This is a genomic window from Duganella radicis, from assembly GCF_009720825.1.
Lineage (GTDB): Bacteria > Pseudomonadota > Gammaproteobacteria > Burkholderiales > Burkholderiaceae_D > Rugamonas > Rugamonas radicis.
This window is the reverse complement of record NZ_WNKY01000049.1, coordinates 1-45,188: the sequence shown is the minus strand read 5'-3', so window position 1 is coordinate 45,188 and position 45,188 is coordinate 1. Positions and strand designations below refer to the sequence as shown.

32 protein-coding genes and 1 pseudogene are annotated in these 45,188 nt (G+C 59.6%); 16 read left to right on the top strand and 17 right to left on the bottom strand.

Annotated elements, in window-relative coordinates; all coding sequences use genetic code 11:
* Positions 1-214 precede the first annotated feature (214 nt).
* The 7 genes from GM676_RS26805 (at position 215) to GM676_RS26775 (ending at position 8,863) form a co-directional block, all read left to right on the top strand.
* A complete protein-coding gene (locus GM676_RS26805; RefSeq protein ID WP_155467264.1) occupies positions 215-1,186 on the top strand; it encodes a thymidylate synthase in 972 nt (323 codons plus the stop codon).
* A complete protein-coding gene (locus tag GM676_RS26800; RefSeq protein ID WP_155467263.1) occupies positions 1,183-1,875 on the top strand; it encodes an alpha/beta fold hydrolase in 693 nt (230 codons plus the stop codon). The genes GM676_RS26805 and GM676_RS26800 overlap by 4 nt, the downstream gene beginning before the upstream one ends.
* Positions 1,868-2,353 (top strand): dihydrofolate reductase, encoded by a 486-nt coding sequence (locus GM676_RS26795; RefSeq protein WP_155467262.1) that lies wholly within the window; start codon positions 1,868-1,870, stop codon positions 2,351-2,353. Before GM676_RS26800 ends, GM676_RS26795 begins: the two co-directional genes overlap by 8 nt.
* 19 nt (positions 2,354-2,372) lie before the next feature.
* The gene (locus GM676_RS26790; protein WP_155467261.1) at positions 2,373-2,945 is read left to right on the top strand and encodes a DUF4337 domain-containing protein; all 573 of its coding nucleotides are present in this window, start codon (positions 2,373-2,375) and stop codon (positions 2,943-2,945) included.
* Positions 2,946-3,159: 214 nt separating this feature from the next.
* Entirely contained in the window at positions 3,160-5,412 is a 2,253-nt protein-coding gene (locus GM676_RS26785; RefSeq protein ID WP_155467260.1) for an arginine/lysine/ornithine decarboxylase, read from the top strand.
* Positions 5,413-5,860: 448 nt separating this feature from the next.
* Entirely contained in the window at positions 5,861-7,417 is a 1,557-nt protein-coding gene (locus GM676_RS26780) for a DUF1800 domain-containing protein (RefSeq protein WP_371866384.1), read from the top strand.
* Between the two features lie 9 nt (positions 7,418-7,426).
* Entirely contained in the window at positions 7,427-8,863 is a 1,437-nt protein-coding gene (locus GM676_RS26775) for a DUF1501 domain-containing protein (RefSeq protein ID WP_155467258.1), read from the top strand.
* Here the strand turns inward: GM676_RS26775 and GM676_RS26770 are convergent.
* The 3 genes from GM676_RS26770 to GM676_RS26760 all read right to left on the bottom strand — a co-directional run bounded on the left by GM676_RS26770 (position 8,860) and on the right by GM676_RS26760 (position 11,091).
* Positions 8,860-9,756, bottom strand: coding sequence for a dioxygenase family protein (locus GM676_RS26770; RefSeq protein ID WP_155467257.1), 897 nt, complete (start codon positions 9,754-9,756; stop codon positions 8,860-8,862). The genes GM676_RS26775 and GM676_RS26770 overlap by 4 nt on opposite strands.
* A 63-nt stretch (positions 9,757-9,819) precedes the next feature.
* Positions 9,820-10,491 carry a hypothetical protein gene (locus tag GM676_RS26765; protein WP_155467256.1) on the bottom strand — a complete coding sequence of 224 codons (672 nt, stop codon included), beginning with the start codon at positions 10,489-10,491 and terminating at the stop codon, positions 9,820-9,822.
* A gap of 57 nt (positions 10,492-10,548) precedes the next feature.
* On the bottom strand, positions 10,549-11,091 hold the full coding sequence (locus GM676_RS26760) for a Spy/CpxP family protein refolding chaperone (RefSeq protein WP_155467255.1): 543 nt from the start codon (positions 11,089-11,091) through the stop codon (positions 10,549-10,551).
* 205 nt (positions 11,092-11,296) lie between these two features.
* Between GM676_RS26760 and GM676_RS26755 the strand changes: the two genes are divergently transcribed.
* Both GM676_RS26755 and GM676_RS26750 read left to right on the top strand, forming a co-directional pair.
* On the top strand, positions 11,297-11,989 hold the full coding sequence (locus tag GM676_RS26755) for a response regulator transcription factor (RefSeq protein WP_155467254.1): 693 nt from the start codon (positions 11,297-11,299) through the stop codon (positions 11,987-11,989).
* A 3-nt stretch (positions 11,990-11,992) separates the two neighbouring features.
* Positions 11,993-13,387 carry a sensor histidine kinase gene (locus GM676_RS26750; RefSeq protein ID WP_155467253.1) on the top strand — a complete coding sequence of 465 codons (1,395 nt, stop codon included), beginning with the start codon at positions 11,993-11,995 and terminating at the stop codon, positions 13,385-13,387.
* A gap of 13 nt (positions 13,388-13,400) precedes the next feature.
* On the opposite strand, the gene dcd is transcribed toward GM676_RS26750, so the two are convergent.
* The 10 genes from dcd to GM676_RS26700 form a co-directional block, all read right to left on the bottom strand.
* Positions 13,401-13,967 carry a dCTP deaminase gene (dcd, locus tag GM676_RS26745; protein ID WP_155467252.1) on the bottom strand — a complete coding sequence of 189 codons (567 nt, stop codon included), beginning with the start codon at positions 13,965-13,967 and terminating at the stop codon, positions 13,401-13,403.
* Between the two features lie 36 nt (positions 13,968-14,003).
* Entirely contained in the window at positions 14,004-14,840 is an 837-nt protein-coding gene (locus GM676_RS26740; protein WP_371866383.1) for an alpha/beta fold hydrolase, read from the bottom strand.
* 75 nt (positions 14,841-14,915) lie between these two features.
* Positions 14,916-17,333 carry a DNA internalization-related competence protein ComEC/Rec2 gene (locus tag GM676_RS26735; RefSeq protein ID WP_155467250.1) on the bottom strand — a complete coding sequence of 806 codons (2,418 nt, stop codon included), beginning with the start codon at positions 17,331-17,333 and terminating at the stop codon, positions 14,916-14,918.
* A gap of 88 nt (positions 17,334-17,421) precedes the next feature.
* Positions 17,422-20,148: a TonB-dependent receptor gene (locus tag GM676_RS26730; protein WP_371866382.1), complete on the bottom strand. Its 2,727-nt coding sequence runs from the start codon at positions 20,146-20,148 to the stop codon at positions 17,422-17,424.
* A gap of 362 nt (positions 20,149-20,510) precedes the next feature.
* Positions 20,511-21,317 carry a CsgG/HfaB family protein gene (locus GM676_RS26725; RefSeq protein ID WP_155467248.1) on the bottom strand — a complete coding sequence of 269 codons (807 nt, stop codon included), beginning with the start codon at positions 21,315-21,317 and terminating at the stop codon, positions 20,511-20,513.
* 62 nt (positions 21,318-21,379) lie between these two features.
* Positions 21,380-22,183 carry a TatD family hydrolase gene (locus GM676_RS26720; RefSeq protein WP_155467247.1) on the bottom strand — a complete coding sequence of 268 codons (804 nt, stop codon included), beginning with the start codon at positions 22,181-22,183 and terminating at the stop codon, positions 21,380-21,382.
* A 3-nt stretch (positions 22,184-22,186) separates the two neighbouring features.
* Positions 22,187-22,879: a lipoprotein-releasing ABC transporter ATP-binding protein LolD gene (lolD, locus tag GM676_RS26715; protein WP_155467246.1), complete on the bottom strand. Its 693-nt coding sequence runs from the start codon at positions 22,877-22,879 to the stop codon at positions 22,187-22,189.
* A complete protein-coding gene (locus GM676_RS26710; RefSeq protein WP_155467245.1) occupies positions 22,872-24,137 on the bottom strand; it encodes a lipoprotein-releasing ABC transporter permease subunit in 1,266 nt (421 codons plus the stop codon). Before GM676_RS26710 ends, lolD begins: the two co-directional genes overlap by 8 nt.
* Before the next feature lie 52 nt (positions 24,138-24,189).
* Positions 24,190-24,936, bottom strand: coding sequence for a PEP-CTERM sorting domain-containing protein (locus GM676_RS31885; RefSeq protein WP_229262881.1), 747 nt, complete (start codon positions 24,934-24,936; stop codon positions 24,190-24,192).
* A 32-nt stretch (positions 24,937-24,968) separates the two neighbouring features.
* Complete coding sequence (locus tag GM676_RS26700; RefSeq protein WP_155467244.1) at positions 24,969-29,720, bottom strand: SdrD B-like domain-containing protein; 4,752 nt, start codon at positions 29,718-29,720, stop codon at positions 24,969-24,971.
* A gap of 360 nt (positions 29,721-30,080) precedes the next feature.
* Between GM676_RS26700 and GM676_RS26695 the strand changes: the two genes are divergently transcribed.
* From GM676_RS26695 to GM676_RS26680, 4 genes are all read left to right on the top strand, one after another.
* Positions 30,081-31,028, top strand: a complete 948-nt coding sequence (locus GM676_RS26695; protein WP_229262880.1) for a hypothetical protein — start codon at positions 30,081-30,083, stop codon at positions 31,026-31,028.
* Entirely contained in the window at positions 31,025-32,719 is a 1,695-nt protein-coding gene (gene recJ, locus GM676_RS26690; RefSeq protein ID WP_155467242.1) for a single-stranded-DNA-specific exonuclease RecJ, read from the top strand. The genes GM676_RS26695 and recJ overlap by 4 nt, the downstream gene beginning before the upstream one ends.
* Positions 32,720-33,179: 460 nt before the next feature.
* Complete coding sequence (locus GM676_RS26685; protein WP_155467241.1) at positions 33,180-33,623, top strand: tyrosine-type recombinase/integrase; 444 nt, start codon at positions 33,180-33,182, stop codon at positions 33,621-33,623.
* Positions 33,624-34,057: 434 nt separating this feature from the next.
* On the top strand, positions 34,058-36,166 hold the full coding sequence (locus tag GM676_RS26680; protein ID WP_155467240.1) for a peptidase domain-containing ABC transporter: 2,109 nt from the start codon (positions 34,058-34,060) through the stop codon (positions 36,164-36,166).
* Between the two features lie 166 nt (positions 36,167-36,332).
* Here the strand turns inward: GM676_RS26680 and GM676_RS26675 are convergent, their stop codons facing one another.
* Genes GM676_RS26675 through GM676_RS26665 form a run of 3 tightly spaced genes read right to left on the bottom strand, consistent with a single transcriptional unit; the run spans position 36,333 to position 41,369 of the window.
* Entirely contained in the window at positions 36,333-37,514 is a 1,182-nt protein-coding gene (locus GM676_RS26675; RefSeq protein WP_155467239.1) for a lanthionine synthetase LanC family protein, read from the bottom strand.
* Between the two features lies 1 nt (position 37,515).
* On the bottom strand, positions 37,516-40,614 hold the full coding sequence (locus tag GM676_RS26670) for a lantibiotic dehydratase (protein ID WP_155467238.1): 3,099 nt from the start codon (positions 40,612-40,614) through the stop codon (positions 37,516-37,518).
* 11 nt (positions 40,615-40,625) lie between these two features.
* Entirely contained in the window at positions 40,626-41,369 is a 744-nt protein-coding gene (locus GM676_RS26665) for a hypothetical protein (RefSeq protein ID WP_155467237.1), read from the bottom strand.
* Between the two features lie 568 nt (positions 41,370-41,937).
* Here GM676_RS26665 and GM676_RS26660 point away from each other — a divergent pair.
* The 3 genes from GM676_RS26660 to GM676_RS26650 are packed head-to-tail and all read left to right on the top strand — an operon-like array spanning position 41,938 to position 44,674.
* A complete protein-coding gene (locus GM676_RS26660) occupies positions 41,938-42,678 on the top strand; it encodes a Fic family protein (RefSeq protein WP_211923293.1) in 741 nt (246 codons plus the stop codon).
* Positions 42,675-44,021: an HlyD family secretion protein gene (locus GM676_RS26655; protein WP_155467235.1), complete on the top strand. Its 1,347-nt coding sequence runs from the start codon at positions 42,675-42,677 to the stop codon at positions 44,019-44,021. Before GM676_RS26660 ends, GM676_RS26655 begins: the two co-directional genes overlap by 4 nt.
* Complete coding sequence (locus tag GM676_RS26650; RefSeq protein ID WP_170304366.1) at positions 44,018-44,674, top strand: nucleotidyltransferase family protein; 657 nt, start codon at positions 44,018-44,020, stop codon at positions 44,672-44,674. Before GM676_RS26655 ends, GM676_RS26650 begins: the two co-directional genes overlap by 4 nt.
* 397 nt (positions 44,675-45,071) lie before the next feature.
* Here GM676_RS26650 and GM676_RS26645 read toward each other — a convergent pair.
* Positions 45,072-45,188: pseudogene (locus tag GM676_RS26645) on the bottom strand (IS30 family transposase); the annotation flags it as partial.

Here is a 45,188-nt window from a genome sequence, read left to right as displayed (position 1 = left end):
GGTCTGCCGGCGGCCGGTCGTTCGGCGCGGGCGCCGGCGGGGCGCCGAAAGGCGCGGTGTTGGTGGCTGGCGGACGCGGTGCGAAGTCGCAGGCTCGCGCTGCGGGCCGTGTGACGGCGCAGCCGGGCGGCCGCAAACCCAAGCAGGGCTCGCGCTGAGCAGCGCCCTGCTAAAATAACCGTCTTTTGAGCGACACCCCACGTTGGAGAACTGAATGCAGCAATACCAGGAATTGATCCAGACCGTCATCGACACCGGCAGCTGGCAGGACAACCGCACCGGCATCCGCACGCTGAGCGTGCCGGGCGCGATGATGCGCTTCGACCTGACCAAAGGTTTCCCTGCGGTGACGACCAAAAAGCTGGCATTCAAATCCGTGGTGGGTGAACTGTGCGCCTTTCTGCGCGCCTCGCGCAGCGCGGCCGACTTCCGTGCCCTGGGCTGCAAGGTCTGGGACCAGAACGCCAACGAAAATCAGCAATGGCTGGACAACCCTTACCGCCTCGGTACCGACGATCTGGGCCCGGTCTACGGCGTGCAATGGCGCCAATGGCCAGGCTACAAAGTCATCGACGCCGACCAAACCGCCCAACTGGCCAACGCCCGGAAGAACGGCTTCACCGTGGTCGCGCCGATTGAAGAAAACGGCGTGAAGAAAGTCCTGCTCTACAAAGCCATCGACCAGCTGCGCGAGTGCCTGGACACCATCGTCAACAACCCGGGCAGCCGCCGCATCCTGTTCCATGGCTGGAATCCGGCCGTGCTGGACGCCGTCGCCCTGCCGGCCTGCCACCTGCTCTACCAGTTCATTCCGAATCCGGCCACCAAAGAACTGTCGATGTGCCTCTACGTGCGCTCCAACGACCTTGGCCTCGGCACACCATTCAACCTGGCCGAAGGCGCGGCGCTGATGCATCTCGTGGGCCGCCTGACCGGCTACACGCCGCGCTGGTTCACCTACTTCATCGGCGATGCGCACATTTACGAGAACCACATGGAGATGGTGCAGGAACAGCTCAAGCGCGAGCCCTTCCCGCTGCCGCAGCTGATCATCTCCGAGCGCGTGCCCTCGTTCGCGCAGACCGGCAAATACGAGCCGGAGTGGCTGGAAAAAATCGAACCGTCCGACTTCGCGCTGGAAGGCTACCAGCACCACGCCCCGATCACCGCGCCCATGGCAGTATGAAGCGTCTGGATTTTGTACCGGGCACCCTGTGCGATGAGCGCATGTGGGGCCGCCTGCTGCCGCTGCTGGGCGACGGTTTCGAATTCAACCACGTCCCGCTGCACAAGGCCCGCTCGCGCCAGCAGATGCAGGAGCTGATCTCGGCGCACGCCGCGCCCAAAGCCAATCTGGTGGCGTTCTCGCTGGGCGCTTACCTGGCGGTGGAATTCGCGCTGGCCAATCCGGAGCGGGTGAACTCGCTGGTCATCATCGCCAGCTCCGCCAAGGGCTTGCAGGAAAAGGAAAAAGCCACGCGCCTGCGCATCATCCCGCAGCTTGAAAAGAATATCTACACCGGCATGACGCAAATGCGCCTGCGCGAAATCCTCGCGCCCGAGCACCTGGACGATCCGGCGATTGTTGACGTCATCCAGGCCATGGCGGTGGAACTGGGTAAAGACGTGCTGCTGACCCAATTCCGCACCACCATTGAACGTCCGGACCTGATGCGCCGCACCGGCGAGCTGCGTTGCCCGGTGATGATCGTCGCTTCGGAGCAGGACAAACTGGTCCCCGCCGCCGACGTGCGCGAATTCACCACCTACAACCCAGCCGCCCAACTGCACATGCTGACCGAAAGCGCCGGCCACATGATCCCGCTGGAAGCCCCACAAGCCCTGGCCAACCATCTGCTGAAATTTTATGAGTAACCTGACCATCATCGTCGCCACCGACGCCCAGCGCGGCATCGGCATTAACAATACGCTGCCGTGGAAACTGCCTGAGGATCTGGCGCATTTCAAGCGGCTGACCACCGGCCATCCCATCATCATGGGCCGCAAGACGTTTGATTCGATCGGCCGTCCGCTGCCGAACCGCCGCAATATCGTCATCACCCGCAACACTGAGTGGCGGCACGAGGGCGTGGAAACCGTCGGCTCGATCGAAGCCGCCATCGCGCTGCTGGACGGCGCCGAAGGCTTTGTCATCGGCGGCGCGGAAATCTACAAGCAATCCCTGCAACTGGCCGACCAGTTGATTATTACGCAAATCGCCCATACTTTCGATTGCGATGCCTTCTTCCCCGAGATCGACGCCGCCGCTTGGCAGGAAACCACCCGTGAGGAGCACGTCTCGGCGACATCCGGCTTGAAATACGCTTTTGTCACCCTGCGCCGCAAGGCCTAAGTTTGAGAGGATACCCACCATGTCTGGCCAAGGCTTCCACGTACACGGACCACACGATCACGCAGTCGAACATGCCGCCCACGGCAGCGACGGCTTCTCCAACAACATCGCCGTGATGACGGCCATCCTGGCCACCGTCGGCGCGGCCTTCGGCTACCTCGGCGGCGCCACCCAGAACGATGCCGCCATGTTCAAGAACAACGCCGCCATCGACAAGACCGAAGCGGCCAACCGCTGGAACTATTACCAGGCCAAGAACGCCCGCCAGAACCTGGCCGAGGTGGTCATGACCCTGCCGGGCGTCGATCCGAAACGCTACGAGGCCGACGCCGCCCGCTACAAGCATGACAAGGAAGACATCAAGAAGGAAGCCGAGAAGTTCGAGGAATCCGCCAAGGAGTGGAACCACAAGTCGGACGAGGCCATGCACAAGCACCACCAGTGGGCGCTAGCCACCACCGCCGAGCAGATCGCCATCTCGCTGGCCGCCATCACCCTGCTGACCCGCAAGAAATGGATGATGGGCCTGGCCTACGGCGTGGCCGGCGTCGGCCTGGTGCTGGGCGCGCTGGCCTGGTTCGGCGGCCACTAAGTAACATTCGCGCAACATTAAATGAACGGCATGCGCCCCTGTAACAAGGGCGTCATGCCTGTCGTGCATTCTGGTACGATAATTTTTTCCCGCAGTGCCGCTATTTCTGCGAGAATCCCGTTCTTATTTTTTTGCGGCTCACTCACCTGAGCGGCCGCGCCCTAATCCGCCCCTCCACATACGTCAGGGGCGGCTTGCTTTTTTGGAGACATGCATGAAATTTCGTTTCCCCATCGTCATCATTGACGAGGATTTCCGTTCCGAGAACACGTCCGGCCTGGGTATTCGCGCCCTGGCCGATGCGATGGAAAAAGAAGGCATGGAAGTAGTGGGCGTGACCAGCTACGGCGACCTGGCCCAGTTCGCCCAGCAGCAATCGCGCGCATCGGCCTTCGTGCTGTCGATCGACGATGAGGAATTCGGCTCCGGCTCGGTGGAAGACACCGACGTCGCGCTGAAATCGCTGCGCGCCTTCGTCGAAGAGATCCGCTACAAGAACGCCGACATCCCGATCTACCTGTACGGCGAAACCCGCACTTCGCGCCACATCCCGAACGACATCCTGCGCGAGCTGCACGGCTTCATCCACATGTTCGAGGACACGCCGGAATTCGTGGCGCGCCACATCATCCGCGAAGCCAAGTCCTATCTGGACGGCCTGGCGCCGCCCTTCTTCCGCGCGCTGGTGGAATACGCCAACGACGGCTCCTACTCGTGGCACTGCCCGGGTCACTCGGGCGGCGTGGCCTTCCTGAAGTCGCCGATCGGCCAGATGTTCCACCAGTTCTTTGGCGAGAACATGCTGCGCGCCGACGTCTGCAACGCGGTGGAAGAGCTGGGCCAGCTGCTGGACCACACTGGCCCGGTCGCCAAGTCCGAGCGCAACGCCGCGCGCATCTTCAACGCCGACCATTGCTACTTCGTCACCAACGGCACCTCCACCTCCAACAAGATGGTGTGGCACTCGACCGTGGCGCCGGGCGACATCGTGGTGGTGGACCGCAACTGCCACAAATCGATCCTGCACTCGATCATCATGTGCGGCGCGATTCCGGTGTTCCTGATGCCGACCCGTAACCACCTGGGCATCATCGGCCCGATCCCGCTGGAAGAGTTCTCGATGGCGAGCATCATGCGCAAGATCGAGGCCAACCCGTTCGCGCGCAACGCCGTGAACAAGAAGCCACGCATCCTGACCATCACCCAGTCGACCTACGACGGCGTGGTGTACAACGTGGAAACCCTGCGCGAGCTGCTGGACGGCCAGATCGACACCCTGCACTTCGACGAAGCCTGGCTGCCGCACGCCACCTTCCACGACTTCTACAAGAACATGCACGCGATCGGCAAGGACCGCCCGCGCGCCAAGGAGTCGATGATCTTCTCGACCCAGTCGACCCACAAGCTGCTGGCCGGCCTGTCGCAGGCCTCGCAGGTGCTGGTGCGCGAATCGGAAACCGTCAAGCTGGACCAGGACGCCTTCAACGAGGCCTACCTGATGCACACCTCGACCTCGCCGCAGTACTCCATCATCGCCTCGTGCGACGTCGCCGCGGCCATGATGGAAGCGCCGGGTGGCACCGCGCTGGTGGAGGAATCCATCCTGGAAGCGCTGGACTTCCGCCGCGCCATGAAGAAGATCGACCAGGAATGGGGCAAAGACTGGTGGTTCAAGGTGTGGGGCCCGGACGAGTTCGCCGAGGAAGGCATCGGCTCGCGCGAAGACTGGATCATCAAGGCGGAAGACGACTGGCACGGCTTCGGCAAGCTGGCGCCGGGCTTCAACATGCTGGACCCGATCAAGGCCACCATCGTCAACCCGGGCCTGTCGCTGGACGGCAAGTTCGACGAGACCGGCATTCCCGCCTCGATCGTCACCAAGTACCTGGCCGAGCACGGCGTGATCATCGAGAAGTGCGGCCTGTACTCGTTCTTCATCATGTTCACCATCGGCATCACCAAGGGCCGCTGGAACACCCTGCTGACCGCGCTGCAACAGTTCAAGGACGACTACGACAAGAACCAGCCGATGTGGCGCATCCTGCCGGAATTCGCGGCCGCCAACCCGACCTACGAAAAAATGGGCCTGCGCGACCTGTGCCAGCAGATCCACGACTTCTACAAGGCCTACGACGTGGCGCGCCTGACCACCGAGATGTACCTGTCGGACATGGTGCCGGCCATGAAGCCGTCGGACGCGTTCGCCAAGATGGCGCACCGCGAAATCGAGCGCGTGGCGATTGACGAGCTGGAAGGCCGCATCACCTCGATCCTGCTGACGCCGTATCCTCCGGGCATTCCGTTGCTGATCCCGGGCGAACGCTTCAACAAGACCATCGTCGACTACCTGCGCTTCGCGCGCGACTTCAACGAGCGCTTCCCCGGCTTCGAGACCGACGTGCACGGCCTGGTCAAGCGCGAAGTGGACGGCAAGCGCGGCTACTTCGTCGATTGCGTCAAACAATAAGCATAAAAAACCCGCGCACCGCATAAAAAGGCAGCTTCGGCTGCCTTTTTTGTTACTTTGTAAAAAAAACGTTGCGTGGAATTGACATTCTCGAAAAGAAATTGTTTTTATGCACTTAATAAGTTCGCCGAACTCACTCCTAAAATGCCAGTAACTTCGGTTAATTTTTTATTAAAATCTAAACAATTACATATCACAAATAAATCTCCAACAGTGTGCGCTACCGAGCTCTTCTAAAATCGTGCCCATCTTAATTTTTAGGGTCGAACGAATGAAGTGCAACCGTTTACAGCTCGCCGCCAGCTTGGTCAGCGGTCTGTTGCTAACTGCTTGTGGGGGCAGTAGCACCAGCGAAACGCCAACTTCCACTTCCACTCCCCAGAGTCTCACCCGGGCCGCCATGGTCGTCAGTGGCGCGACTGCTACCGGTACGCAAACGATCGACAGAGTGCTGTCACCGGCGGCGGCGTCGCAGTTCCTGGCCCAGGCCACCTTTGGTCCGACCTCTGCCGCGATTACCGATCTGAGCAACATCGGCAAGTCCGCCTGGCTGGAGGCACAGTTCAGCAAACCGCAAACGCTGCACCGCGACTACGTCCGCAGCAGCGGCCTGGTCAGCACCTCCTTCACGCCCAATCAATTCTATGAATCGTTCTGGCGCCAGGCGGTCACCGGAGGAGACCAGTTACGCCAGCGCATGGCCTTCGCGCTGTCGCAGATTTTCGTGGTGTCCTACGCCGACGATAACCTGTTCCACCATTCGGCCAGCGTGGCCGACTACTACGACACCCTGGGCCGTTACGCCTTCGGCAACTTCCGTGACCTGCTGCAAGCGGTGGCGCTCCACCCAGCGATGGGGGTCTACCTCAGCCACATGCGCAACCAGAAAGAAGATGGCACGCGCGTGGCCGATGAGAATTTTGCCCGCGAAATCATGCAGCTGATGTCGATCGGCTTGTACCAGCTGAATCAGGACGGCAGCGTCAAGACCAGCGCGGGAGCGCCGATCGAAACCTATGCCCACGCGGACGTGGCCGGTCTGGCCAAGGTCTTCACCGGCTGGAGCTGGGGCGGTCCGGACAAGAGCACCGGGCGTTTCTTCGGCTGGATCGCCGACCCCTCGCGCGACTGGATGCCGATGCAGATGTATCCGGCTTACCACTCCACCTCGAACAAGAGCTTCCTCGGCGTCTCCACCAATGGCAGCGGCGAGGCGGACTTGAAGGTGGCGCTGGACACCCTGTTCAACCACCCCAACGTCGGCCCCTTCATTGGCCGCCAACTGATTCAGCGGCTGGTCAGCAGCAATCCGAGTCCGGCCTACATCAGCCGCGTCTCGGCAGCGTTCGCCAACAACGGTGCCGGCGTGCGCGGCGACATGCGCGCCGTGATCCGCGCGATTTTGCTGGACCCGGAAGCGGCCGACACCGGCCGTCCGAAAAAGCTGCGTGAACCCGTGCTGCGGATGGCCAACTGGATGCGGGCCTTTAATGCGAAATCCAGCAGCGGCCGCTTCCCGATCGGCAATATCGAAGATCCGACCAACGGCATCGGCCAGACGCCGATGCGCTCGCCGTCGGTGTTCAACTTCTACCGCCCAGGCTATTCGCCGCCCAACACTTCGCTGTCGGCCGCGCAGCTGGTGTCGCCGGAGATGCAAATCACCAGCGAGCCCAGCGTTACCAGCTATCTGAACTTCATGCAGACCACCGTCGCCCTGGGGGCCGGCGGCAGCGGCGTGGTGTTCGATATTAAAGCCGACTATGCCAATGAGCTGGCGCTGGCGGCGACGCCGGCCGACCTGGTGGACCGGGTGCAGCTGCTGCTGATGGGAAGCGGCATGTCGACCACGCTGCGCAATCAGATCATCAGCGCGGTCACCGCCGTGCCCCTGCCCGCCGCCACCGGCAGCAACGCCGCCAAGATCGATACGGCGCGCAAGAACCGTGTCTACATGGCGATCTTCCTCACCATGGCCTCGCCCGAATATCTGGCGCAACGATAAGGATTCAGCATGTCTCAACACAATCAATCACGCCGCGACTTCGTCAGCAAGATGCTGGCGCTGGCAGGCGGCAGCAGTCTGCCGTTCAGCATTAACCTGGCCGCCATGGGCAGCGCCGCCGCACAAACCGCCAGCGATTACAAAGCTCTGGTCTGCGTCTTCCTGAACGGCGGCAACGATCACTTCAATACCGTACTGACCACCGACAGCGAGTCCTGGAACCTCTACAAGCGCCTGCGCTCGACTTCGGAGGCCGGCTCGATCGCGCTGCCCGCGGCCGGCGCCGCCGGCGGCATTCTTCCCATCACGCCAGTCACCAGTCAGGGCGGACGCAGCTTTGCGCTGCACCCGTCCATGCTGCCGGTGAAGCACCTGTTCGACAGCGCCCGCGCCGCCATCGTCGCCAATGTCGGCACGCTGATCCGGCCCACCACGCTGGCGCAATACAACGCCGGCGCGGTGCCGCTGCCGCCACGCCTGTTCTCGCACAGCGACCAGCAAGCGCTGTGGCAATCGCCGCAGGCAAGCAGTTCGGGGGATTTTGGCTGGGGCGGCCGTCTTGCCGATATCATCGCCGCCAGCACCAGTTCCGCGTTTACCGCCGTGTCCACCTCGGGCAATGCGCTGTTCCTGAGCGGGCGCAAGGTGCGTCAGTACCAAATCAATGGCAGCGGCCCGATCGCCGTCCGCAATCTGGATGCGCCGATCTTTGGCGCCCCCGCCTCATCGGTGCCGTTACGCCAGATCGCGACGGCCAGCTTTAGCGATCCGATTCCCAAGGAACACGTCGCCGTCACCAGCCGCGCGATCGATTCGTATGCCACCATCAGCACCGCGATGCTGCCGGCCGGCGCCGGCGGCGTGCCGGATCCCACGCCTTACATCAACCCGGTCACCGGCGCGGCGGCCGTGAATCCGCTGGCCGTGCAGTTGCAGACGGTGGCGCGCATCATCGGCGGGCGCAACGCGCTGGGGCTGAAGCGCCAGGTGTTCTATGTTTCGCTGGGCAGCTTTGACACCCATGATTTCCAGAGCAACCGGCAAGCCGACCTGCTGGCCCGCCTGGCCCACGCCATGGCGTATTTCGACACCTCGCTGGCCAGCTTGCAGGGGACCGATATGCGTCGCCAGGTCACCACCTTCACCGCATCCGACTTCGGCCGCACCTTCACCAGCAATGGCGACGGCACGGACCACGGCTGGGGATCGCACCACTTTGTGTTTGGCGCGGCGGTCAAGGGACGCAATATCTACGGCATCATGCCCCCGGTCGGGGTCGGCCACGATCTTGACGTGGGTTCCGGGGCGCTGCTGCCCAGCATCTCGGTGGATCAGTACGGCGCCACCCTGGCCAGCTGGTTCGGCCTGTCCCCGACGCAGATTACGGACGTGTTCCCCAACATCGGCAACTTCAGCGTCCGCAATCTGGGCTTCATGGCGGCTTAGCCCGACACCGCCACCGTCAGCGTCGCCACGTAGCCGTCGGTGGCGTTGCCGGTGATGGTGGCCATTTGCAGCGAGTAGCCGTCGCTGAAGATGTTGTCGGTGGCGAAGCTGATCGCCGCCAGGTTCGTCACGCTGGCGCTGTAGCCGGTGGTGGCATAGACCGCCTGGCTGGTCGCCACCGGGAAGGTGAACTGCGAGGTCTTGATGCGGTTCGAGGCGCTGCTGGCCTTGGCCAGCGTCGGGTACACCTCGAAGTGCACGTGCGGCACGCGGCCCGAGTAGCAACCCGGGTAAATGGTGGTGAAGGTGATGTTGCCGTTGCTGTCGGCTTCCTGCACACCGCGCAGGTAATTCTGGTTGGTCACGCCGCTGGAGTACAGCGAGTAGTTGCCGTCGCGGTCGCAGTGCCACAGGTAGACCGCGGCATTGGCCAGGGCCGCGCAGTTGTTGTTGGCGTTGACGATTTGCAGTTTGATGGTCAGCGGCACGCCGGCCGCCGTGCCGCTGGCGCTGCCGAAGCTGCTGCGGATGTCGCTGCGCACCACGCCCGACTGGGTCAGCACGTTGACCACCCCGCTGCTGTTGCTGTTGGTGCCGTCGGCCGGATACGGGCCGCCGGTTTCCTCCGGAATCACCGAGCACGAACCGGTGGTGGTCGTGGTGGTGGTGCCGGTGGTCGTGGTGGTGCCGGTGGTCGGTGTCGTGGTGGTGGCCGTGGACGTGGTGCTGGTCGTGCTGTCGCTGCTGCCCGAGCCGCCGCCGCAACCGAGCACCGGCAGGGCCGAAGCGCCGGCCAGCAACCAGCGCAGCGTCTGGCGACGGTCGCTGTTCAGGTTGAGCATCGCGGTCAGGTCGGCCGCCAGGCTGTGTTCGTGATCGTCATGAGATTCCATACCTACTCCTGCTTGGGTGAGAAAACGGCCGCCGCACACAAGCGCACGGCGGCCGGTACTGCTTTAAACCGTGGTGTTCACCAGATTGCCGCTGCTGCCGTTGCCGCCGACCTTGGTCGACAGCGCTTGCAGGAAGGCCGCCAGTTTGCTGGCCGCATCGGTGCTGGTGCCGCTGGTGCTATCCGTGCTGTCGGCGCTGGAGGTGGTCGAGCTTGCGCCCAGCTTGTCCAGCAGGTTGGCGAAGGAACTTTCCAGCTGATCGACCGCATCGCCGCTGTCACTGCTATCGCTCGAACCGAGTTCCGAGATCAGGCTTTGCAGGTCCGACTCCAGCTTGCCCGGACCGCCAGGACCGCCCTGCTGCTCGCCGTACGGCGGCGGCGCCTCGGCGCTTTCGCTGTGCTGCGCGTGCAGTGCGCCCATCAGGCTTTGCAGGAAGCTGCCCAGCGCCGCCGCCACATCGTTGGCATCGGTCGTGCTGTCGGTGGCGTCGGAGCTGGCAGACGCGGTCGAGCTGTCGGTGCCGCTGGTGCCGGCGCTGCTGGTGTCGGTGATGCCGATCGACTTCAGCGCCTCGGCAATGGCGTCGGCGAAGCCGCCGCCGTCATCCGGCGGCGGTGGCGGCGGGCGCACGCCTTCGGTGCTGTTATTGCTGCTGATGTTGCTGCTGCTCAAACGGCTCAGGAAACTGAGCGCGCTGGCGGCGCTGGTGGAACTCAGGGCGCTGATAGACATACGGTTCTCCGCTTATTAGGTTTGAAAGGGACTACGGCACTGCTCTGCAAAAAAACGTCAAGGGCGCTGCGGATGGCGCGGCTTTTCGTCCGCTTGCTTCTTGCGCTGTTCCGGCGTCAGCACGGCCAGCAATTTCTGTTGAGTGCGCACATGCTGGAGCGCGATATTGGCTTCGGCGGTAGCGGCGTCCTTCGCCAGCGCGGCGGCTTTGGCGTCGTCGTACTGGTCGGCGCCGGCCAGCGCGCGCAGCGCTTCGCGGGCCTTGGCGGCGGCCTTGAATTGCTCGCGCAGATACGGCGCCTGGGCGTGCAGGATGGCAAAGATCTTGTCCTCCTGGGCTTCACTCAGATCAAGACCGTGGAACGATGGCGGACGGCCAGGACCGAAACCCGGACCGGCGCCGTGCGCGAAACCTGGACCAAAGCCAGGGCCGCGATCCGGGCCGCCATGCTCGGGACCGCCCTGTTGCGGGCCGTGACCGTGCTCGCCCTGCGGCGCCGGCGCTTGCTCCTCGCCCATGTCTATCGCCGTTGCAAACAGCGGCAGCGCCAGGACGGCGGCCAGCAGGATATTGCGTACGCTTGGTTTTGATGTTTTCATGCAAATAATCCTTGATTGGTAGTGAGACATCATTCTCGGCGCCCCCCGTGTTAAGTGGCGTTAGGGCAACGTAAATCGACGTAAAGATGCACATCTGACATTCAATTCCCCTCAGGTAATGCGTTGTAAAACGGGGTAAAAGCCCGTCGCCGTGCGGGTGCGGACTGTTATGATGGGCGATCTGTATCCAAAGAAAATGGCAGCAATGAAGAGCAAAGTACTGTTGATCGACGACGACATCGAACTGGTGGGCATGTTCAAGGAATACCTGGAACAGGAAGGCTTTGAGGTCAAAACCGTGCACGACGGCGAAGCCGGCACCGCCGAGGCTTTTACCGGCCTGTACGCCATCGCCATCCTCGACGTGATGATGCCGCGCATGAACGGGCTGGAAACCCTGCGCCGCATCCGCACCAACAGCCAGCTGCCGATCCTGATGCTGACCGGCCGCGGCGACGACACCGACCGCATTGTCGGCCTGGAGCTGGGCGCCGACGATTACGTCGCCAAGCCGTGCACGCCGCGCGAGCTGACCGCGCGCATCCGCGCCATCCTGCGCCGCGCGCAGAGCGCGCCGGTCGACAACGGCCAGCAGACCGCCATCACGGTCGGCCAGCTGACCATGTGGCCGGAACAGCGCCGCGCCACCTGGGCCGGCGACAAGCTGGAACTGACCAGCACCGAATTCAACCTGCTGGAAGTGCTGGCGCGCAACGCCGGCCGTCCGGTCAGCAAGAACACCCTGTCCGAGCAAGGCCTGGGCCGTCCGCTGGCGCGCTTCGACCGCAACATCGACGTTCACCTGAGCTCGCTGCGCCACAAGCTCGGCACCATCGCCGACGGCCGCTCCTGCCTGCAAACCGTGTATCGCCTGGGCTACCAGCTGATCAAGGAGTAAGTCTTGGGCCGTTTGTTCTGGAAGTTTTTCCTGTCGATCCTGCTGGCGCAGCTGGCCGCGACGGTGGGCATCGGCGGCGCCATCTGGCTGAAGAGCCGCAATCAGCAGAACAGCCCGGTTAGTCTGGACACCAGCCCGCCGGCGGAAATCGCCATCAATGCGGCCGCCGCCACGCTGGAATTCGGCGGCGTGAAGGCCCTGACGCGCATGCTGGAGAACATGGAGCGCCACCGCGTGTATGCGGTCGATGAGCAGGGACATGAGCTGCTGGGCCGCAGCGTCAATCAGCGCACCTTGCAGGAATCGCGCACCCGCCTCAAGGAAGAAGGCAGGCGGCGCGCCGTGCGCCAGGTGGCGGGCGACGACGGCAAGCGCTATCTGCTGTTCCTGCCCTCGGGCGAGCGCCAGCGCGGCCTCGAAGGCGACAACCGCCAGTTGCTGGCCAATCTTGGCGGCGGCGAGATGGGCGGCGACCGACCTTGGGGACCACGCTTCCAGCCGCTCGGCCCATGGGTGCCGATTGCCGCCGCCACGCTGGCCAGCCTGCTGTTTGCGGTGCTGCTGGCCTGGTACTTCTCGCGCCCGATCCGCGCCCTGCGCCAGGCCTTCGACGCCGCCGCCAACGGCGACCTGGCGCCGCGTTTCGCCAAGGACAGCAACAAGGTCGGCAACGAACTCAATGACCTGGGCCGCGACTTCGACCGCATGACCGCCCGCCTGCGCAGCCTGATCGACGGTCAGACCCGCCTGCTGCACGACGTCTCGCACGAACTGCGCTCGCCGCTGGCGCGCCTGCAAGCGGCCATCGGCCTGGCGCACCAGCAGCCGGAAAAATGGAGCGCGTCGATGGAGCGCATCGAACGCGAAAGCGTGCGCATGGATAAGCTGGTGGGGGAACTGCTGACGCTGGCCCGCCTGGAAGCCGGCGCCATCAAGGCGTCGCAGGAAGAAATCAGCATGGCCGACCTGCTCGACCAGATCGCCGACGACGCCCGCTACGAAGCCGCCAGCCAGCAGCGCGACGTGGTGCAGGAAGGCGAAGCGGACGTGCAGGTGATCGGCCAGGCCGACCTGTTGGGCCGCGCCATCGAAAACGTGGTGCGCAACGCCATCAAGCACAGCCCGGAGGGCGGTGAAGTGCAGCTGCAAGCGCGCTCGCTGCCGGAGTCCAGCCAGCTGATTATCCGTGTGCTGGACCGGGGGCCGGGGGTGTCGCCGGCCGACCTGGACACCATCTTCCAGCCCTTCTTCCGCTCCAGCAACGCCAGCACCGAAGGCCACGGCCTGGGACTGGCGATCGCCCAGCACGTGATCGAAGCGCATGGCGGCAGCATCAAGGCCAGCAACCGCGCCGGCGGCGGCCTGTGCGTGGAAATGATTTTGCCGGTCAAGCGCTGACCGGCGTGGCGTCTTACGCTTTTGGCAGGGTCACGCCGTGCTGGCCCTGGTATTTGCCGTTGCGGTCCTTGTACGAGACGTCGCACACTTCGTCGCTTTCGAAGAACAGCACCTGCGCGCAGCCTTCGCCGGCGTAGATCTTGGCCGGCAGCGGCGTGGTGTTGGAGAATTCCAGCGTCACATAGCCTTCCCATTCCGGCTCGAACGGCGTGACGTTGACGATGATGCCGCAGCGGGCGTAGGTCGACTTGCCCAGGCAGACGGTCAGCACGCTGCGCGGAATGCGGAAGTATTCCATGGTGCGGGCCAGCGCGAACGAGTTCGGCGGGATGATGCAGACGTCGCTTTTCACGTCGACGAAGGAGTTCGAATCGAAGTTCTTCGGATCGACGATGGTGCTGTTGATGTTGGTGAACACCTTGAACTCGTCGGCGCAACGGATGTCGTAGCCATACGACGAGGTACCGTAGGAAATCACCTTGCGGCCGTCTTCCTGGCGTATCTGGTCCGGGAAGAAAGGCTCGATCATCCCGTGTTGTTCCGCCATCCGGCGTATCCATTTATCGCTTTTAATCGTCATCGCAAGGCATCCTGAAGTTTTACAATGCCCGGGATTTTACGCTACCGCAGCCTTTTTAAGAACTTTTTTACCAGCTTGCTCTCCCAGCAAGTCGGCGATCATTTCCCTGGTTGCCTGGGCGGCGGCGGCCGGCGTCTCCATCGGGTACAAGTGGCCGCCCGGCAGGATGCGGAAATGCCGCCCGACCAGCGCCTGGGTGTGCTGGTGGCCCGACTGGCTGGTCTCCCATGAATTGTCGCCGCCGATGAAGCCGATCGGCACCGGATAACCGTTGCGCAGCAGCTTGGGCAGGTGGTGCGGCAGGCTGGCGTAGACCGCGGTTTCGTTCTCGCGCGTGAAGCGCAGTTGCACGCCTTCGGGATGCGGTTTCAGGCCGCTGTCCATGTAATCGGCCAGCACGCCGGGCGCCCAGGCAGCGAACAGGTCTTTGGCGGCAAAGTGGTCGTGCGCGCTCCGGGCATCCGGCCAGACGTTGCGGCGGCGGATGGAGAACTTGGCCGGCGGCACACTGTGGGCGCGGCCCAGCAGCTTGATCATGCGCCAGGCGAAGGCGCGCCAGCCCCCCACCACGGGCGCGTCCAGCATCACCACGCAACGGACCAGGTCGGGACGTTTGTGCCCCACCATCAAGCTCAGCATGCCGCCCAGCGAGTGGCCGACCAGAATCACCGGCTCGGTGTAGCGGGTGGTCAGTTCGTTGATGTATTCGTCGACCAGATGCGGCCAGCAGTCGGTGACCGGATAGCTGGGATTGTGCGCGTGCATGTCCAGCGACTGGATGTCGAAATCCTCGGATAACGCGGCAAAGAACTGGCGGTACACGCCCGCAGGATAGCTGTTGGCGTGGGCGAAATGCAGCTTGGGCTTGCTCACAAGCGGTCTCCCGTATGGTTGTTTTTGCCTCATTGTAATGGGAGTCCGCAACGGCGGCTGGTGGAAACGCTCTAATTAGCGCGACTGCCAATAACGGGAATGGGCGTCGCGGTAGGCGGATATTCGTATAGTTTCATCAAATTCCAGCGTCAGCGCGCCGGCCTGGTCGGTGCGGTAGCGGGCGATGTGGGCGGCGCCGTAGCGTTGATAGACTTCCGGCTTGGGATGGTGGTAGCGGTTGCGGTGGCCGACCTGAAAAATGGCCGCTTGCGGGCGCACCGCCAGCAGGAAGGCCGGTGTCGAACTGGTGCCGCTGCCGTGGTGCGGCGCCAGCAGGACGTCGGCTTGCAGGCCGCCATGCCTGGCGAGTTCCGCCTCCTGCCCGGCTTCAATGTCGCCCGCCAGCAGTATGGACTTGCTCCCGGCCGTGACCTTCAGCGTGCAACTGCGCGCGTTGGCCTTGAGCTTGGCGTCGGCATAGCTGGCGGCTTGTGGATGCAGTACTTCAAAGCGCACGCCATCCCACGTCCAGTGCTGACCGGTGGCGCAGTGCAGGTGCTGGCGCGCGGCCTGCGCGATGGCATGCCGCCCCGGCAGCGAGGACAGCACCCAGCCAGTCGGCACGCCGTCCAGCAGCGAGAGCGCTCCGCCCGAGTGATCGGTATCGCTATGCGAGATAACCATGCCATCCAGTGCGCTGATGCCGCGCGCCCGCAGGTACGGCAGCAGGACGCGGTTGCCGGCGTTGGTCTCCGGGGTGTAGGCGGGGCCGGTGTCGTACAGTAACCGGTGGCCGCTGGTCTCGATCAGCAGCGCCATGCCCTGCCCCACGTCGAAGGCGGTGACCGTCATGCGGCCGGGCGCGGGGTGTGAGGGCTCGGCCGCCAGTAGCGGAATCCATGTCGCCAGGCCCAGCCAGCGCACCGGCCAGCCACGTGGGGCCAGCAGCCAGATGGTGCCGAACATCGCCCAGCAGAACAGCCAGAACGGCGGCACCGGCGCGCTCCACACGGCGTAGCGCATGGCGCTGAACCATTGCAGGCAGAGCGCCAAGGCGTCCACCAGCGCATGCGCCCCGCCTAGCACCGGCATGGCCAACAAGCGCGGCAGCATGCTGCCCACCAGCGCGAGTGGCGTCACCACGAGGCTAATCAGCGGAATCGCCACCGCGTTCGCCAGCGGACTGACCACGGATACCTGGCCGAACAGCAGCATGGTGATGGGCACCAGCCCGAACGTGACCACGTACTGCGTATTCACGCCGACGCGCAACGCGTGCACCAGCCGCTCGCGGCGCGACGGCGGCACCGGCACGTGCGGCGTTCCCGGCGCGGCGTGATGGGCCAGCGGCGTGGTGCGGCCGACTGTCGCGTACAGAATAATGGCGACCGCGCCGAACGACAGCCAGAAGCCCGGCCACAGCACCGCCCACGGGTCGATCAGTACCACCACGCCCAGCGCGGTGCACAGCACATGTGAAATGCTGGTCAGCCGGTTGAGCCACAGCGCGGCGGCGACCACCATCAGCATGTACAAGGTGCGCTGCGCCGGCACGCCGAAGCCGGCCAGCAGCACATACAGCAGCGCCACGCCCGCCCCGGCCAGCGCCGCCACCTTCTGCGCCGGCAACAGCAGCGGCAACTGCGCGCGCGTGAAAAACGACCGGCGCCACAGGGTGAACGCAGCCCACGCGAACAGCCCCGCCACCATCGTAATATGCAAACCGGAGATGGAAATCAGGTGCCCGATGCCGGTACGATTGAACACCTGCCAGTCCGCCTGATCGATCCCGCGCTGATCGCCCACCACCAGCGCCACGATCACACCGGCATATGGCTTGCCCGGCAGCGCCGCCAGGATGCGGTCGCGCAGCAGCGCGCGGCAATGCTCGACGGTGTTGCCGAGGCTGAAAACAAAGCGCTCCAGCCGGCGATTATCGCGCGCCACGCGCACATAGCCGGTCGCGCGCACGCCCTGCTCCAGCAGCCACGCTTCGTAATCGAAACCGTAGGGATTGGCGTTGCCGTGCGGCCGCTGCAAGCGCACCGTCAACCGCCAGCGTTCGCCGGGCCGCACGTCGGGCGGCATCTCGTTGGCGCGGCCGGCATACCATGACAGCACAATCCTTGGCGGCACCACGGCATCCGCGCGCTCCACCGCAAAGTTGAAACGCAGGCCTTGCGAAAAACGATATGGCAGATTGTCGACCGTGCCGACAATGCGCAAGTCGCGCCCCTCATCGGCCAGCGCCAGTTGCGGCGCCAAGGCACGCTGCGCCAGCCACGCCGCCCAGAGAAAGCCAAACACCGCGCCAGCCAGCATACCCGCCGCCACGCCCAGCGCGGGCGGCAGACGGGGCGCGAACCGGAGCGCGGCGGCGATCGTAACCAGCAGCACAGCCGATGCCAGCGCCATCGCAAGCGGCGGTGGCAACGCCGCCTGCTGCTGCAAGCACGCCGCGCCCACCGCGAAACCAATCAACGCCATCCGCATAGCCCGCCTCCCCTTCCGGCGATACTACGCAAATAAAAACGGCGGCAGGCCGTCAAGCCTGCCGCCGTTTGATATGGCTCAGTTCAGCTTACATCTTCCAGCGCAAGCCAACCGCGATCGAACGTCCGATCTGGAGCGTGCCGAAATTGGTCAGCTGTGGGTTACCGGCATTGCCGAAGTGATAGTACGCCTGCTGCACTTCGTTGGTCAGGTTGACACCACTGATATCGAACGACATGTTGTCGTTGATTTTATAGGTGACTTGCATGTCCACGCTCTTTTCCGGATGACGCCAGATACCGATCGGATTTGCAAACAATGCCGCTTCGTTGGTGGCCAGGAAGCCGGAGCGCCAGACCTGGGACAAGCGCGCGCTGATCGGGCCCTTTTCGTAAGCCAAGGTGGCGTTGTAGGAGCGGTTGGACACGCCGAAGAACGGTGTCTCGAGCTGAGCGACGATGACGCCGGCACTATTGGCCTCGGGCACGTTCTGCGACGAGGTGAGATGCGTATAGCTGCCCTGGATGCCGAAACCGTCCAGCAGGCTCGGCAGCCCTTTCGGGAAGTAGATGAAGCCGAGCTCGGCGCCACTGATCTTGCCGTTGGATGCGTTGGTCGGCGAGTTGATGACGTAGTCATAGCCGTTCGTATGGTCGCCACCCGAGGTCGAGTTGCGGAACGGATCGTCCGCCGGAGCGACGTGAACCCTGCGGGCCAAGTTCACGACCAGGCCGTCGATCTTGCGCTTGAACAGGGTACCGTAGACGGCACTGTCCTTCTGGAAATACCACTCAGCCGTCAGGTCGAGATTCTTGGATTGCGTCGGTTTCAGGTCCGGATTACCACCGCTGCCCGAACCGTAACCCACCTTCGAAACGTCGTCACCGAGCTGATAGACAGGATTCAGATCACCGAAGCTCGGGCGACGCAGGGTTTCACCATAGTTGAAGCGCAGCACGACGTCCTTGACCGGGTCGTAAATCAGGGTCATGCTCGGCAGGACCTTGCTGGTCGACTTGCTGGCACTGGTCGCGGTGACCGCCTTGGTGGTGGCATCCACCTTATAGAAGGTCATGTCGGTATCGACCTTGACGTAGCGCACGCCGAAATTGCCGCGCAGGCGATGGCCGAACAGCTCGTTCTCGGTGTTCCCCATCAGGAACAGGTTGTTCGTCTTTTCGTCGACCTCGAAGGTTTTCTGCAGGCGCAGTTTGTCCGTCGTCATGAAGTTGGGATCGACCGAGTTATAGAGCTTGCGCCAGGCATCGATATTGTCGCGGATGTAGTAGGCATTGGGCTCCACCCACGAGCGCGGAACGTCCGAAATTGCCGTGCCGAAGTTCGAGTTGACGGAGGAATACTCCGACCCCAGGGAGGCGAGATTGCGGTTCAGGGCGGCCGATTGGCCACGGTTGGCCTCCGACGCCTTGCGGTCGTCGAAGCGCGCGCCGAAGTGGATCGTCTTCAGCGCCCCCCAGTCGGCATCGAAGACGCCCGCCAGACTGGCCGTCACGGCGCTGCCCTTGTTGCGGTTGGCGTTATCGAAGAACTGCGCGACATTCCACTTGCTCGGGTCGGCCAGGTCGGCATCGTTGTTAAAATGGAACGCTGTGTTGTTGTTGCCGTCATTGAAGTTGACGTTGATGGACGGTGCAACGCGATCGATTCGGGTGGCGGTGAATTCCGAGTGGAAGGTGCTGGTCTGGTACGACAGATCACCTTCCAGCCTCAGGCGGTCGCCCAGGTCCCACTTGCCGTTCAGGGCATACACGTAGGAATCGGTTGCCGACGTGTTGAGGTCGCCGCTGTTGAAACCATAGACGTTATTGACGGTACGGCTCTTGATAACGTTCGTTCCCGGGAACGTCGTGATCGACCCCGCAGGGTTGCTGCCGAGATCGCCCCACCAGTCGACAAAGCTGAACAGCAACTTGTTGAAGGTCTTGTTACGATAACCGTTGTACATCGATTCGAAGGTGTAGACCGAATCGCTGTTCGGCTTCCACTGCAAGGCGATATTGGCGGAAGAACGTTCCCGCTCGCCCTGGAGGTCGCTCTGGAAAACGGCGTCACGCGACAGGTAGTACGGATACGCTTTGCCGTTGAAATTCAGCGTCGAACCGGCTGCCATCGGCAGGCCGGTACGGGTACCAGGCGTCCAGATATTGTTGTCGAAGATGCGCTGCAAGGGCGTGTAACCGGCGGGATCTTCGGCGGCATTGGGGCTGACAAATGGCACCATGGCACCCGGCGCCACGCTTTCAGTGCGGTATTTGGTCTTGGTATCCGACAGATTGACCAGGGCACCGAATTCGCCGTAGCCGGTTTGCCAGCGGTTGCTCAACATGCCGCTGAGCTGGGGGTTCCATCTTTTCGCGGGATCGAGATAGGTCTCACGCGCCGACAGCGACACTTTCGAACCCTTGAAATCGAACGGCCGCAGCGACTTGACGTCAATCTGGCCTGCGATCCCGGTTTCCAGCTGGCTGGCGTCGCGCGTCTTGTAGACGTCGATCTGGCGAACCAGGGTCGACGGAATGTCCTGCAGCGCGACCTGCGTGCCGGAGGCGGTGAAAATGGTGCGGCCGTTCCAGGTGGTCTGGACGTCAGGCAGGCCACGGATGGACAAGGTGCCGACTTCGCCGCCGGCGCGGTCGGTGACCTGGATGCCCGTCACGCGCTGCAACGCTTCGACGACATTGTTATCTGGCAGCTTGCCGATGTCGTCGGCAACCACCGATTCCACGACCTGGTCGCTGGTGCGCTTGATCGCCAGGCTCTTGATCAGAGATGCCTTGACGCCCGTGACAACCACGGTCGTGTCAGAGGGTTCCGTTTTTTCGGCGGCCGCCTGCGCCCACACCGAGGCGCTGCTGAGCAGGCCCGCGCCCATCAGCGCGGCTACCGACATTTTCAAATAGAGTGGGCGCGCGGGGACAGCCGCCACGCGGATAGATTGGTATTGCATGTAGTCTCCCTTGTATGATTTTCTGATGCGGTTTTGCAACCGTTCGAAATTCATCTTATGGAGATCGCAACATCCAATCCAATCAAATTTAATTGCCGTTCGATATTGTTTTAAGTATCGCCCCACCCGTAACGCCCGGAAACAGACGCCGCGGCGCCGCGCCTTGCGGTGACAGGGCTGCGGCGGATTTGCAACGTTAATCGTTTATCTTATTTGACGCTGACGTCGGTGGCTTTCACCGCCACGTGTTCGGTGATGTTCTTGTTGGCGATGGTCGAGGCCAGGAAGGCAGTCGATTTCACCAGCAGGTCGCGCGCCACTTCTTCCAGCGGCGAACCGCTGATGCTGGCGTGGTTGCCGCCCAGCGCGGTGCCGCCGCCCCAGCCCAGCGCCGAGACGCCGAAACCGGTCTTCTCGTTGTTGGCCTGGAAGGTCTTGGAGGCGATGATCTTGGCGCGCTTGACGTCGACCACGCGGATATCCATGTTCATGTGGACCTTGGATTTTTTGTAGTCGACCGAGCCGGCCAGCAGGCCCAGCGGGCCTTTCAGGAAGCTCAGCCCACCAAGGCCGGTCGAGCTTTGCTCGAAGCCCAGCGAGGTGATCGAGCCGGTGATCATGTAGTCCGCCGCCTCGGCTTCCACCTTCTTGCCGACCAGCGCCAGCTCCTTGTTGATCTCGTCCAGCTCGGCGCGCTCCTGCACATCGAAGCAGCCGGTCTGGGTCAGCGCGGTGGCCAGCATCTCGGTCATGCCGGTGCCGACGCCGGTGTAGGTCGGCTGCGCCACATTGCCCTGGCGTTCCCACCAGCGATACTGGCGCGGGTCCTGCTGGCCGGAGCCGGACGAGCAGTCGGCCGACTTGCACTTGAATTCGGTGAACACGACCTTGGCGGCCGGCGCGGCGCATTTCGGCACGTCGATGGCGCGCTCGGAAACGTCGCTCGGCTCGGCCATGCCCAAGGCAGGCACCAGCAGCAGAGCTGCGAGAGTATTGTTGATGACGTGGGATTTCATTCGGCGCTCCGTTATTTGGTAGTCAAAATTACCAATTATGCACCGTAAGACGAGTGTAAAATCTAACCAAATCCCACAATCTGCATGCGCGGCAGGATGGCGCGCGCGTTGGCGCTGGTCGCGGCCGCGACTTGCTGTACTGTCAGGCCACGCAGCTCGGCCAGCACGGCGCCGATGCGCGGAATCTGGTCCGGGCTGTTGCGTCCCGGATGCACCCAGGAAGGTGAAATATCCGGCGCGTCGGTCTCCAGCACGATGGCTTCCAGCGGCAGTTCGGCGGCCAGGCGCCGGATCTGCAAGGCGCGCGTAAAAGTCATCGCTCCGCCAAAACCGAGTTTAAAACCGATATCGATATAGCCCTTGGCCTGCTGCTCGCTGCCGTTGAAGGCATGGGCGATGCCGCCGTTGGGACGGATCTGGCGCACGTGTTTGAGCACCACATCCTGCGAGCGGCGCACGTGGGTCAGCACCGGCAGCCCGAAATCGCGGGCGATTTTCAGCTGCTCGCGGAAGAAGTAAATCTGTTTTTCGCGCATGGCCGGCTCGGTCAGCATGGGGATGAAGAAATCCAGGCCGATCTCGCCCAGCGCCACGAAGCGCGGATCGCCCATGGCCGCCGCCACCTGCTCGCGCAGCACGCGCAAATGGTCTTCCTCGGCATGCGGCACGTAGATCGGATGAATACCCAGCGCGTAGCAGGCGTTGCCGACGCTGGCCGCCAGCCGGGCGACGATGGAGAAGTTGGCCGTCTCCACCGCCGGAATGACGATCATGCCCACGCCCTGCCCTTGCGCCAGCGCCGCCTGCGCCACCGACTCGTTGCCGAATTCGTGGGCGTCCAGATGACAGTGGGTGTCGATCCACATGGCTTACGCCTCGTCCGGCTGCAATCCCTGGTCGGTCATGCGCAGCACGCGGTCGCAGCGGCGCGCCAGCTCGATGTCGTGGGTGACGATCACGAAGGCGGTGCCGGAATTGCGCGACAGCTCCAGCATCAGGTCGAAGATCTGCTGCGCGGTGGCGTGATCGAGATTGCCGGTCGGTTCATCGGCCAGCACGCAGGTCGGCTGCGTGACCAGCGCGCGCGCCAGCGCCACGCGTTGCCGCTCGCCGCCGGACAGCTCGCCCGGCACGTGGGTGATGCGCTTGCCGAGGTTGACGCGCTTGAGGATTTCCTGCGCCTTGGCCGACGCCTCGGCGCGCTTTTCACGGCGTATCATCAGCGGCATGGCGACGTTGTCGAGCGCGCTGAATTCCGGCAGCAGGTGGTGGAACTGGTAGACAAAGCCCAGCGACTGGTTGCGCAAATCGCCGCGCGCCGCTTCGCTCAGGCTGGCGAAGTCCTTGCCCTCCAGCGTGACGCTGCCGGTGCTCGGCGTATCCAGCCCGCCCAGCAGATGCAGCAAGGTCGACTTGCCGGAACCGGAGGCGCCGACGATGGCCACGCGCTCGCCGCGGCGCACGTCGATATTGATCCCGGCCAGCACCTGCACCGAATACGCGCCCTGGGTAAAGGTCTTGCCGAGATTGCGGCAGGACAGAACGACTGGTTGATCACTCATAGCGCAGCGCCTCCGCAGGTTTCACGCGGGCGGCCCACCAGCTTGGATACAGCGTGGCGACAAACGCCAGTACCACGGCCACGCCGCCGATCTTGAAGACATCCGGCCAGCGCAGGTCGGACGGCACGGTGCTGATGTAGTAGATATCCTTGGACAAGAACTGCACTCCCAACAAATGTTCGATAAACGGCACGATGACGTCGATGTTCAGCGCCACCAGCACGCCCAGGCCGACGCCGATCGCGGTGCCGAGGATGCCCACCAGCGCGCCCTGGATCATGAAGATTTTCATGATCGAGCGCGGCGAGGCGCCCAGCGTGCGCAGGATGGCGATGTCGGCCTGCTTGTCGGTCACGGTCATCACCAGCGTGGACACCAGATTGAAGGCGGCCACCGCGATGATCAGCGTCAGGATGATGAACATCATGCGCTTCTCGGTCTGTACGGCGGCGAACCAGTTGGCGTTGAGCTTGGACCAGTCGCGCACGAACAGGTCGCCCGGCATCGAATTTTTCAGGTCCAGCGCCACTTGCGGCGCGCGGTGCATGTCCTGCAAGCGCAGGCGCAGACCGGCCGGCGCATCGATGCGCAGCAGCTTTTCGGCGTCGGTCAGGTGGACGAAGGCCAGCGCGGAGTCGAACTCGTTGTGGCCCGCCTCAAAGATGCCGACCACGGTGAAGGAGCGCAGGCGCGGAATCACGCCGGCCGGCGTCGGCTGGCCCTGGGCCAGCGCCAGCGTCACTTTCTCGCCAAGGTTGACGCGCAGCGCGCGCGCCAGCTCGATGCCCAGCACGATGTTGTAGGCGCCCGGTTGCAGCGCGTTGAAGCTGCCGCGTTTGGTCTGTTTGGCGACGTCGGAAACCTTGGGTTCTTCTTCCGGCAGCACGCCGCGGATGATGGCCGGACGCAGCACGTCGTCGCGCACCAGCATGCCCTGGGTTTCGGCAAACGGCGCGGTGCCGATCACTTCCGGGTTCTTGCGCGCCTCGAGCGCTTCCTGCTGCCAGTCCGGCATGGCGCCGCGCGCGTCGAAGATTTCGACGTGGGCCAGCACCGACAGCATGCGGTCGGTCACTTCCTTCTGGAAGCCGTTCATCACCGACAGCACAACGATCAGCGCCGCCACGCCGAGGCCGATGCCGGCCATGGAGATCAGGGAGATAAAGGAGATAAAGCTATTCCGTCCGCTGCGCTTGCCGGCCCGCGTGTAGCGCAGGCCGACCAGCCATTCGAACGGCAGATTGTGGATAATACTCATGGGCTCCGTCAGGGATCAAACTCGACAAGCCCGAAGTGTGCCACAAAAGACGTTATGCAGCGAATTTCTCACTCTGGGACGAGCGGCGGCGGCCCATGAAGCCGATCAGGCCCAGACCCACGGCCATCATGGCCCAGGTGTCGGCTTCCGGCACGGCCGACACGCTCAGCAGCGCTTGCGAGTTGTCGACCGCGCTGTTGGCGGTGCGGCCGGTGAACAGGGTGTACTGGTAGGTGCCGCTCAGCGAGGCGCCGATGGTGTTGTTCAGCATGGTTTCCACCGCCACCAGATCGATCTGGTCGCCGCTGTCCAGGCTCAGGGCAAAGGCATCGCTGGTGAAGTGCTGGGCGCCGCTGCTCAGGCTGCCGTCATCGCCCACCAGATCCCACAGGGCCAGCGCAAAGCCCAGGCGGTCGGCGCTGCTGGCCAGATGGTCGTAGTTCTGCTCGAACAGCGCCTGGATGCGGGTGGCGCGGTGATCCAGGCCATTGTCGGCGAACAGCGAGATCGACGACAGGCTGGCGACCGCGGCGTGCTGGGTGTACACCGCGCCGCCCACCTGCTCCACGGTCGGCTGGACACAGAAGGCCAGGATGGCGGCGGCCAGGGTGCTGCCGCTCAGGTCGTAGGTTTCCACCGGCTGGGTGCCGTCGTTCGGGTGCAGCATGGCGCCGCCGGCGCCAAATTCAAACACCTGGCCGGTGTCTTTGGCCGGGAAGTCGATGGCGGCGTGGCTGGCGGTCGCGAAGACCAGGGAGGCGGCAACGGCGGCGGCTTTCAGTGCGGTTTTGATTTTCATGATGTGTTTTCTCTTCTTTAAATTGGTGTGCATTAAATGTGGGCCGGCGCCTGGCCGATCAGTTCGGCCATGGTCGGCGTGACGATGCCGGCCGCGGCCGCATCGGCCGCCGAGACGTTGAAGTACACGTCGGTCATGTCGGCCGTCTTGCCATTGCTCAGGGTGACGCTGCTGCGCTCGAGGTGCAGGTTGTTGTTCTCGTCCACAAACGGCAGTTCGGTGTAGGCCACCTTCAGGCTGGCGACGCCGGCTTGCGCCAGGCTGAACAGCTCGCCGGCGTCGGTCTTGCCGTCGCTGTTGGCGTCCTGCCAGACCAGCAGGCTGGCGAACAGGGCGTCGTGCGCGTCGACCAGGCCGTCGTTGTTGCTGTCGTAGCTGGCCAGCTTGGCAAAGCCTGAACCCTTGCTGACGCCGCCGAACAGCTCGCTGATGTCATCGATCTGGCCGTTGCCATTGCTATCGATGGCCAGGAAGCCGTCCCCCTTGGACAGCCAGCCGGTCTGGATGGCCTTGCCGGTGCCCAGCAGGTCGAAGCGGCCAGTCATGTCCTCGCGGGCGATGGTGTGGATGCCGTCGCCATTCAGGTCGATCGCGATCGGCGTGATGGTGGCGTCCCAGCTCATGTCGTTCTTGCCCGAGGTGAGCGTGATGGTGTCGGTCTTGGTGACGTTCACCAGCGACTTGGCGTCGCCCACGACGTCGGAGTCGATGGCGTCGTTGCTGCCGGTGTTCTTGACGCCCCACTTCCAGTTGTTCATGTTGTAGGTGGCCTTGTCCGAGGAGAAGTACACCTTGACGTCGCTCTTGTCGAATTGCAGGTAATAAGTGCCCGGGTTCAGGTCGACGAACTTGTAGTTGCCGTTGGTGTCGGTCTTGATGGTCGAACCCACCTGCTTGCCGGTGGTGCTGTCGAACAGCGAAACGCTGATGCCGCCGATGCCCTCTTCGCCCGTATCCTGCACGCCGTTGTGGTTGGCGTCGCGCCACACCTTGTCGCCCAGCGTGGCCTTGCGGTAGATGCCGGCATCCTCGGTGGTGATGTTCTGTGCCAGGCCCAGCGCGATGCTGCCGGTCTTGCCGCTGCTGCCGCTGACAGTGGTAATGTCGGAATCGGTGGCGTCGGTGCCCATGCCGGACTTGGTGAAGTACCAGCCGCTGGTGGTATTCACTTCCACCTTGTAGTTGCCGGCCGCCAGCCCATTAAACAGATACTGGCCGCCGTCATGGGTGGTGGTCGTGCCTTTCAGGGCGCCGGTGGTGGCGTCGTACAGCTTGACGGTGACGCCGTCCACGCCCTTCTCGCCGCTGTCCTGCACGCCGTTGTAGTTGGCGTCTTCCCATACCTTGTCGCCGATGCTGCCCAGCTTGACCAGGCCGGCGTCATGGGTCTTGTCGACCTGGCCGGAGCTGACCGAAAACTGCGCGGTGGCGCCGCTGACGTCGGCGTCGCTGTCCTTGGCGGCGTCGGTGCCGGCATTCTGCCTGGTGAACTGGTAGCCGTCCAACGCGGTGAACTTGACCGAGTACTTGCCCGGCACCAGGCCAGTGAACGCGTACGCGCCGCTGGCATCGGTGGTGCTGGCGCCAACCACGGCACCCTTCTCGTTGTACAGCGTGACCTTGACGCCGGAAGCGCCGGCTTCGCCGCTCTGCTGGATGCCGTCGGCATTCAGGTCGTACCAGACCTTGTCGCCGATTTCCGCTTTCTGATAGATGCCGGCGTCCATGTGGGTGACCTTGTCGCCCTGGGCCACGGTCACCGCGCCGAGGTTGCCGGTGCTGTCGGCATTGCTGTCGGTTTCGCTGGCGGCGCTGGTGCCCTTGGTGGTGAACGTGTAGCCGCTTGGTGCCTTGACGTTGACCGAGTAGGTGCCCGCTTCCACCGAGAATTTGTAGTTGCCGCTGCTGTCGGTGGTGGTGGTTTTCACGACCTTGCCAGTGTTGTCCTTGAGCTCCACGGTCACCCCGGATTTGCCGCTTTCGTCGGCATCCTGCACGCCATTGCCGTTTTTGTCGACCCACACGCGGTCGCCGATGGTGGCAGCGGCTTGCACGCCGGCGTCCACCGTATTGTCGGTCTGGCCGGAGGTTAGCGTGACCACGTGCGACACGCCAGCGGCGTTCACGTCCGAATCGATGGCGTCATCGCCGCCCGCGTTGGCGGTGGTGAAGGCCATGCCTTCCGGCAGCGTGGACTTGTCGAACACCACGGTGTAATTGCCCGGCTTGAGGTTGCTGAAGCTGTAGTTGCCGCTGGCGTCGGTGATGGCGCTGGCGCCAACCTGCTTGCCGTCGGCGTCGAGCAGGGTCACCTTCACGCCACCGATACCAGCTTCGCCGCTGTCCTGGACGCCGTTCTTGTTGGCGTCCAGCCAGACCTTGTCGCCCAGCGCCGCCAACTTGTACAGGCCGGCATCGACACTGGTGTTGTCATCGCCCGATTTCAGCACCACCGTGCCGCTTTGACCCGTCGCGCCGAAGTCGCTGTCCCTGGCGTCGTCGCCACCCAGATCTTTGCCGGTGAAGCTGTAGTCGGCCGGTGCGGTGACCGAAACGGTGTAGCTGCCCGGATCGGCGGTGAAGCTGTACTTGCCATCGGCCGCGGTGGTGGTGGTTTGCACCACGTCGCCGGCGGCATTTTTCAGCTGCACGGTTACACCGGCGATGCCAGCCTCGCCGCTGTCCTGCACGCCGTTGCCGTTCTTGTCCTCCCACACAGTGTCACCCAGCTTGCCTTGCACGACCACCAGACCGGCGTCGAGATCGTTGTTGACCTCCCCCGACGCCAGGGTGACGCTGGCGCTTCTGCCAGGCGTGGCGTTGGTGAACACGTAGTTGGCCGGCAGCGAGGCCTTCTCGAATTGCACGCTGTACGTGCCCGGCTTCAGGTTGGTGAAGCTGTAGTCGCCGTTGGCGTCGGTGGTAGCGGTGGCGCCGGTCGGGTTGCCGCTGGCGTCCAGCAGCACCACTTTCACGCCGGCCACGCCAGTTTCGCCGCTGTCCTGCACGCCGTCGCGGTTGACGTCGTACCAAACTTTTTCACCCAACGAGGCTGGACGGTAGAAGCCGGCGTCGACGTCGTTGTTGACCTGGCCCGGCGCCAGCACGATGGCGCCGGTGTTGCCGCTGGCATCCACGTCACTGTCGGTGGCGCCATTGCCGCCTTGTGCGGCGCCGGTGGCCACGTAGCCGTTCGGCGCGGTCACGGCAACCGAATAGGTGCCCGGATCGACGGTGAAGCTGTACTGGCCGCCGTCGTGGGTGACCACGGTACCGACCACGTTGCCGTTGCTGTCCTTGAGTTGCACGGTGGCGCCGTCGATTCCCTGCTCGCCGCTGTCCTGCACGCCATTGCCGTTACTGTCTTCCCACACGCGGTCGCCCACGGTGGCTTGCTTGATGACGATGCCGGCGTCCAGCGTCTGGTTGCTCTCGCCCGAGTTGAGCGTGACCTGGCCGGTCTTGCCGGTGTTGATGTCGGCGTCCGAATCCCTGGCGGCGTCGCCGCCTTGCAGCGCGTCGGTGAAGTAGTAGTTGGCCGGCAGCGAGGTCTTGTCGAACTGGACGCTGTAGGTGCCCGGCTTCAGGTTGCTGAATTGGTAGTGGCCACTGGCGTCGGTGGTGGCGGTGGCGCCGGCGACCGGATTGCCGTTGGCATCCAGCAGCGTCACTTTCACGCCGGCCACGCCGGTTTCCGTGCCATCCTGCACGCCGTTGCGGTTGGTGTCGTACCAGACGGTGTCGCCCAGCGAGACTGGACGGTACAGGCCGGCATCGACGTCGTTGTTGGTCTGGCCCGGGGTCAGCACGATGGCGCCGGTGTTGCCGCTGGCGTCGATGTCGCTGTCGGCGCTTGCATCGCCGCCCTGGCCTTGCGCGGTGGCGGCATAGCCGGACGGCGGCTGCACGCTGACACTGTAAGTGCCAGCGTCGACGTCGAAGTGGTACTTGCCGCTGGCGTCGGTGGTGGTGGTCGAGACCACGTGGCCGGCGCTGTCTTTCAGTTGCACGGTCACGCCGGCCACGCCGGTTTCACCGCTGTCCTGCACGCCGTTGCCATTAGTGTCTTCCCACACGGTGTCGCCCAGGTGGGCTTGCGGTACCTTGAAGGTCAGATAGTTCGGGGTGACGCTGGTGTCGGCGGCGTTGCAGCCGACCAGGCCGCCGGCGTCGCGCACCTTGAAGCCGATGTCGAAGCTGCCCGAGGTGGTCTGGCTGGGCTCGAAGGCCAGCTTGCCGGCGGCGATGTCGGCGGCCGACACTTCGGTGCCGATGGCCACGGCCACGCCGTTCAGGGTCAGCTTGCCGGCGGTCGACAGCGAGGTGATGATCACCGACTGGAAGGCGTCGTGCTCCACCGCGTCAACAAAGCCGAAGTCGCTTTGCGCCAGCACCACGGCGGCGCCGTTGCCGAGATTGAAGGTCTTGTTGGCGCCGGTCGGGGCGTCGTTGACGGGATCGACCACCACTTGCAGGCTGAGCGAGATGGTGTTGCTGAGGCCCGCGCCCGATTCCAGCACGAATTCGAAAGTCGCGAACTGGCCGTTGTAGTTGGGCGCCCATGCTCCCGGATTCACATAAATGGTGTCCGCATCGATCTTGCCGAACAGCGGCGTGTCTTTGATCGAGATGGTTTTATCCGGCAGCACCACCGACATGGTGTTGATTTTCAGGGTGGCGGCGCTGGGATCGTGTCCGGCGGCGATCAGGATATCGCGGATGTCGAAAGTACCGTAAGTATCTTCGCAAATGTGAATACTGGTGGCAAGGTTAATTGCGCTCATTCAAAGGCCTTCAAAAAGTCGTTTTTTGGAGTTATCAATCGGGCCGGCACGGCTGCTACGGGATGGGGTAGGCAGTAGTGGCAGGTGAAACGGAAGCACCACGAAGACTTGAGTGATGCCTTTAAAACATGTAAGTTGCCGCAATTATACATGTGATTTATTTATGATAATTAATTATTTTTAAGTATGTAGTTTTTTAGGAAATTTTATTTCCAAAAAGAATCTTCGGCATCGCACGGCGGGATGCCCTACAATCTTGGGATGAGTGAATTTTCCCTTGCAATCCCCTTTGCCCTGCCCCCGCCCGAGCTGGCTAATGACCTGATCCGCGCACTGAAAATGCCGGCATTGGAAACGTTGTTGGTCCGCCACACGGCTCTGAACTACAAGGTGTTCGACAACGACAGCCGGGTGCTGCCGCACGAAGCCTGGCTGGCCCACGCACTGGGCCTGGCCAGCGCTCCCGATCAGCCGGACACCGGCGCGCCGCTGGCCACCGCCGTCATGCGTGGCTGCGGCTTGCACGCCGAAGCGGCCGAGGGTCACTGGTTCATGCTGCAACCGGCGCATGTGCAAATCTCACGCACCCACATGCTGCTGTCCGACCTGCGCGGCGTGCAGCTGAACGAGGCCGACTCGCGCGGCCTGTACGATCTGGCGCGGCCATATTGCGAGGAAATCGGCAAGCCGCTGCTGCACGGCGCGCCCGGCCTGTGGTTCCTGCGCGCCGACGATTGGGCCGGCCTGCGCACCGCCTCGCCCGACGCCACCAGCACCCAGAGCATGAGCGACTGGCTGCCGGAAGGTGATCACGCACGCGACTTTCGCAAGCTGCAAAATGAAATCCAGATGCTGTGGCATGAGCATCCAATCAACCAGGCGCGCCAGGCGCGCGGCCTGCAAGCCATCAATTCCTGCTGGCTGTGGGGCGGCGCCGGCCCGACCACGCCGTCTGGCAGCGTGGCGATCGCCGCTGGCGGCGCGCCATGGCTGGCGGCGCTGTCCGCCGCGCCGCAGCCGTCCGCCGAGCAGTTGCTGGGCCAGCCGGGCGGACCGGCCAGCGTGCTGCTGGGCGATCTGATCGCTTCGGCGCAAGTGGGCGACTGGGCCGACTGGCTGGCGCGCATGCAGCGCATCGAGCAGGAATGGCTGGCGCCACTGCTGGCGGCACTGAAAGCCGGCCGCGTTTCACGCCTGAACCTGGTGCTCAGCCACCGCAACGGCTGGACCACCGTCAGCGGCGCCGCCATGGCGCTCCGCAAATTCTGGCGCAAGCCGGCCCTGACACCCCTGTTGAAGCAATCATGACCCGCATCGCCACCCGTCCCTTCCCGTTCCGCGAATCCGAAATGCTGCGCCAGAACGGCATCCACCCCGTGCTGGCGCGCCTGTACGCCGCGCGCGGGCTGACCGATCCGAAAGAGCTGTCGAGCGAACTGGCGGCCATGATTCCGCCATCGGGCCTGCTGCACATCGACGCCGCCGCCGTGTTCCTGGCCGATTCCATCGCCGCCAGCAAACGCATGGTGATCGTGGCCGACTACGACTGCGACGGCGCCACCGCCTGCGCCGTGGCGCTGCGCGGCCTGCGCGCCATGGGCGCCAATATCGACTTCATCGTGCCCAACCGCTTCGAATACGGCTACGGCCTGACGCCGGAAATCGTCGAACTGACGGCGCGCGAGAAGCAGCCCGATATCATCATCACCGTGGACAACGGTATCGCCAGCATCGACGGCGTGGCCGAGGCCAACCGGCGCGGCATCGAGGTGGTGGTGACCGACCACCACCTGCCGGCCGACGTGCTGCCCGCCGCGCGCGTGATCGTCAATCCAAACCAGCCGGAATGCGGCTTCCCGAGCAAGCATATCGCCGGCGTCGGCGTGATGTTCTACGTGCTGCTGGCGCTGCGCGCGGAGCTGCGCAAGCGCGGCGCGTATGAAACGCAGCCGCAGCCCAAGCTGGACAACCTGCTGGACCTCGTCGCGCTGGGCACCGTGGCCGACGTGGTGCGGCTCGACGCCAACAACCGCATCCTGGTGGCGCAAGGCCTCAAGCGCATGCGCGCCGGCCGCATGCATGCTGGCGTGGCGGCGCTGTTCCGCGTGGCCGGCCGCGAGCCGCGCAACGCCAATCCCTTCGATCTGGGCTTCGCGCTCGGCCCGCGCCTGAACGCGGCCGGCCGGCTGGAGGATATGTCGCTGGGGATCGAGTGCCTGATCACCGACGACGAAGGCCGCGCATGGCAACTGGCGCAGCAGCTGAACGACATCAACCTGAAACGCCGCGAGATCGAAGCCGACATGCAGGACACGGCCATGCTGCATCTGGACGCGTTTGAGCCGGCCGAGCGCAGCACCATCTGCGTGTTCGACGACTCATGGCATCAGGGCGTGATCGGCATCGTGGCGTCGCGCCTGAAAGAGAAATTCTACCGCCCGACCATCACCTTCGCGCCGGGCGCGGATGGCTGGATCAAAGGGTCCGGCCGCTCGATTCCGGGCTTCCACCTGCGCGACGCGCTGGATCTGGTCTACAAAAAAGCGCCCTCGCTGATCGACAAATTCGGCGGCCACGCCATGGCGGCCGGTCTGACGCTGCGCGCCGAAGCCTTCGACGCCTTTGCCGAAGCATTCGAGGAAGTCGGCCGTTCGTGGCTGAGCAAGCAGCAGCTGGAGCGCGTGATCGAAACCGATGGCCCGCTGGAAGACGCCTACTACACCACCTCCTTCATCGAACTGATGGACGGCCAGGTGTGGGGCCAAGGCTTCGCGCCGCCGGTGTTCTGCGACGAGTTCCGCGTGGTGAGCCAGCGCATTTTGAAAGAGCGCCACCTCAAGCTGCTGCTGGAGAAAAACGGTTCCCGCTACGACGCCATCTGGTTCGGCCACATCGACGCGCTGGGCGACCGCGCGCGCGTGGCCTTCCGCCTCGACGCCAATGAATACAATGGCGTCACCAAGGTACAACTGCTGGTGGAGCACGCCGAGCCAGCATAAGCCACGATCGCCGCCCCCGTCCCGCTCCCAGCGTGACACTCGGAGCCCAGCTTCAGAAAAGCAAGGAAGTCGTTATCTCACGGCCAGTCCTCGCGCTGGTAGCGCTGATCGCGGCAACCGGCCAAAAGCGGGCTTCGTTGAGGCAGTCCTACCAGGAAAAATAAGAAAATCTATGAAATTGCATTCTGAGTTGATTGCATAACGCCTACAATAGTTAGCTTTCCCGTGGTCATCAACTTCGAAAAATATTCGACGGAGGTCAGAGCTCAGGAGCGAGATAAAATATTCGCCGCGCTTAACAGGATCAAAACAGAAGATTGGTGCCCTTTGTGCAGAGCATATTTCCAAAGAACGAACCTACGTACTCGTACAAAGATCACTCATTCCTCTCGCTAAGCCAGAGAGCCAGACTGAACTACGCTTTGGCGGTTTTCCAGGTCATCCAGAATGTTCTATAGGCATGAGCTGCTTCTTCCCGCGCACGAAGGGAGACCGCCAGAATAAGGGTGTTACGTTCCACGCGCCGGCGCTGGCACGTCTGTGCACAGTGTCGGCCTATCTGGACTGGGTCTCGCTGGCGCACATTGAGAGCGGCCCCGCGTTTCGCAGCATTGACCGCTGGGGGCATGTCGGAGATGATGGTCTGCATCCCAACAGCGTGATACCCTTGCTTCGCTCGATTTTCAGTAAAGTCGGCGTCGACGACGCTAACGAGTACAGCGGACACTCCCTGCGTCGCGGCTTCGCGAACTGGGCTGCGGCCGACGGCTGGGATACCAAATCAATGATGGAGTACATCGGCTGGAAAAGCATTCAAAGCGCGATGCGTTATATCGACAGCAGCGACCGCTTTGCGCGCTACCGGCCGGCACCGCCAAGGCAGATTGACGACGCCGAACAATAAGACTTCGACAGGCAGAGGGATAGGCGCGTAACGTCAGTTAGCGGGCACATCTGTAGACACCTTTGGTGGCAACTCCTCGCAATGTGGGCTGAAGCGACCGTAGCCATTACTCATGACAATGCAAACCAGCTAGTCTCGTTTCGCTCATGCCGAAGAAAATCATCGATCTATAAGCAGCGCGCGGCACGCCAGTTATGGCTTCCGCTGACAATTACGTTCGAAAAATTATATGACCGGGGTGACAGCGCTTACCGAGCAGTCGAATAGAGGTCGAATTGAGTTGGACAATTTCGCCAGCAAACGAACACGCGGCCACACACGTAATGGCTGAGCGTGTTCCTGGACCAAGATTTCTCTTCAAGCGTCTGAACCTAGCAATGTACATTGTTGCAATTAAAGCTCTATATAGATAATATGCTAACAGAGGAGGTCAAATGCGCATTATCCTTCAAACTGAATCTGGCGAATGCGGGTTAGCATGCTTGGCAATGGTTGCTGACCATCATGGCCTTAAGCTCGACCTCTCCGCCTTGCGACGGAGATTTTCGTTTGGTGCAAAAGGCGCGACACTTGTTCAGCTAATAAGCAATGCATCGCAATTAGGTCTCACAGCAAGGGCTGTAAAGCTTGATGTTGAGCAAATAGCACAATTACGTGTCCCGTGCATTTTGCACTGGAACCTGAATCATTTCGTCGTTCTTAGAAAAGTTCGACAATCGTTCGGTGGCAAAGTCGTCGTCGAATTGCTCGATCCTGCAATCGGAAGGCGGCGGCTGAGCCTTGCAGAATTCTCCGACTACTTTACAGGTGTGGCGCTGGAGTTGGCGCCAGGCGAAGACTTTATTCGGCGCGACGAGACTTTCCGAATGCCACTGTCTGCACTCACCGGAAAGATTTTTGGCCTAAAAGCGGCAATTGCTCAACTCATCGTTCTCGCCTTTGCTCTGGAACTCTTGGTTCTTGTGATGCCACTTTTTAATCAAATGGTGATTGACGAGGCGATTACATCCGGCGATCTGGACCTAATGACGGTGCTTGTAATTGGATTTGGTCTAGTTGTCCTAGTCCAAACATTGTTGGATCTCGCTCGTAGCTGGTTTCTTATGCGCTGGAGCATGGAAGTTAACTTGCAGTGGTCAGCGAGGATCTTTCGGCACTTGATTCGACTGCCGGTTTCGTTCTTTGAGAAGCGCCACCTCGGCGATATTGTTTCAAAGTTCGGAAGTATGGAAGCAATTCAAAGCACCTTGACCACTATTTTCGTCCAAACTCTGCTGGACGGCTTGATGTCAGTATTTGCATTGGCAATGATGTGGATTTATAGCCCGGCACTGTCTCTGATTGTACTAGCCGCAGTTGGAGCGTATGTAATCGCCCGAGTATGCTTCTATAGACCTCTACAAGAGGCATCGCGAGAGCGACTAATACTGTCGGCTAAGGAGAATTCCAATTTTCTAGAAACGATTCGTGCCATTACACCGCTAAAACTTTTTGGCCGCGAAGCGGAACGCCAATCGCAGTGGCAGAATCTAAAACAAGATGTTGCAAATCGAGATATTCGAACTCAAAAACTGACTTTGGCATTCCGTCTATTGACTTCATTCATTGCCTCTGCGCAAACACTACTTCTATTTTACTTGGGCGGTAGAATGGTCATACAACAGTCCTTAACGCTCGGAATGCTGACAGCATTTGCAAGTTACGGGAGTACTTTTACAACGCGAATATTGAGCCTCGTTGACGCAGCCGTTAACTTCCGGATGCTGAGTTTGCACACCGAAAGACTATCAGATATTGTTGGCACCGCAACCGAGCCCGATGAAGGATCCATCGACCAAGTGAGCCAAGGCTTTCAGCCATCGATCGCCTTGCGAAATGTTAAGTTCCGATATTCCGATAGCGAACCGTGGATCTTAAATGGCGTTGACTTGGACATCCAACCAAGCGACCGAGTGGCGCTCATTGGCCCAAGTGGCAGTGGGAAGAGTACGTTAGCGAAAATCCTGATTGGACTATTGCAGCCTACCGAAGGTGAAATTTTGGTTGGGGGGATTCCGCTGGCTCAACTTGGACTAAAGAATTTCCGTTCGGCCGTAGGTACTGTGATGCAGAATGACGTCCTGCTCGGCGGTTCAATCGCCGACAACATCGCATTTTTCGATGTCGCGATGAATTTCGAACGCGTCGAATCGGCTGCAAAACTTGCGCAGATTCACGACGATGTCTTGAAAATGCCGATGGGCTACCAGACACTAGTTGGCGATATGGGATCAAATCTTTCGGGAGGACAGAAGCAACGAGTATTGTTGGCCCGAGCGCTATATCGAGAACCGATAATTCTTGCGTTAGATGAGGCAACTAGTCATTTGGATGTAGAGACAGAACAGCTGATTACTAAGGCGCTAGAAGCAATACCTCTAACTCAAGTAATTGTGGCCCATCGACCACAAGCGATAAGTGCAGCAAATAGAGTAATTTATGTAGGAAATGGTAAGGTGAGTGAACGATCCATTGTGGCGGCTGAAACGGCTTATATAGCTTAACAGCTTCCACTTAATACAAAACACCGTAAGTGACATCCTGTTTTTAGGAAGTGTGCGCCTAAACTGGGGAGAATGCCCCCTCCCCTCTGTGCCAATATAACTTGAGACATCTACCCGATTAATGCAGGGCACAGCGGTAAATGCCTTGACGCGCGCCGTGAGCAGCTCAGACCAACATCCATTTAGACCAGCCGTCTGACTTATCGTCCATTGCATCCATAAGGGACATTCCAATACCTGCTAGTCCGGTTAGCAGGCCATATTCAAGCTTCCTGGTTTGATCCTCCTGCATCGATGCCAGCCGCTCGACGTCGATTTCGATATCACTCAATACATTCCCATAGTGCATGATTGCTGCGTGTTGGAAGGACGCGTCTCCAGTTTCTCGATGCAAAGCTGAAAAGAGTAGAGCTACACCCGCCGTACCATGGCAAAGTGCATGATCGAATATCCGCATCGACTCGAACTTCCGCTTCAGGACGGACGTTGCAATCGCGTGTCCAACTTCGACGATGCTGGTATCTTGGAGTGCTTTGCCGCTTCGAACGAGCATCAGCGCGTTTCCCAGATCTCCGTAACACCAAGCGACTCGTGATGTGGTGTTGTCGCTGGACACGTAGCCGAACGTGCTACCAAAACCTTGTGGTAGTCGACATCTTAGTAAAGCTCCTGTTGAAGCCTCCAGAAGGTGTACTAACTCCGGTGTTGAATGTCCCTTATCGATGGCCATTGCGCACATGCCAATAATGCCAGGTATTCCATGCGCGAGGCCTACGTTGATATTTGGCTTGCCTTGAGGAGAGTTCCTACTTTCAAACCCTTGGAAACGAGGCGGCGTCATCCAGGTTAAACCCGTATTGCCTCGGTAGGCAATCATTAAAAGCGCTTCCACAACCAAATCAAGAATTCTTTGGCTGTTTTTTCCACTTGAGGTAATGGCGTACACCCCCAACCCAACCAAACCATATATCAAATCGTACGGCCCCTGCCATTTTCGTACGCTGAGTAATTCGATCAAAAGTTCATCCAAATCCTCATTCGCATCTTCCATCGATCCTACGGGATTGGCATTACAGTGCTGTACGACGAAACCTACACCGGTCAGGCCGGGAAAGAAGCGTACATCCAACAGCTTGCTGTCTGCACAATCGCCTAGTATGCGCTCAAGTATTTCATCGGACACTTTCTTAAGTGATGGATCAAATTTGGCGAGCTTAGCGTAAAACAGCGCAATGCCAGACTCTCCGGCGCAGAGAGAGAGATTCTCAAATGAAGATGGTCGGCTACGCACGCATGCTTCTATCCTCGTAATTGCGTTTAGCGTCAGATAGTAGTCGGCAATGTACATACTAATTGCACCTCGCACTTATTGAGCGCATACCACGGCTAATAAATTCAAATATTAGGAACTCCTGATATCGCGATGGCGATGTGAATATTCGATTGGACATCATATGCGTTACACCAGAGACAAAACTAAATGACAGCTGTATCATAGCGACTCGCGTAGCGAACAGTTTTTTTAGCTCGGCGTAACGAGCTTCAAGCAATTCTGTTAGAGGCGATTCAGCCACGGGAGCATTACGAATGGCGTCTTCTACGATGCTGCGTACAAATCTATACTTTCTACTGATTGCTTGTTGTGCTCGCTCATCAATGTCAAGTTCGTTGGCATACTTATCCCGTTCGAGCGCTACAAAACTTTCGGCCATATCAGTTGAAAGCATCAGTCTGATATTCTGAAGCGTTGCTATAAGCACGGAACGCCATACCACTTCGTCGCCCCCTGTCTCCTTCTCAAGCGCAAATACCTTCGAGGCGAAGATAGAATCAATCGTAAAAACTGCTTCGGCATATAGTAGATCAGAGTGGCCGCCATATCGACGAACCTCTGGAAGATAAACATCAGAACTTACTGCGGCTAATTGCCTACTGACTAACAGCGGGGACAAGACTTGCTCCGCTAATTCATTCATCAGTTCAGCAACTGCGCGCATCGATCCTTGAGCACGCAAGCGAATATGAAAATCGGGATCGGCGTACCGCACAAAATGCCAATTTTTAAGCTTTCCCGTCGCGAAATAATGATTGAATATAGGGAAAATACTTTCCACACAAAGGTTCTTCAAGAATTCTTCCCCACCATACAGCTTCAAATATCGCCAACAGGTCTTATCTCCGCGCTCTAGGGAATAATCATCCAAGGTCCAGGAGGCTACATCGTAATTGGTGTGCCGGAATTTACTGGCACTTTCTACCCCTCCAAGAGTCAACGGGAGCACAATTTCAGAGTGAAAATTCTTTTCGTCGATCTTAATCCATGACGGTGAAAGCCTTGCAATGGATTCATGCAGAAAAATCACTTTTTCCCGTCCAATCGAATGGCCGAGCATGCAAAGTGACATGTCAGACTGCAGGTCAATTTCAAGTCGTAGATCACCCTTGTCCCAAGTTGTGTACCGAGGAATTCCATATGCTATTAGAAGGTCGCGCATTTCGGAGAAGCTGGCGATATTTGCGTACTCCGTCAATTTGCGAGTTTGTTCTGCCTCTAATCTCCATCGCATTGGAGAAACGACGATTGGGCCACAGCGAACTCTAGGTAGCACGCGAGCTCGCGACGTAGAGTTTGGCCACTGAAAGAACGGCGGCATTTCCTCTTTCCCAATAGCGCAGAGGAACTGATAGACCGCAAGATTGCCTTGGCCGTTGAAATTGTGTGCACTTGTGAGTCGCGGTATCACCTGCACTTTCATGCTAGCCGATACTAAGACTAGTCGGCCAGCTACCACCCCGATTCGCAGGTCGGACAGCGGAATGACTTTTGCGTCGCGAGGCGCGACACCACTAAGTAGAATGACGTATTCGAATGAACTCGGGCGCGCCAATACGTTCGCGCTGCGCGGGTACGGGGTGTGCACGATTTCCGCTATTATTGGCGTATCTGCACCGCGTTCAGACTGGAGTGAATTTTTGAAGAAAGTGGTTCCGACCGCGTCCCTGGCAGCAAACCGTGCCATGAGGTTATTTGCCCCGGGCGCGCTGACGTAGTTTAGGAATGCAACATATCGGCCAGGATCGGCCATTGAGGAACCTTCGGAAAATATCGTTAGACCTACGGATAGTGCGATGCTGTGGTCGTATTGCCTTGGGACGATTTCCATGGCTGCAAGGTCGATTTCCGTTTCCTGGCCCGTTATGAGCTTAACTATGATTTCGTCTTGCTCCGTCTGCGCTGCAGCGCCCCCATTTTTTCGACGAAGTTGCATACCCAACGTCCAAGGTATGACGGGGGCTGAGAAGCCAAATGGTATTCCTAATTCGGGATCCAAAGCATGCATAAGTGGCACAAAACTTTCCCCGTAGCGCTTCTCAAAAGAGCGGGCGAAACGGTCAAGTGCCTGATCGCTTGGTGGTGGGAACACCGTCGCGAGCACGCGAAGCGTTCGCTCCAGTTGCGGAAGTAGGTTCCTTGGCAGTTGCACCGACTCCCAGTTTCGGAAGGAATCAATGTGCAGAACATCCTGATTCCCGCTCTTTGTATCAAGTTGTCTAATGTCTTCAGCAAAATTCTGAATTAAGTCCAAGGTATCGCTAAACGTGAATTCCGATTTTGCATTCAACCGTTCGCGAGCCTTTCTTAGCCAGTTTTTCTGCTCATCGAGCGCAGGATCCTCGCAATGCTCGACGCCGATCAAGTATTCTTCTAACGTGTCGCTTCCAATGCTTGGGACACCAAGTGCTAATTCTAGTATATCTGAATCAAGGAGCTCATTTATAAAGTCCAACGCCTCTTCATGCGTTAGCTCATTGTCGAATGACTTTAGACTGCGGGCTAGACTACCTATTGATGAGTTGTCTTCGCAGTTTTGTAGCAAATGGCTTAGGTGGGGCGTTATCTCAATAGATATAAGTATAAAATGGTACTGATGTGCAACTGCCTTACGCTCGTAATAACGCAGTTGATTTCCCATCGTTGCGAGAGTTGTATTCCAGCGAACCACTGCGGTTTCATTCAGCCGCAGCTTTCGACAGATATGGTCGTGAAGTCCGGCTAAGAATCCGGAATCCAACCTCACTTTACAGTGCGGGTCTCCAATTGATGTGCTTTCTTGATCGCTGATTCTTGCAAATGCAACGCTCGAAAAGACGCCAAATGGGGTTGATCGTGTGGCCATCCGTGTCACGTACTTTAGAAGTGAAGTTACGTCCTCTAAACGGCTGGTGCCCTTCGCGGCCTTAATCGCGAGGCGGGCTGCTATACCAGGCGCGCTAATTTGAAGTGATGTCCCAATTATCGGATCTGATAATAGAAATTTAACTTGATCATTGGGATATCGACTTAAATGATCAAGTTTGGCCTTAACGTCTTCAAATGCATCCAGCGAAAGAATCGGCTGGCGTACCATGCAAAACCCTTGATGCTCCAGTTTCTTCAGCGGTTTCATCACTTATCCCATTAATGGAGTTTTTCGTATGCGAACACCCACATAAAGACCACGGCATTATTCGCAAAGTGCATCACAGCGACAGCAATGGTAGCTACTAAAGTTCCCGTGCTGCACCAATAAACATAGCTTGCAGAGAATATCAACCCATAACCTAATGTGATCACGAACTGAGTGATGCCGGCTCCTCCGAATACGTGACCGATTGAGAATACGAGTCCAGCGCCAACTATCCAAAGTGATTTTTTGGTAGTGAAGAATTTAAATATTGCGACCGGAATAACTTGGCCAATGATCGTTTCGAAGATCGGGGCCCAGATGAGAACGACTAAAATAGTGGTCAGCAGAGAGTTAGAGTTAAATATGGCTTGTGCAGCGATTGGGGAATCAAAGGCTCTCGGATACAGTTGGGCCACAACCCACACGATGCACTGACCGAATATTGCAAGGCCTGTACCTAAAGCGAATGCGAAGAGGATTGTTCGGATCAAATTTACCTCCTTGCCCCCTGTCTCCAGGGGGACGGTTCGGTTAGGCAATGCCGCAGTCCATGCACGTAGAGGTTTCACCACCGCCAGTTGTGCAGCCAGGATCACCTGTTGTGGTTCCGCCACCGCATGTGTTGTTGACAGTTCCTGGACAAATTTGGAGGGAGACCTGGAACGTGAAGCAGAGCCAACCACCGGTGCCGCCACCGGCGTATGTGTTGCCGAAATCGGTCGTTGGATCCCAGCCAGGCTCGGAATATGTGCCACCTGCTACTGCGGCGACCTCGTTTGGAGTAAGGGTCCGCACCAGCTTCTTGTCCAGCTTCAACTTTTTCGTCATGAGAGTGCTCCAAAGTAATCAATACTAGAACAATGCCCCTTCTAGGACGATCCAGCGCAGAGGAAGGGGGGGCTCCACGTTTCCAATGTAATAAGATTTCGTGGAGTATAGACTGACCAGAGAACACACTTTCTCACACAAAATAACAAAAAATGCAAGTGCGTATAATGTTCCAAAAAAATTTTCTTTTCAAAGTGATATTTCAAATCGAAGAAAATTTTTCGCTAAAGATTTGGGGAAAAGCTCGAAACGCAATCGTTCGTTTTCTCTACATAATTGGTCGCGTGTACTTGGGGGGAAGCTCGACCTCCGCTCGTCTGAACACTGTTTGCAATATTGTCAATTTAGCGAATAGTGAGAATTGGAGAGCATGTGCTGCAGTAAAGTAGGTAGGATACAAGCTCCACGTATGTCTATGGAAAAATGCCAAGTTTTCCTGTCCATTACTCTGTCAGAGCTGTCCGGCCCATAGAGATTTCCTCTGATTTGGTAGGTATGAATCAGTTTCTGATACGCAAAGCAAGCCTTGCTTTGCGGGAAGGTTACTCTGGTCCTGCGGAACTGATCGTCGCCTTCATGTCGCGAGACTTTCGCGGCCTGCAGAGGCGTAAGCGGTTCGCAGTACTGCAGCATCGTTTGTCAAACATCGCTCAGCGCAGCACGACCGAGCCCAAAGATATAAATCCTGCGATTCTTCAGAGTAGCCTGATAGAGCAAGAGACGTATTATCAGTTCAAGGAACGTTTTTGCCAGAGCCTGAAGTCTGGACAAGCGTTTTTCAATTTTTTGTCAGGTATCCAGGCCAGCGTATCCGGAGCGGGAAATGAAAGTTATCGGGTGCACCCCATCGCTACCACTGCCGATGCGAATAATGTCAGATGGATCTACCCAGACGCCTCCTTGATCCCAACATTAATGGAAGAACTTCGCATTTATCTGGCCGATTCCCGAGATCACGATTTAGTGAAGGCAACTGTTGCTCATGTTGTTTTCGTCTGTGCCCATCCGTTTAGCGACGGCAATGGACGCACGTCACGAGTCCTCTTCAATCTTTGTATGCAGCGCCAACGCGGTTTTGTGCCCCTTAAAGCGTTTCAACAAATTTCAATGCATGGCTATGAAATTCGTTTACGGCTATGTCAGCTTGAAGGTGATTGGTTCCACATAGTTGAGTTCTTCTGCAACGTCATACTGGCGTTCGTTAGAGCTGGAAAACTAACAATGAGACTGCGATGACAGAAGAAAACCTTGATAACAAAGCAAACGATTTGTTTCGACGGCAAGTTATGTTGAGACGGCAGGAAAAGTGGCGAGGTGCCATACATCTCGCGCAGCCGCTCTCAAGGCCATTAATAACGGTTGCATCCGCACTCGTCATTATCGCGACAATTTGTCTCTTAACGCTCGGCACTGTAAATCGAAAAGCACGAGCAAGCGGGGTAATTGTTCCAACGAACGGAGCTCTGCCAATTCTTAGTAATGGCGCTGGTATTGTGACTGCGATCAGAATTGATGAGGGCCAAATCGTACGTAAAGGTCAAACACTATTTGAAATTCGGAATGAACATCGCGACTTGCGGGGAGAAACAAGTGTCCAATTGCGTGAACAATTAGAGCTGCGTCGTAAAATGCAGTTGGAATCTTTATCGCTTAGGGAAAGCCAATTTCGGGCAGAGCGCGCTTCCCTGGAAGGCCGCATGAGCGCAAGCCGTAAGCAGGAAGTGCAGTTAGCAGATGAGATCCAAATAGCACAGAGGAAATACGACCTCGTAGAGAAGGACTTCCAATCGAACAAAGCATTGCAAGGCGCGGGATACATTTCAGAGCTGCAGAGGGAGCGTAAGGAACAAGAGTTACTTGATGGGTTAGCGCGAAAGAAATCTCTTGAGCGAACACTTACCCAATTACAAGGAGAACAAATTGAGCTCTCTGCTCAGATGGCGAGTACAAAGACGCGCTTGGATAGCGACATTGGCATTTTAAAGAGTGATCTTGCCTCAATTGAGCAGCAATTGATTGAAACTGACGGACGATTTGGCACGGTAGTTTCGGCGCCACAAGACGGTGTAATCGGAACAATAAATGTCCAAGTTGGTCAATCCATCAATGCCCAAAAGTCGGTAGCCACGCTAATACCAGTTTCGGTCGATGCAATGCATCATCCAGAGGTTCGCCCTCCCCTAGAAGTACAACTTTTCGTCTCTGGTCAGGCTATCGGATTTGTGGAAGCTGGACAAAAGGTCAACATGCGATATCCCGCGTTCCCCTATCAGCTTTTTGGGTTGCAGGAGGGAACCGTCCAAGACGTCAGTCGGACTCCTTTAACACCGTCGGAACTGCCGGAACTGCTGGCAGGTACTATCCTTAGTGGAGCACAGGTTGGCGGACAGCCTACCACCAGAGAGGCGCTCTACAGAGTGAGAATACAAATGAAGTCCCAAAGTGTCAGTGCCTACGGTCGCAAATACTACTTGCGCCCAGGCATGATGCTTGAAGCGGATATTGTCCAAGAACGCCAGAAAATCTGGCAGCTATTTTTCGGCCCTGCATTGGCTTTAATGGAACGGAGCAAGTCTTGAATGAGCGAGAGATTGCAAAGTACCTAGCATCTAAATTAACCGGCTTCCAGAAGATTTGCTCGAAACATGGAGCAACAATAACGATCTATGGCAGCTTTGCGACCGGTAGAGCAACGCTTAATAGTGATATAGACTTTCTATTACAGACGGTTAATCCAGGTTCGCTAGATAATTTAAAGCGAGATCTGGAATTGTTGTTCGAGCGCAAGATTGACATAGCCGAAAATGGTAAGCTCATAAAGATTCTTCGTGAACGCATAATATCTGAAGCAACCGAGATCGAAACGTTGGCCAACGGGCGGTTTCAGCCCGCACGACCAAAATCGAATAAATTTTATGAACTGTTAATTTGGAAGCAAGCGGGTGCGATTGTGTGGATCAGTCCTGCAACTGATCTGGGCCCAGCGCGGATTTTGACTGGTGCCGCCCGTATTTTATATTTTTGGAGAAGTCACCTTAGTTGCGAATCGAGTTCACGCAAAAGGGCATTGGTGAACTCTATTCGCAAGATTGAATTATTATACAAGGCATATGCACGTCGTTCGATTGGTGCGAAGCAGTCAGCATACGGCATTCACAAACTCTGCAGACGTATCAGCCGTATGGATGGGGCGCTAGCTTCCGAAGCTGAGGTCCTGATGGACCTAACATGATTAGATACCTTGCAATTAACCTAAGTATTACCGCTGATGTTGTGATGCAATGCAGTCCGAGCAGCCGGCCGAGCTGATCACTTATGTCCGAAGCGTGCTTTGCATTTGCTTCACCATCCGCTAATAGCCGAGACTACACGGAATGGTCACCCAATTGGCCGCAGTGACTGATGATAATGAGGTCGTTGACTTATGAGAACCGCTGACGGCGATGATGAGAATACTCGGATGGTAAAGGCATCTCCTCACCGTCACAAGCCGGTTCGACAGGTTACTTCGCGGCCGCCTCGGCGCTATCATCATGGATTGCGATCACATCGATCGCATTGCAAATAGTCGTACCTCAAGATACCAATGGTCTAGAACACCCCCCTAAGTACTGATATCGGCTGTGGATTCAACCGGTCGACGCAACACATCGTTCAAATCGTTGAGCCGGCGTATCGTAGTCTAGCGTCTTTCTTGGTCGACCGTTTAACCGAATTGCCACCGCGTCCAGTTCTCCCTGAGATAC

Coding starts and splice junctions, on each gene's coding strand:
- GM676_RS26770 (WP_155467257.1), bottom strand. CDS start 9,756: ATGGAATCTCATGACGATCACGAACACAGCCTGGCGGCCGACCTGACC.
- GM676_RS26680 (WP_155467240.1), top strand. CDS start 34,058: ATGCGCATTATCCTTCAAACTGAATCTGGCGAATGCGGGTTAGCATGC.
- GM676_RS26725 (WP_155467248.1), bottom strand. CDS start 21,317: ATGAAATCCCACGTCATCAACAATACTCTCGCAGCTCTGCTGCTGGTG.
- GM676_RS26775 (WP_155467258.1), top strand. CDS start 7,427: ATGTCTCAACACAATCAATCACGCCGCGACTTCGTCAGCAAGATGCTG.
- GM676_RS26660 (WP_211923293.1), top strand. CDS start 41,938: ATGAATCAGTTTCTGATACGCAAAGCAAGCCTTGCTTTGCGGGAAGGT.
- recJ (WP_155467242.1), top strand. CDS start 31,025: ATGACCCGCATCGCCACCCGTCCCTTCCCGTTCCGCGAATCCGAAATG.
- GM676_RS26710 (WP_155467245.1), bottom strand. CDS start 24,137: ATGAGTATTATCCACAATCTGCCGTTCGAATGGCTGGTCGGCCTGCGC.
- GM676_RS26700 (WP_155467244.1), bottom strand. CDS start 29,720: ATGAGCGCAATTAACCTTGCCACCAGTATTCACATTTGCGAAGATACT.
- GM676_RS26805 (WP_155467264.1), top strand. CDS start 215: ATGCAGCAATACCAGGAATTGATCCAGACCGTCATCGACACCGGCAGC.
- lolD (WP_155467246.1), bottom strand. CDS start 22,879: ATGAGTGATCAACCAGTCGTTCTGTCCTGCCGCAATCTCGGCAAGACC.
- GM676_RS26765 (WP_155467256.1), bottom strand. CDS start 10,491: ATGTCTATCAGCGCCCTGAGTTCCACCAGCGCCGCCAGCGCGCTCAGT.
- GM676_RS31885 (WP_229262881.1), bottom strand. CDS start 24,936: ATGAAAATCAAAACCGCACTGAAAGCCGCCGCCGTTGCCGCCTCCCTG.
- GM676_RS26685 (WP_155467241.1), top strand. CDS start 33,180: ATGAGCTGCTTCTTCCCGCGCACGAAGGGAGACCGCCAGAATAAGGGT.
- GM676_RS26655 (WP_155467235.1), top strand. CDS start 42,675: ATGACAGAAGAAAACCTTGATAACAAAGCAAACGATTTGTTTCGACGG.
- GM676_RS26735 (WP_155467250.1), bottom strand. CDS start 17,333: ATGCGGATGGCGTTGATTGGTTTCGCGGTGGGCGCGGCGTGCTTGCAG.
- GM676_RS26720 (WP_155467247.1), bottom strand. CDS start 22,183: ATGTGGATCGACACCCACTGTCATCTGGACGCCCACGAATTCGGCAAC.
- GM676_RS26670 (WP_155467238.1), bottom strand. CDS start 40,614: ATGAAACCGCTGAAGAAACTGGAGCATCAAGGGTTTTGCATGGTACGC.
- GM676_RS26755 (WP_155467254.1), top strand. CDS start 11,297: ATGAAGAGCAAAGTACTGTTGATCGACGACGACATCGAACTGGTGGGC.
- GM676_RS26760 (WP_155467255.1), bottom strand. CDS start 11,091: ATGAAAACATCAAAACCAAGCGTACGCAATATCCTGCTGGCCGCCGTC.
- GM676_RS26800 (WP_155467263.1), top strand. CDS start 1,183: ATGAAGCGTCTGGATTTTGTACCGGGCACCCTGTGCGATGAGCGCATG.
- dcd (WP_155467252.1), bottom strand. CDS start 13,967: ATGACGATTAAAAGCGATAAATGGATACGCCGGATGGCGGAACAACAC.
- GM676_RS26785 (WP_155467260.1), top strand. CDS start 3,160: ATGAAATTTCGTTTCCCCATCGTCATCATTGACGAGGATTTCCGTTCC.
- GM676_RS26790 (WP_155467261.1), top strand. CDS start 2,373: ATGTCTGGCCAAGGCTTCCACGTACACGGACCACACGATCACGCAGTC.
- GM676_RS26795 (WP_155467262.1), top strand. CDS start 1,868: ATGAGTAACCTGACCATCATCGTCGCCACCGACGCCCAGCGCGGCATC.
- GM676_RS26675 (WP_155467239.1), bottom strand. CDS start 37,514: ATGTACATTGCCGACTACTATCTGACGCTAAACGCAATTACGAGGATA.